The organism is Burkholderia pseudomultivorans (assembly GCF_001718415.1).
Lineage (GTDB): Bacteria > Pseudomonadota > Gammaproteobacteria > Burkholderiales > Burkholderiaceae > Burkholderia > Burkholderia pseudomultivorans_A.
Genome location: NZ_CP013377.1, coordinates 977,288 through 1,032,354, shown reverse-complemented (window position 1 = coordinate 1,032,354; position 55,067 = coordinate 977,288). Strand labels below are relative to the sequence as shown.

Genomic DNA, 55,067 nt, shown 5'->3' with positions numbered 1-55,067 from the left:
AACGCGAGACAGGCAGCCGAGAGCGCGTCGGCCTGCTCGTCGATCAGGCGCACGTAGCGGCGAAACGACGGCATCCGGTTCACCACCTCGCTGCCGCCGAACGGCACGATGGCGAGCGTCCAGCGGCCGTCGCACGCGTCGATCGCGCAGTCGGCCAGGTGCAGCGGGCGCAGCGCGTCGGCCAGCGCAGCGTCCGCCAGCAGCGTCGCAACGGTCCGCTCGAATGCAGGGTCGCATCCAGGAGCGGCGACTGCCTGCACACCCGTGCGCCGCAACCAGCCGGTCTGCCGCACGCGCGCATGGCCGGACGCGGCCGGACCGTGCGCGGCAGTCGTCAGCTTCACGCTGACCGTATGCATCAGGAACTGGCGATCGACCTGCTCCGCGACACTGACGCGCACGCCGTTCGGCAGCCGGGCGCCTGCGCCGTCGGCGTCGCGCACGGCGCGCAGGTCGGCGAGCACGCGCGCGGCGATTGCGCCGGGGCGGTGGCCGGCCGGCGGCGGCGCGGGCACCGTGCGCCCGCGGGCAAGCACGGCCTTCATGATGCGACGTGTTCGTTGCGCAGCACTTCCTCGACCGGCACCGGCTTGAACGGATGCCGGCGCTGCACGACGACCGACCAGAACAGCGCATACAGCGCAGTGAGCCCGAGCATCGCGCCGAACGGCACGTAGATGTCGCGCGCATTCATGCCCGGCGGCGTGATGTACCAGATCGCGAGCACGATGCCGACGCTCGATACGATCTGCGGCAGCGGAAACAGCGGCGAACGGTACGGGCGCGGCAGGTCCGGCCGACGGATGCGCAGCATCACGACCGACGCGGTGACGAGCAGGTACGCGGTGCCCCACGCGCAGGTCGCGGCGAGCACCAGATGCAGAATGCTGTCGAGGTTGCCGTTGATCAGCCACGCGTGGAAGATCGGCACGACCGCCGCCGCGACGATGCCGACCACCGGCGTCTTGAAGCGCGGGTGCAGGTAGGCGAAGCAGCGCGGCAGCGCACCGTCGATCGCCATTCCGTACAGGATGCGCGGCAGCCCGGCCATCAGCGTATTGATCGTCGCGGCGCCCGCGCACAGGAACGCGACGCCGAACCAGATGCGTCCGAACGGGCCCAGCACCTGCAGCGCGAATGCCGGAATCGCGCCCGGCGTGTCGAGCAGATGCGTGAGGCCGTCGGCGCTCACCGGCACGTTCGCGACCTGGCGGCGGATCGCCGCGCCGTACAGGAACATGCAGACCGCGACGCCGACCAGGCCGAGCGCCATCGCGCGCGGAATCGTGCGGCCCGGCGCCTTCATCTCCGGCGCGAGCGGCGTGACGAATTCGCAGCCGACGAACATGAACATCGCCATCCCGACCAGCGACAGCACGGCGGGCACCGACGTGCCGACTTCCGAGCCGCCGAACCAGCCGTCGAGATGCACGGCCGGCGCGGCCGCGAGCCCGAGGATCGCGAAGATCATCAGCGACAGCCACATGCCGGCCGTCAGCACGATCTCGAGCTTGCTGAACACCTTGATGCCGATGATGTTGGTGATCGCGAACGTGACCACGAGGCCGACGCCGACCAGCCACGAGCTGTTGTGCTTCTCGAAGGCGGCATTCAGCGACTCGAAATTGACGAGCGCCATGATGCCGCTCAGGATCGTCTCCGCGGTGCCGGCGAACACGTGCACGAGGAAATACGCGGAAATCGTGCCGGTGATCGCCCAGAAGCGGCCGAGCCCGCACGACAGGTAATCGTAAACCGAGCCGGCCGTCGGCAGCATCGCGGCGGCTTCCGAGAAGGTGGTCGCCTGCGCCTGCATCATCACGAACGCGATGATCATCGCGACCGCGAATGCCCAGCCGCCCATCCCGAAGCCCGACGTCGCGGTGAGGATCACCGGACTGGCCATGATGAGGCCCACTGCACTGGCCAGCGCGGTCGGAAAACCGACCGCACCCGCCTTCAATACCGCGCCGCCGCCTGCCTCGGCCGGCGCATCGCCGGACGTGCCGCTCGCGGCGTTCGTCAATCCTGACGTTCCCGACATGCTTGTCTCCTGTATCGACCCGGGTCGGCGCGTCGGCGTCCGCCCGGGTCACTTGCACCGTTGTCGACCGGCAGGCGTGCTTCCACACGCGCGCCGGTTCCATGCAAAGCACTCTCGTTCGATGTCGAAAAATACGCAGGCAAAATAATCCGGTCATAGCGCAAATCGGCAAACCGGCGAGCGGCGGTCCTGCCGCCCGCGCGGTTCGCGTCGCGACCGGTCGCGCGTCACGCGAACGGCACGGCCTCGAAGCCGGCCGCCAGCGCGTCGACGATCCGGTCGAGCTGCTCGCGCTGGATCACGAGCGGCGGCGACAGGATGATCTTGGTGCCGACCGGGCGCACCAGCACGCCCTGCTCGCGTGCGACTTCCGCGACCGCGTTCGCGTAGCCGGACAGCGGGTCGATCGGCTCGCGCGTCGTCTTGTCCGCGACGAGATCGAGCGCGAGCATCAAGCCCTTGCCGCGCACCTCGCCGACCGCCGCGAAGCGCTCCGCGAACGGCTGCAGCGCTTCGAGCAGATACGCGCCCTGCTTCGCCGCGTTCGCCGGCAGGTCTTCCTTCACGACGATGTCGAGGCTCGCGATCGCGGCCGCGCACGCGACCGGGTGGCCTGCGTACGTATAGCCGTGCATGATTGCGCCGCCGAAGTCCGCGTTCTGCGCGAAGGCGTCCTCGATCCGCGCGTTCACGGCCGTCGCGCCGAGCGGCACATAGCCCGACGAGATGCCCTTCGCGAGACACATGATGTCCGGGCGCACACCCCAGCCGCGGCTGCCGAACAGGCTGCCGCTGCGGCCGAAGCCCGTCACGACCTCGTCGGCGATCAGCAGCACGCCGTAGCGGTCGCACACCTCGCGCACCAGCGGCCAGTAATTGGCCGGCGGCACGATCACGCCGCCCGCACCCTGGATCGGCTCGGCGATGAACGCGGCGACCGTGTCCGGGCTCTGGAACTGGATTTCGCGCTCGAGCAGTTCCGCGCAGATCCGGCCCAGTTCCTCCGGATCCTGCGTGAACGGATTGCGATAGAGCCACGGCGTCTCGACGTGGAAGCAGCCCGGCAGGTTCGGCTCGTAGTTGCGGCGGAACACCGTATTGCCGTTCACCGACGCACCGCCGAAATGCGTGCCGTGATAGCCCTGCTTCAACGAGATGAACTTGGTGCGGTCGGCCTGTCCGCGCACCTTCCAGTACTGGCGCGCGATCTTCAGCGCGGTCTCGATCGAATCGGAGCCGCCCGAGCTGTACAGCACGCGGCGCATTCCTTCCGGCTCGAGCATGTCGATCAGCAGCTTCGACAGTTCTTCCGCGCGCGGATGCGAGATGCCGTCGAACAGCTGGAAATATTCGAGCTCGTCGAGCTGGCGCACGATCGCGTCCTTCACTTCCTTGCGGTTGTGCCCGACGTTCACGTTCCACAGGCCCGCGACGCCGTCGACGAGTTGCTTGCCCTGTTCGTCGAACACGTAGCAGCCGTCGCCGCGCACGATGCGGATCGGCTTGCGGCGTTTCATTTCGTTCGGATGCAGCATCGGGTGCCAGAATTTCGCTTCGTTGTAGCTCATCGCAGTCTCCACTTTCGGATGGTCGGATCGGGTATCCGGATGTCGGGGGCGTGTCGCGCGTCAGTGCGCGATGCACACGGATTTGGTTTCGGTGAAGCCTTCGATCGCGTACTGGCCGAACTCGCGGCCGATGCCCGACTGCTTGTAGCCGCCGAACGGCATCGAAGGATCGAGCGGGATATGGCAGTTCACCCAGACGGTGCCGGCCTCGATCTGCGGGACCAGGTTCATCACGCGCTTCAGGTCGTTGCTCCAGATGCTCGCGGCGAGGCCGTACGGCGACGCATTCGCGAGGCGCACCGCGTCGGCCGCATCGTCGAACGGCAGCACGACGATCACCGGGCCGAACACCTCGTCGCGCACGATCGCGCTGTCCGGACGCGGATCGGCGATCACGGCCGGCTTCACGAAGTAGCCGGGCAGATCGTCGGCCGGCGTGCCGCCCGCGAGGAACGTCAGGCCGTCGCGACGCGCGCGTTCGATGTGCTGGACGACCTTGTCGCGGTGATGCGCGGATACGAGCGGGTTGATTTGCGCGCTCGGGTCGAGCCCCGCGCCGAGCTTCATCGACTGCGCGACGTCCGCGAGACCGTTGGCGAGCTGCGCGAACTTGCTGCGGTGCACGTAGATCCGCGACGCGGCCGCGCACACCTGACCCTGGTTGAAAAAGGCGCCGGCCGCGACGCCGTCGAGCGCCTGCGCGACGTCGACGTCGTCGAGCATCACGATCGGGTTCTTGCCGCCGAGTTCGAGCGAAAAGCGCGTCATGTTCTGCACGGCCGCCGTGCCGACCAGCTTGCCGGTCGCGGTCGAACCGGTAAACGAGATCTTCGAGATCGACGGATGGCTCGCGAGCGCGGCGCCGCAGACGCGGCCGCCGGTGACGACGTTGAACACGCCGGGAGGCACGCCCGCGTCGCGCGCGAGTTCGGCGAGACGCAGCGCGGTCAGCGGCGTTTCGGGCGACGGCTTCAGCACGATCGTGCAGCCGGCCGCGAGCGCCGGAATCAGCTTCCATACCGCGATCATCAGCGGGAAATTCCACGGCACGATCGCGGCGACCACGCCGACCGGCTCCTTGCGCGTATAGGCCGTGTAGCGGGTGCCAGGCGGGAACGGGATCGACACGTCGAGCGTCTGGCCCGTGATCTTGGTCGCCCAGCCGGCCATGTAGCGCGCGTACTCGACGCTCGCGCCCACCTCGATCGCGCGCGACACGTGGATCGACTTGCCCTGGTTCAGCGTTTCGAGCTGCGCGAGCGTTTCGGCGTCGCGCTCGATCAGGTCGGCGAGCTTCAGCAGGATGCGTTCGCGGTCGGCCGGCCGCAGGCCGCTCCAGACGCGTGCGTCGAATGCGCGCTTCGCGCTGGCGACCGCCTGCTCGACGTCGTGCTCGTCGGCGTCGGCGACGCTCGCGAGCCGCTCGCCCGTCGCCGGGTCATGGACGTCGAGCCGCGCAACCGCGTGCGCGGGCTGCATTTCACCGTCGATGAAGAGGCCGAAGTCGCGCGCGACGAAGGTGCGCACGGTGTCGCTGACGGCGACGAAGTTCGTGGTGCTCATGGGCGTCTCGATGTGTGTCGTGGCTGGACCGCGTGCATCGGAGCACGCGGGCGTCGCACCACTGTATCGAGCGCGCCGGGCGGCAGTTAGCGCAAATTGGCAGCGCGTAGGGCAACGGGACGGAGGACGGTTTTTGTCGTATGGTCGGATGATTCCGTGATTTGCGCCGGCGCGCGTGGTCCTTCGCGGCTTCGCCGCGCCGCGCATTCGTCCGACGTGAACGACGACCCGAACCGCGCCCGTCTAAAGAAACAACGCGCCGACCAGTTCGGTGCGATTCGACACGCCGAGCTTGCGATACATGCGCATCAGATGCGTCTTGATCGTCGGCTGGCCGAGCGCGAGATCGCGCGCGATCTCCTTGTTCGAGCGGCCGTCGCGCACGAGGCGGGCAATCTGCTCCTCGCGATAGGTCAGGCGCGCTTCGCATTCGATCCGGTGAATCCCGCGCCGCGCCCGCAGCAACGGGCCCAGCGCCGCTTCGGCGACCGGCTGCAGGCGCGCGAGCGCATCGATCTCGCCGGGCGCGAACCGCGCGCTCGCGCCGTCGCCGCCTCGCGCTGCAGCGCGCCCGTCGAAGCGCAGCAGCGAAAACGCGCCGACCGTTCGCCCGGCGTCGCGCAGCCAGATTTCGACGACATCGGCAACATCGTGTCGCCGCAGGAAGCGGGTCCAGTACGCGGACGCGTCGCGACGCTCGTCGGGCAGTTCGGAAGACAGCGTGACGACCGCGCGTTCGCCGGCCGCGCAGCGGGACGGATGCAGCGGGTCGAGCATCCGGTAACGCGCGACATAAGTGCGATGCATCGCTTCCGGCATTCCGAACAGCTCGAAATCGGCCGGCTCCCCGCTCGCGTCGAGCCGGTAGAACACGATCGCGGACGGGCTCGCGAACGCGTCGAACGCGTCCACGCACGCGCGCAGCGCGCGCCGCCAGTCGGCGGCCGCCTGGTCGGCGGGTTCGGATGAGGTCGGCATGGTCGGTGAGATCGGCTGGCGGACGGACGCGTCGAAGGTCGGGCCAGCCTACCGGCGCAGGACTGCGCCGGTGAGCACAAATCGGCAAATCGTTGCGGCGGGCAGCGCGGCGCACGGCCCGGACGGACCTCGGCGCACCGCCACCGCCCGCCGGCGCGCGTCAGCGCGCGTTCGCGGCAAACGTGTCGCAGGCGCTCAGTTCGCCCGACTCCATCCCGCGCCGCAGCCAGTACACGCGCTGGTCGCTGGTGCCGTGCGTGAAGCTTTCCGGCACGACATAGCCCTGCCCCTGCTGCTGCAGGCGATCGTCGCCGATCGCCGCGGCCGCCTTCAGGCCCTGCTCGAAGTCGCCCGGCTCGATCAGCCGCTGGTTCGCGCGCTGCGCGTTGTTCGCCCATACGCCCGCGAAACAGTCGGCCTGCAGTTCCATCCGCACCGACAGCGCGTTCGAGCGCGCCTGGCTCGCGTGCCGGCGCGCCGCGTCGACCTTGTCGGAGATGCCGAGCAGGTTCTGCACGTGGTGGCCGACCTCGTGCGCGATCACGTAGGCCTGCGCGAAATCGCCGCCGGCGCCGAAGCGCTTGCGCAGTTCGTCGTAGAAGCCGAGATCGATGTACACCTTGCGGTCGGCCGGACAGTAGAACGGGCCCATCGCGGTCTGCCCCGTGCCGCATGCGGTCGGCGTCGAGTTCGTGAACATCACGAGCTTCGGCGGTGCGTATTGCGCATGCAGCTGGGACGTGAAGATGCTCGTCCAGGTGCGCTCGATGTTGCCGAGCACCTTGCGCGTGAAGACCGCGCCGGAATCGGTTGCGGGTTCGCCCTGGCGCTGCGCGGGCGCCGGCTGCGCCTGCTGCTGCCGGCCCTGCAGCGCCGATGCGCCTTCGAGCACCACGCGCGGGTCGATCCCGAAGAAATACGACGCGGCCAGCGCGACCACGATCGTGCCGATGCCGATCGTCGCCCGACCGCCGCCGAAGCCGCCGGCGCCGCGGCGATCCTCGACGTTCACGCTTTCTCTTTCGTCGTCCAGCCTCATTGCCGGCCCCTCCCTGTTCTTGTCGATGGTCCGGCCGCGCCAGCGCGCGACCGGGCGATGGACCGTCGTACCGCCCGTCATCGGCGGATGCGAGGCCCGTGCATCGGGTGCTCGCCGGCCTGCCGCACCGCTTGCACGACGGCAGCGGCCGACCGCGGCGCCCACACCGGTGCGCGCGCCCGCCCGCGCTATTTTGCCGGGCTTTCGTGACTTGTCGCAAAAAAAGCGAGCATAGAGCGATTCGGCGCCGAACATCGTCAGCCTTTGCAAAATGCGCAGTGGCGGCCTTCATCCTTTCGGCTGATACCGGCGCCGGGCCGCCGCGCCTAAAGTGAGCGGAACCCCTTTATGCGGAGAACGGCATGACCCTTGCAGCCCCCCGTACGATCGCGATCACCGGCGCGGGCACCGGTATCGGCGCCGCATGCGCGCGCCGTTTTGCGCGTCGCGGCGACCGCGTCGTGCTGATCGGGCGCCGTCGCGCGCCGCTCGACGCGCTGGCGGCCGAGACGGGCGGCCTCGCGCTGGCGGGCGATGCCGCGAACACGGCGGACTGGGCCCGCTTCCTGCCGGCTGTCGCCGAGCGCTTCGGCCGCATCGATGCGCTGATCGCATGCGCAGGCGGCCACGGCCTCGGCCGCGCCGATGAAACCGACGACGCGCAGTGGCGCGACGCGATGCACGCGAACCTCGACACCGCGTTCGTCAGCGCGCGCGCCTGCGTGCCCGACCTGATCGCGCAGCGCGGCAGCATCGTGCTGGTCGCGTCGATTGCGGCGCTGGCGGCCGGCCCAGGCGTGTGCGGCTATACGGTCGGCAAGCATGCGCTGCTCGGGCTCGCGCGTTCGCTCGCGCGCGACTACGGGCCGCACGGCGTACGCGCGAATGTCGTCTGTCCGGGCTGGGTCCGCACGCCGATGGCCGACGCGGAAATGGCGCCGCTGATGGACCGCCACGGCGACACGCTCGACGGCGCGTACGCACGCGTGAGCGCCGACGTGCCGCTGCGCCGCGCGGCCGATCCGGACGAAATCGCGGCCGTCTGCGCGTTCCTCGCGTCGCCGGACGCGTCGTTCGTGACGGGGGCGACGCTGGTCGCCGACGGCGGCGCGATGGTCGTCGACGTGCCGACGCTGGCGTTCGACCGGCTCTGATACGGCCGGCAAGCGCCGCGCGCGACCGGCACGGCGCGCATGCGGACGGCCCCGACATGCGCCGCGCGGCGCGTTTCGCTTCGCCGCCGCTCGTGCGCGAACGTCGCCGCCCATCTTGTCCCGCAGCGAAAATCCATTAACATCGACCGGATTCCGCCGCCCGCGCGGCACTGCCTCACCGCTCGGAATTCGATGAACATCCGGTTTCTTGAAACCTTCGTCTGGCTCGCGAAGCTGGAAAACTTCCGGCTCACGGCCGAAAAGCTGCATACGACGCAAGCCGCCGTATCGAGCCGCATCGCATCGCTCGAAGAAGCGTTTGACGTGCGCCTGTTCGACCGCAACACGCGCTCGGCCACGCTCACGCCCGCGGGCCGGCGCATGCTCGCATATGCGGAACGGATCGTGCGGCTCGACGGCGAGATGCGCCGCGACATCGACGCGGCGAGCGACGCCGGCCTGATCCGGATCGGCGTGATCGAATCGATCGTGCACAGCTGGTTCCCGGCGCTGATGGCGCAGCTGCGCGAGCGCTATCCACGCCTCGACGTCGAGATCACGAGCGACACGACGCTGAACCTGATCCGCCTGCTCGGCACCGACAGCGTCGACCTGATCCTGCAGACCGACGCCGTGCCCGGCCCCGACGTCACGAACCTGCCGCTGTGCGAATTCCCGGTGCGCTGGGTCGCGAGCCCGCGCCTCGGGCTTGCCGGCGAACGGCTCGACGTCGCGCGCCTCGCCGAATTCCCGATCGTCAGCTTCTCGCGCCATTCGGGACCGCACGCGACGATCGAGCGCCTGTTCGCGGCCGTCGAACGGCCGGCCAGCATCAACTGCATCACGTCGGTCGCCGCGATGATCCGCCTCGTCGCCGACGGCTTCGGCGTGGCCGCGCTGCCGCCCGCGATCATCGGCCGCGAACTGCGGGAAGGCGCGCTCGAACTGCTCGACGTCGCGCCCGAATTCCCGACGCTGCCGCTCGTCGCGTCGTATCGCACGCAGGGCCAGCCGGTCGCCGCGCGCATCGCGGAACTCGCGAGCGAGATCGCGCGCGCGATGCCGGCTTCGTCGGACAACGCGACGACAGCCGCCAGGCCGCCCCGCGCCACCGCCGGCGCATCGTCCGAACGTGCACCGAAGGCGAAAGCCGCTGCAACCACCAAGCGCACAACCCGGCCAACCCCGCCCGCGGCTCCCGCCGGGCGCCGCACGCGCCGCTCATAAGAAAACCTGTTCACCGCGAATTTGTTTTCTTGTTGGACGTGTGCGGCACGTCTTCGGGAAACTGGGGTTCCTGACATCCCGTCACGAGGAACTCCAGCGATGACCCGCCTTTCCCTTCCGCACGGCCAGCTTTGCGTCTGGACGGATATCGATGCCGCGCACGAAGCGGACTTCAACGCGTGGTACGACCGCGAGCACATGCAGGAGCGCGTCGCGATTCCCGGCTTCACGCATGCGCGGCGGTTTCGCGCGACCGACGACGGCCCGCGCAAGTATCTCGCGCTGTACGTGACCGATACGCTCGACGTGTTCCATGGCGACGCGTACCGGCGCGCGTTCACCCAGCAGACCGCGTGGTCGCTCGCGAACTTCGAGCGGATGACGGGCACGCAGCGGCGCGTCGGCGAACTGACGATCGAAGCCGGCGACGGCGAAGGCGCTCAGCTCGCGCTGTTCGTGCTGCCGCCCGACCGGATCGACGTGCCGCGCCTGCGCGCGCGCTTCGACGCCGCGCTGCGCGAGCCGGGCATCCATGCCGCGCGCCTGTTCCGCACCGCACCCGAGTTGTCCGCGCCGATCGGCGCCGATGCGGCCGCGCGTGCCGCCGCCGACGCGCTGGTGCTGATCGAAGGCAGCGACGCCGTGGCCACGCGTCGGGTCGCGGCGTCGCTCGCCGGACACGACGACGTGCGCACCTTCGAGCTGCTGTGGCGCGCCGCCGCGCCGCTGCCGGCCGTGCGCGGCGACACCGAACCGAGCCGCGCCGCCGCCGCGCAGCCGGCCTGATCGCCGGCCTATCGTCCCGTCCGCCCCGTCATCCATCACGACATGCCCGACACCATGAGCACCCTCGCCCAGCCCGCCGCCCACGCGCCCCGACGCGTCCGCAACAGCCGACTCGCGACCGCGAGCATGATCGGCACGTCGCTCGAGTGGTACGACTTCACGATCTACAACACGCTCGCCGCGCTCGTCTTCAACCATCTGTTCTTTCCGTCCGTCGATCCGCTGGCCGGCACGATCCTCGCGTTCTCGACCTATGCGGTCGGCTACGTGTCGCGCCCGCTTGGCGGCTTCGTGTTCGGCAATCTCGGCGACCGCATCGGCCGGCGCGCGGTGCTGATGCTCACGCTCGTGCTGATGGGCGTGACGACCGCGCTGATGGGCGCGCTGCCGACCTATGCGACGGCCGGCATCCTGAGCCCGATCCTGCTCGTCGCGCTGCGCTTCGTGCAGGGCGTCGCGCTCGGCGGCGAATGGGCCGGCGCGGTGCTGCTGTCGGTCGAGCACGGCGACCAGAAGCGGCGCGGGCTGTCCGCGTCGTGGACGCAGGTCGGTCCGTCGTTCGGCACGCTGCTCGGCACCGGCTGCATCGCGCTCGTCACGCTGTCGACCACGTCGGAGAACTTCCTGTCGTGGGGCTGGCGCCTGCCGTTCGCGGCCAGCGCGCTGCTCGTCGTGTTCGGCTTCTGGCTGCGGCGCGGCGTCGACGAAACGCCGCAGTTCGAGCAGCTCGCCGAATCGCACGCGACCGCCGACGTGCCCGTCGCCGAAGTGCTGAAGTGCCACTGGCGACGCCTGCTGATCGCGGGCGGCGCACGGATCGGCTCGGACGTGCTGTATGCGCTGATCGTCGTGTTCACGCTGACCTACGTCACGACCGTGCTGCACCTGTCGCGCCCGCTCGCGCTGACGGCGGTCATGGTCGGCACGGCCTGCAATGCGCTCGCGGTGCCGTTGTTCGGCGCGTTGTCGGATCGCTTCGGGCGCCGCCCCGTGTACCTTGCGGGCGTGATCACGGGCATCGTGTGGGCATTCGCGTTCTTCGTGCTGCTCGATTCCGCGCATCCGGGCGCGATCGTCGCGGCCGTCGCGATCGGCCTCGTGATCCATGCGGCGATGTACGGCCCGCAAGGGGCGTTCGTCACCGAGCAGTTCCCGACGCGCGTGCGCTACGCGGGCTCGTCGCTCGCCTATACGCTCGCCGGCATCGTCGGCGGCGGCTTCGCGCCGCTCGTGATCGCCGCGCTGTTCCGGCAGACCGGCACGACCACGGCCGTGTCGCTCTATGTCACCGCGTCGCTCGTCGTGACCGCGATCGCGCTCGTCGTCGCACGCGAAACCGCGCATCGGCCGCTGGCGGATTGAGTGTCGCCGGCGGTCGATGATTTCCTTCGTACTTCAAACGGACAAACGAAACGCATGCAAGCCCTGTCGTTCAATGTGATTCCCCTGCACGGTGCGCCGGCCGCCGTCGACGTCGAGATCGAGCGCGTCGTCATCGCCGGCTGGGCCGGACGCGACCCGCACGCGATCCGCACGCATATCGACGAACTCGCGGCGCTCGGCGTCGCGCCGCCGTCGACCACGCCCTGCTTCTATCGCGTCGCGCCTGCGCTGCTCACGCAGGCGGCGTCGATCGGCGTGCTCGGCGCGCGATCGGGCGGCGAGATCGAATGCGTGCTGGTCGACAGCCCCGCCGGCACGCTCGTGACCGTCGGCTCCGACCACACCGATCGCGAAGTCGAAGCGTACGGCGTGGCCGTGTCGAAGCAGGTCTGCGCGAAGCCGCTCGGCCGCGACGCGTGGCGCTACGCGGACGTCGCCGCGCACTGGGATGCGATCGAGATGCGCGCGTGGCTGGTCTCGCGCGACGGCGAACGCGTCGCGTACCAGCACGGCGCGGTCAGCGGCCTGCTCGCGCCCGAAACGCTCTGGCAGCGCTTCGACGACCGCAGCGCATTGCCCGCGCGCTGCGCGATGTACGGCGGTACCGTCGCCGTGCATGGCGCGATCGCGGCGATGACGGACGGCGACGCGTTCGAGATGGAACTGCACGATCCGGTGCTCGGGCGCAGCCTGCGGCACCGGTATGCGGTCGAGGTGTTGCCGGTCGTGGCGTGACAGGCGGTCGCGCTCGCTGTCGCTCACCGCAGACACCCGAGCCCCGCCAGCGTCGCCTCGACCGCCGTATCGAGCGGCGTCAACGGCTCGCGGCCGAGCACCGCAGTCACGCGCGCATTGTCCATCCGGATCGGCACGCGCCACAGATAGCGCATCTCGAGCAATTCGCGCAGCGTCGCCACGAACGGCGACGCGGCCCACACGAGCCACCACGGAAAACGCCGCAGCACCGGGCGCAACCCGTGCCGCTGCGCGACGCGGCACACGGCCTGCGCCAGCTGCGTACCGTCCGCGTCCCAGTGCCCGCCGAGGTGGAAGCGCGCGAACGGCTCCAGCGTGTCGCGACGCTCGATCAGCGCGACCATCGCGCACGCGACGTCCGGCAGGTACGACCATTGATGACCGATGCCGCGCCGCCCCGGCAGGCTGACGGCCGAGAGCGGCCGCCCCGGCTTCACGAGCCCCAGCGAAAACCAGTTGTTGCCGGCCCGAGGCCCGAAGAAATCGCCCGCGCGCACCACGATCGTGCGCACGCCCTGCGCGCCCGCCGCCTGCAGCCGGCGCTCGAGCTCGACGCGAATCGCGCCCTTGCGGGTCCTGGGATGCTGCGGCGCATCCTCGCGCAGCACCGGGAACGCGTCGGCGCCGTAGTTGTAGACCGTCCCCGGCAGCACGACGGTCGCCTGCGCGGCCGCCGCCGCCGCGATCGTGTTGTCGATCATCGGCAGCACCAGCGTCGGCCAGTTCCGGTATCTCGGCGGGTTCACCGCGTGCACGATCACGCTGCAACCGCGCGCGGCCCGCACGACCGCGTCGCGGTCCAGCGCGTCGCCGCGCAGCCACGCGATGCCGTCGCGCTCGACGGCATCGGCATCGAGCCCCCGCTTCAGCGCGCGCACCTGCCAGCCCGCGTCGCGCAGCTGCCGCGCGACCTCGCCACCAATCCCGCCGCTCGCGCCGAGCACCAGCGCCTGCCGTTTCGTTCCCGCTGCGTCCGTCATCATTGCCGCTCTCCTCGAATGAACCGTCGTGATACGCATTCTGGATCGCGGGCGGCTAACAAGGAATTGCCGAGCCTGGACGATCGGCTATACATTTATGCATGACCTCCGACCTGAACTGGGAGCGCTACCGGACCTTCCTCGCCGTGTTGACGGAAGGCTCGCTGTCCAGCGCGGCGCGCGCACTCGGCATCACGCAGCCGACGGCCGGCCGCCATATCGCCGCGCTCGAAGCCGCATTCGGCCAGACGCTGTTCACGCGCTCGCCGTCGGGCTTGCTGCCGACCGAGGCGGCCGTCGCGCTGCGCGGCCATGCCGAGGCGCTGCGCAGCGCGGCGGCCGCGTTCGAGCGCGCGGCCGCGAGCCATGGCGCGGGCGTGCGCGGCGTGGTGCGCCTGTCGGCGAGCGACGTGATCGCCGTCGAAGTGCTGCCGCCGGTACTGACGCAGCTGCGCCGCGACCATCCGGGGCTCGTCGTCGAGCTGGTGCCGACCGACCGCATCCAGGACGTGCTCAACCGTGAGGCCGACATCGCGGTGCGCATGGCGCCGCCCGCGCAGGACGCACTCGTCGCGCGCCGCGTCGGCGGGATCGAAGTGGGCTTGTTCGCGCGCGACGATTACCTCGCGCGGCACGGCATGCCGGCGACGATCGACGCGCTCGCGCAACACGCGCTGATCGGCTTCGATACGGTCACGCCGTTCATCCGCGCAGCGACGCGCATGCTGCCGGCGTGGAAGCGCGACGCATTCGCGCTGCGCACCGACAGCAATCTCGCGCAACTGGCGATGATCCGCGCCGGCTACGGCATCGGCTTTTGCCAGACCGGGCTCGCGGCACGCGATGTGCGCCTCGTGCGCGTGTTGCCGGACGCGCTGGCGACGGTGCTGGAAACCTGGGTCGTCATGCACGAGGACCTGCGCACGAGCCCGCGCTGCCGCGTCGTGTTCGATGCGCTCGTGGAAGGATTGCGCGCGTATATCGACGGCGCGGCCGAGCCGGGCAACCGCAGTGCGGCTACGCCCGACGCACGCGCCGGCGACGAACCGGTATAAGCCGTACGAGCCGGTTCGAACCGTTCGTCGTCGCGCGCCGGCCCGCCTTCGGTCACATCAGCAATTGCCGCGACAGCACCTCGCGCGCCTGCGCGACGGTTTCACGCTCGCCCGGCATCGGCGGCGTCAACGAAAATACCGCGTCGGGCAGCGCCGGCAGCCGGTATTTCGCGCCGAGCCGCACGAGCCCGTCGCCGATCGCCGACGCGCACAGACAGCCGACGCCGAGCCCCGCCGCGAGCATCGACTGCAGCCCCGCGACGCCCGACGCGCTGTGCACGAGCACATACGGGACGCGCTGCTCGTCGAGCGAGCGCACCGCGATCTGATGCATCATGCAGTCGTCCGGCAGCAGCACGAGCGGCAGCGGCTCCGGCAACAGCTCGGCCATCGCGGGCGACGCGACCCACGACAGCGGCTCGCGCCGCAGCACCCAGCGCGCGTCGCCCGACGCCGGCCGGAACGGCCCGCTCGACAGGTTCATCACGACGCCGAGATCGATCTGCCCTTTCGCATGCGCGGCCTCGATGTCCGCGCTCTTCATCGCGCTGACGTGCAGGCTCAACTGCGGATAGCACTCGCGCAGCCGCGCCAGCATGCCCGCGACTTCGTGCGTCCGGTAGTAGTCGGTGATCGCGACGCGCAGCTCGCCCTTGATCGCCTGCCCGCGCACTTCGTCGAACGCCGCCTCGTTCAGCGCGACGATGCGCCGCGCGTGCTGCAGCAGCCGCGAGCCGGCCGGCGTCGGCTCGACGCCGCGCTTGCTGCGCACGAACAGCGGCACGCCCGCCCGCATCTCGAGCTTGCGCACCTGCTCGCTGACCGTCGACTGCGACAGGTGCAGCAGCGGCGCGGCCGCCGTCAGGCTGCCCGCGTCCGCGACCGCCGCGAAAGTCCGCAACTGATCCAGGTCGAAACCGCGCATCGGCGCCCTCCATCCATCGAATAACCCGATGGATGCTACCACTATTTCCCGCTTTTCCGAATCATGAGCGGTACCCAGAATAACGGTTCCACTACGCAGCCGTGGTAGGAGCGGCATGTCCCGCGCCGCCGCGGCCGGCATGCCGCCCTCATTTCTCCGGAACTGCATCCATGACGGACAACCTCCTCGCCCCCCGCGCGCCGGCCCGCCCGGCGGCCCCGGCAGCGCCGCGCAGCCATCACGGCTGGGCGCTCGTCGTCCTGCTCGTCGGCGCGATTCTGCCGCCGCTCGACTACTTCATTGTGAATCTCGCGCTGCCGGCCATTCGCGACGGCATCGGCGCGCGCCCGGCCGAGCTTCAGCTCGTCGTGTCGGCGTATGCGTGTGCCAACGCGGTCGTGCAGATCACCGGCGGCCGGCTCGGCGACCTGTACGGCCGCAAACGCATGTTCATGATCGGGATGGCCGGCTTCGTCGTCGCATCGACGCTGTGCGGGCTGGCCGGCAGCGGCGCGGTGCTGGTCGGCGGCCGCGTGCTGCAGGGCCTGTTCGCCGCGATCCTCGCGCCGCAGGTGCTCGCGACGATCCGCAGCGTCTTCAGTCCGCAGGAACAAGTGCGCGTGATGGGCTTCTACGGCTTCGTGTTCGGCCTCGCCGCCGTGATCGGCCAGCTCGGCGGCGGCGCGCTGATCGAGCTGCATCCGTTCGGGCTTGGCTGGCGCGCGATCTTTCTCGTCAATCTGCCGATCGGCGTGCTGGCGCTGCTCGGCAGCTGGCGCTTCATCCCGGAAAGCCGGCCGCCGCGCGGCCAGCGCATCGACGTGCCGGGCACCGTGCTGCTGTCGCTGTTCCTGCTGATGCTCGTCTATCCGCTCACGCACGGGCGCGACGCGGGCTGGCCGCTGTGGATGGTCGCCTGCGGGGTCGGCGCGCTGCCGATGCTCGGCGCGCTGCTGACGGTCGAGGCGCGCCGGCTCGCCGGCGGCCGCGACCCGCTGCTCGACGTGCGCCTGTTTCGCAATCCGGTGGTCGCGACCGGCCTCGGGCTCGCATTTCTGTTCTATATGCTGAGCGCGTTTTTCCTGAGCTACGGGATCTATCTGCAGGGCTGCCTGAACTGGTCGCCGCTCGCATCGGGCATCGCGATCCTGCCGCTCGGGCTCGGCTTCCTGTCGAGCCCGCTGCTGATGCCGCGCCTGGTCGGCCGGTTCGGCGCGTATCGCGTGCTGACGCTCGGCTTCGCGATGCTCGCGGCCGGCGTCGCGAGCGCCGCCGTGCTCGCGGGCGAGCACGCGCCTGACGCCGGCTTCTACGCGGGAATCGCGGCGATCGGCATCGGCCAGGGTCTCGTGCTGCCGTCGGTCGTGCGCATCGTGCTCGCCGAGGTCGATGCGCCGCGCGCGGGCGTCGCGTCCGGGATGGTCACGGCCGCGCTGCAGATCGGCGCGGCCGTCGGCGCGGCGACGCTCGGCGGCCTGTTCTTCGCGCGGCTCGGCGCGCACCCGGCCGCGGTCGACTACGTACAGGGATTCAGGACGTCGATGTTCGCGCTGACGGCGATCCTGCTCGCGTGCGTCGCGCTGTCGGCCGCGCTCGGACCGATGCACCGGCGCCTGCATGCGGTCGCATAACGGGCCGCTTCACCGCCGGGCGGCGGTTCACTTGTGCGGCTTGCGCGGCGCGTGCCGCGCCTCCCATTCGGCCAGCTCGACCCGATAGCGCGCCAGCGCTTCATCGTACAGATCGAAGATGCATGGCGAGCAGCCGCTGTTGCAGCAGTCTTCCAGCGCGGGTTCCGGAGGCGGGACAGGACGCGGATCGTCGACCGACGATTCCGGGGAGGCAGGCTTGGGCACGGCTCGAACCACATGACAGGGTGACGGGAAGCCTCCAGTATAAGGGGAGTCAGCGATGCACGCCGGCGGCGCACGCCTGCGGACGCACCGAATCGAACGCGCGCGCCTCCTTCATCAGCGAACGACAGGAATCCCGTCATGGCACAGGCAACGAATCCACCGACAGTCTGGGCGCCGTTCGGCGCATTCTCGATGGCGACGATCCAGGGCGATGGCCGGATCGTCCATCTGAAAGGCCAGCTTGCGCTCGGCCGGGACGGACGCGCCGTCGGCCCCGGCGACATGCGCGCGCAGGTAAAACAGACGCTCGAAAACATTCGCGACGTGCTGGCCGCGATGGGCGGGCAAATGCAGGACGTAATCTCGCTCGTCCACTACGCGACCGATATCGACGCGTTCATGCAGGCCGGCGACATTCGCGCGACATTCTTTGCTGAACCTTATCCGGTCACGACGACTGTCCAGGTCGAACGCCTGTATCGCAGCGACCTGATGATCGAGATCGCCGCGATCGCGGAAATTCCGCGTGCACGCTTCCGGATGCCCTCGCCTTGCGCTTGAATCGTCAATGCGGCGACTTTCCGCGTATTGGCCGGCGCGTTGATTCGCGGATTGCGCGTTCGCGGGATGGATTCTCTAAAGCGGGCGATGAATGGCGACGCGCATCGCGAATTGGCGATGCCGAAGCGCCTTTTCCGCCGCTGCCGAAAAGCAGGCCGGTACTTTGCCGTCCAGATCATCCGAATCAACAAAGAAATGAGTTAAATCCATCCATTCCGGCCGGCAATCGAGGCCCGCATCAGGGCTTTCCCTGTCAACCCCGCGAAGCAGGCCAAAGTCTTGTCGTTACGGCGTCGGCATGATTCGCCCTTTCGGCCTTTCCGTCTGACAATCAACCTACATAAAAACCATTGATTCTGCACACCTCAATAGGTGGCATAATTTGACCGTTGCGAATTTTCGCAACCGCAAACTATGGAGATGAATCTATGGCAACGAAAAACTACAAGGATCTGAAGGAACAACTCGCGAAGCTCGAGCAGGAAACGGAAGCGGCCCGTATTGCGGAAATGGAAGCGGTAATCGCGGAGATTCGCGCCACCGTCGCCGAGTACGGCATCACGCCGGAACAGATTTTCGGCCGCACGCGCGCCGGCAAAGGCAAGACCGCCTCGCCCGTTGCCGCCAAATACCAGAACCCGAAAACCGGCGAAACGTGGAGCGGACGCGGCCGCGCGCCGGCATGGATCAAGGACGTCAAGAACCGCGATCGCTTCCTGATCAAGCAATAACAACCGCAGGCTACGGGGTTGGACCGAACACGGGCATTGCCCCGGATGGTCGCGACGCGCCAGCGGAGGTCCCGATTGCACACCGGCACGATACCCGCACGGCTGTCGCGAAGCCCGCCATCACCCGCGACCGCGTCGATTCAGCGCGACCCGAGCGGCGGCGAGCCTCCTTCGTCGAACGATCCGTCGGCGTAACGGAGGCAGCGCGTGATCACGTTGATCGCGCGCCCGAGCGGCATGCCGACGAGCAGGCCCCAGACCGAAAACGACAGCATCGCGAAAGCTCCGCCGGCCGCCCACGGCCACGACGCGGCGATTGCATAGTGGATGAGCGTCTCGGCCGTGAAGGTCAGCAGCAGCATGACCAGCAGGCTCGCGTCGCCGGGCAGGCGCACGAACATCCCTTCCGCGGCGTGGCGGAACTGCAGCCGCCAGCGGCGCGCATGGAGCCAGCCTGTCGCCGCACCGATCAAAAGTGCGGCCAGCGCAGCCGCATACGCGTCGTCTCCCGCCCGCGGAAACAGACGGCCAAGGCTCGCAATGCCGAGTCCGACGAACACGACCGGAAACACGATCGGCCGCACCGGGCGCACCTCTCGCGGAAAGCAGCGCTTCAGCCCGACATAGACGAGCGCAGCGAACAGCAGATAAACGTAAACCGGCAGACGTTGCATGGGAAACCTGTCCGAGATCGCCGGAGCGGCGGGATGACAACGACTGTAACGACCGGAAACCGCAGATGCCGCGCGTTGCGACGAACGGTCGAAATCCGTGAATGAACGGCATCGATGACCGATGAACGCCCATCGGGCAATGGTCGGCTCATGCAGCGAGCCGCCTCTCGGCAGCCGTCCGGCGGCGCAGCTCGCCCGCGAGCGGCGTACGCGGCGCCGCCTGTCCCGATCGGCGATAGCGACACGGCCGCCGGTTGCGCTACCATCTCCGACACCTCCACGCTCGATCGCTGCCATGCACAGCAGCTTCCGTCTTTTTCCGTCTCCGGCATCCGGTGCGTTCCGGCCACGCAGGTCGCTGACGGGCCTGCTGTTGTTCAATTCCTGTGTCGGGCTGATCTTCTGGGCCATGCGCCGCGACGACGCGTTGCTGCCGTATCTGGTCGTCGCCAATGCGATCGGCTTCAGCGCGATGCTGCTCGGCGCCGCGCTCGACCGGTTCGCGGGCGGCAAACTGGCACTGACGCCGAAAATCCTGATCGTCGCGCCTGCCAGCGTATGGATCGGCTTCGAGATCGCGGCGTCCACCATCGGGCATGTACCGCGCCTGACCGGACATGCCCGCGCGGAAACATGGCTCACCTACGGCTCGTCGCTCGTGGTTGCCGGTGCGTGCTGCGCCTTCGTGTCGGTGTTTGTGCAGGCCGCACGGATGCGCGCGGCGCTCGAGACGCAGCGACGCGAAGCCGCCGAGGCGCGCCAGGCCGAAACGGCCGCACGGCTCGCGCTGCTGCAGGCGCAGATCGAGCCGCATTTCCTGTTTAATACGCTGGCGAACGTACAGAGCCTGATCGGCCGCGACCCGGCGCGCGCCGCCACGATGCTCGACAGCCTGAACCGCTATCTGCGCGCGAGCCTGAGCCGCACGCGCGAAGCCTCGTCGACGCTGGACGACGAACTGGAACTGGTCGCCGCGTTGCTGAAGATCGCGACGATCCGGCTCGGCGAAACGCGCCTGCGCTATACGATCGACGTACCCGCAGCGGTGCGGACCTTGCCGCTGGCGCCGCTGCTGCTGCAACCGCTCGTCGAGAATGCGCTGCTGCACGGCATCGAGCCGTCGATCGACGGCGGCGAGATCCATATCCGCGGCTCGCGCGACGGAGATCGACTCGTCCTCAGCGTCAGCGACACGGGCGTGGGGCTCGGCAACAGCGGCCGGAAGCTGCACGGCGGCGTCGGGCTCGCGAACGTGCGCGCGCGGCTGCTGAGCCTGCATGGCGAGCGCGCCCGCCTGTCGGTGGGCGCGAATGCCGATGCGACGCAGGGTGTGACCGCCACCCTGCTGATTCCGCTTGCCTGACATGCCGACCGCACTGATCGCCGACGACGAACCGAACCTGTCCGCGGAACTCGCTGCGCGCCTGTCCGCGCTGTGGCCCGAGCTGGAAATCGTCGCGACACCCGGCAACGGCGTCGAGGCGCTCGCCGCGCTCAACGCGAAGCGGCCGGACTTCGCGTTCCTCGATATCCGGATGCCGGGCATCGACGGCCTGAAGCTTGCGGACCTCGTGCCGCACGTGCACGTGGTGTTCGTGACGGCCTACGATGAGTACGCGGTCCGCGCGTTCGACCGGTCGGCGCTCGACTATCTGCTGAAACCCGTGACCGACGAGCGGCTGCTGCGCTGTATCGCGAAGCTGCAGCGCGGCGCCGCGGCACCCGCGCACGCCCTCGCACAGGAGCACGCCGCTGCCGCGCAGGACGTCGAGCCGATCCGCTGGCTGACCGTGGGCATCCGCGACAAGACACGGCTCGTGCCGATCGACGACGTGCTGTACTTCCAGGCCGCCGACAAATACACGGAAGTCGTGACCGCAGACGAACGGCACGTGATTCGCACGCCGCTCAAGGAACTGCTGCCGCGGCTCGACGGCAGCCGCTTCGCGCAAGTGCATCGCAGCGTGATCGTCGCCTACGCGGCGATCGATCACATCGAACGCGACCTGCTGGGCCGCCAGCGCATCCATCTGCGCGGGCACCGCGACGTGCTGCCGGTCAGCCGCGCAGGCGCCGGGCTGTTCAGGCAGATGTGATTGCCGGCGCTCGGGATCGGGGCGTAGCGCCGTGCGCTTATTGCCCCGATGCGCGCGCTTTCGCGTCCACCGCCGACGGCTTGTCCGCCAGCGGCTGCAAGGCGGCGCCCAGCGCATACCAGTCGACCCGGCGCGTCAGCATCATGATGCCCGCGAGCATCGCGAACAGCAGAAGCGAACCGAGCATCAGCGCATTGTCTTCCGACAGCAGCAGACCATAGAGCGCCGCATACAGCATCGCGAGCAGCCCCGCAAACGTCGCGCCGCGCTTCACGCTATGCAGCACGAACGTCAGATAGAAGCCGAGCAGGCCGATGCACGCGCCGCTCGCCGCGAGATACGCGTGGCCGAACGCGATGTGTTCGGACAGGCTCAGCAGCAGCAGGAAGAACAGCGCGAGCGACAGGCCGACCAGCAGATACTGGATCGGGTGGATGCGCAGCCGCTTCACGAGCTCGAACATGAAGAAGCTCGCGAACGTGAGCATTACGAACAGCGCGCCGTACTTCGTTGCCCGTTCGGCCTGCAGATAGACGTTCACCGGTTCGATCAGCGACACCGACGCCGTATCGAGCAGATCCTCTCCGTTGCCCGACGTGATCTGCTCGCGCACCTTCGTATTGAACGACGTGACGCTCCATGCGCCGGAGAAGCCGCGCGCATCGATCGTGCGGTCGCGCGGCAGGAAGGCGCCGTCGAAACTCGGATGCGGCCACGCCGATTTCAGCGAGAAGTCGTTCTGGTCGGCCACCGGCGCGAATGCGACGGACTGCGCGCCCCGCAGCGGCAGGTCGATGCTGAACGGCACCGCCTGCCCCGCATGCGCGGCCGCGAGCGCCGCAAGATCGATCTTCGCGTGGACGCCCTGCCGCAGCCCACCCAACTGCGCGCCCTGCTCCAGCTCGAACTGCTTGCCGCCGACGTTCAGCATGGGCTGGGTCATCAGCCCGCGTATGTCGCTGATGCCGATCGCGACATAGGCGTCGCCGACCGTGAAACTCACATGGCCGGCCGATTGCGGCAACTGTTTCAGGTCCGGCAGCGTCAGCGTGCCGGTCAGCCGGCTTTTCAGGTCGTAGACCAGCGCCTTGTGGATGCCGCGATAGCGAACGCTGGTGGCCAGCGCCCCGCTGACGTCCAGCGTCTTCGGAAACACCAGCATGCGCTTCGTCTCGCTGTGCAGGCTCGTTCTGGTCGCGCCGCCGGCCGGCGTTTCGTCGCGCACACGCGTGACTTCCGTGTACGGCACGACGAGCACCGGCCCCGTCACCGTCTGCGGCCCCGCGTAGCTGGACCAGATGCTTTGCAGCGCGCTCTCGCGATACGCCGCTCGCTCCTCGACGATGCCGCCGACCATCCGCAGCGGAATCAGGATGAGCAGCGCGAGCAATGCGGTGATCAGGGATTTGAACAACAGGACTCGATTCATGCTGGCAGATACCGTAGTGAAGACGCGGTCAGCATGAGCCAGCGCAGTGAAGCGCGATTGAAGCGGGTGTGAAGCGAACGTGTGGCGAGCGTGAAGCGCGGCCGGTGCGCTGCGGTGCGTGTCAGCCCGACGCCGGCAGCGTCAGCGTCGCGCACGCGCCGCCTTCGTCGCGATTCGCCAGCGCAATCCGGCCGCGATGCAGCATCGCGACCTCGCGCACGAAGCACAGGCCGAGGCCCGTGCTGCGATCCTGCCCGTCGGGACGCGGCAGCGAATAGAACCGGTCGAACACGCGCGACAGCGCGTAGTCGGGAACCCCCGGACCGTCATCGGCCACGCGCACGAGCACAACGTGTGCCCGGCCCTCGGGCTGCCGCTCGACCGAAATCCGCACCGTGCTGCCGGGCGGCGCGAAATCCAGCGCGTTGTCGAGCAGGTTGCCGAGCGCCTGGCGCAACAGGAACGGATCGCCGTCGACGACGGATGGCGCCTGCGCATCGATCCGCAGGTTCACGCCACGGCGGCGCGCGCTCGGCTCGAGATCGTCGACGAGCTGTTCGAGCACCGGCACCAGCGCGACCGGCTCGTGCACCGACAGCCGCTGCTTCTGCTCCACTTCGGCGAGCGCGAGCAGCTTGCGGATCATCTGTTCGAGCCGGCCCGCCTGACGCCGGATATTGTCGGTGAAGCGCCGCCGGTTCGCGATCGGCATCTCCTCCTGCAACAGCTCGGCCGCGCCGCTGATCGCCGCGAGCGGGCTCTTCATCTCGTGCGTCAGCGTGTGGATATAGGTTTCGACGTATTGGCGGTCTTCGAGACGCTGGTGCATGCTTTCGACCGCGCGCCCCAGTTCGGCCAGCTCGTTCGCGCCCTGCAGCGGCATCGCCGCGCGCTCGCCGGCCGCGATCGCGCGCGCATAGCGCTGCAGGCGCCGCAGCCCGAGCACGAGCCACCACGTGCAGGCGACGCCGATCAGGATCGCGCCGCCCATCAGCAGCGCGCCGTACAGCATGATCTTGCGCTGGCTGCGCGCGATGAACGGCGCGACCGTCTGGTTCGGCTTCGCGATCGTCAGCACGCCGATGATCGCGTTGCCGTTGCGGATCGGCGCCGCGACATGCATCACGGTGCTGTTCTCGTCGTCCGGATCGGAGCGCGTGCTGCGCGCGCCGTATTCGCCGCGCAGCGTCCGGTACACGTCGTTCCAGCGCGAATAGTCCTGTCCGACCGCGACGCCGGACGAGTCGTAGCGGACGATGCCGCGCGCATCGGTAATGTAGATCCGGTAGCTGATCGTGTTCTTGTGCATGCCCCACACGTTCGCGCTGACCGGGCTGGCGTGCAGCTTGTCGAGCTGCCGCGCGAAGGCGCCGTCGGCGATGTGTCCGTTCGCCATGTCGTCGGCGGCGAGCGTCGCGAGCACCTGCGCGGTGTCGACCAGCGTGTCTTCCATCGCCTCGCGCACGCCGGGCTTCACCTCCTGCACGAACACCCGCAGCGTGATCAGCGCGGCAAGACCGACGATCAGGAAGAAGCCGAAAAAGATGCGCAGGCCGATATGCATGGAGCGGTGCCGGTCGTCACGGTTGCAGCGAGTAGCCCATCCCGCGATGGGTACGGATCGGGTCGCGCCCCGGGTCGATCGCACGCAGCTTCGCACGCAGCGTCTTGACATGCGTGTCGACGGTGCGATCGGCCGATTCGAGCGCCTCGTGCCAGACGAGATCCATCAGTTGCTCGCGCGAATAGATGCGCCCCGGATGCCGGACGAGCAATGCCAGCAGGCCGAACTCGTAACGCGTCAGGTCCAGCGCGTGGCCGAGCCACGACAGGCGCGCGCCTTCGGCATCGAGTTCGAATCCCGGCGCAACGGCCGCGGCCGCGGCGGCAGGCGCCCCTGCTTGCCCCGCGTTCGGCGACCGGTTCAGGCGGCGCAGGATCACGCGCACGCGGGCCGCGAGTTCGCGCGGCGAAAACGGCTTGACGACGTAATCGTCTGCGCCGATTTCCAGCCCGACGATCCGGTCGATCTCGTCGTGTCGGGCCGTAAGAAAGATTACCGGTACGTCGGAGAACGTGCGCAGCCGCCGGCACACTTCGAAACCGCTGAGATCGGGCAGGCCGACATCGAGCACCACCAGGTCGACGCGCGTGTCGCGCAGGCGGTCGAGCGCCGCCTGCCCGAGCGTGCAGTGAACGGTTTGCATGCCGTCGGTGCCGAGCGCGTACACGATTGTGTCCGCGATGGCCATTTCGTCTTCGACGACCAGGATACTGGGCTGATTCATGGTCTCAGGTTCTGCTCGCGCAATCCGGTGCCGTATTGTACGCACGGCCGAAACGGGCGTGATCGACGCGAGACCGGCGCTACGCGACGCGGCCGCTCACCGGAATCGACGCACCGGTAATCGCCTGCGCATCGACCGACAGCAGAAAGCCGATCGTCGCCGCGATCTGGGCCGGCCGGACCCAGCGCGTGAAATCCGCGTCGGGCATGTCGGCCCGATTCGGCGGCGTGTCGATGATGCTCGGCAGGATCGCGTTGACCGTCACGCCGCGATCGAGCAATTCCGCCGCCAGCGCCTCGGTGAGCCGCGCGACGCCGGCCTTCGCCGCCGCATAGGCGCCCATGCCGGCTCCCGCCCTCGACGCCGCGCCCGCGCCGATATTGACGATGCGTCCGGCCGGGCTGTCCAGCAGATACGGCAGCGCGGCCTTCGACGCGTTCAGCGCCGTCTTCACGTTCAGTTCGTACATGCGGTCCCACGTGGCGGCATCGCCGTCGGCGATCGTCTGCCAGGTGAACGCGCCTGCGATATTGAGCAGCGCGTCGAGCCGGCCGAATTCGCGATGCACGGCATCGAGCGCCTGCGCGGCGGCGTGCGGATCGACGAGATCGATGCCGCCGATGCGCAGCGCATCGGACGGCACGTCGGGCAGCGCGCCCGCGTCCGGCGCCGCACCGCGCCCGATCAGCGCGACGCGCGCGCCGCGCGCGCCCAGCCACGCGGCCGTCGCGACGCCGAGATGGCCGAAGCCGCCGGTGATCGCGACGACCTTTCCGTTGATGTCGTTGCTCATCGAGATGTACTCCCTGGTCAAGGGCCGGCGGGCAGGCGGCGCCTGTGCACGCCGCCTGCCCGACCGGCCGGTTCATGTCGGCAGCCGCGCCCGAGGCGCAGCCGGTTTGCCGACAGCGTAGCGCCATTCACGCGTGCGTGCGCACTGCGACGCGGTGGCGGCCGTGCGGTGGCTATGTCGTCTCGCCGAATGCCGGCAAACCGATGCACGCCACAACTCGCTACCTTCACCGCGCTACGCCCGGCACGCAATCCGGCGTGCGGGCATAATGCGCGGGACCGCCCTGCTGCTCGTCCACCGTACCGGGCAACCCGGCATCTCCATCCGATTCGATCCCGAACCCCACTCCCATGCAAGTACTCGTCGTCGGAACCGGCAAACTGGCCAACGAACTGCTCGCCGCGCACCGGCTCGCCCCCGCAACCTGGCGTGTGATGCGCTGGTCGGACGGTTCACGGCTCGACATGCGGTCGATCGTCGTGCACGCCGGTTCCGGCCGCGAACTCGCCGCGGCGATCGCCTTCTGCCGGGCCACCGCGTCGCCGCTCGTCGAGCTGTCCACCGGCTCCGACCTCGAAACCGGCGCGCACGACTTCCCGGTCGTGGTCTGTCCGAACACGAACATCCTGATGCTCAAGTTCATGAGCATGCTGGAAACCAGCGGCGCGCTGTTCCGCGACTGCCGGATCAGCGTGACCGAATCGCATCAGGCCGGCAAGACGTCCGTTCCCGGCACCGCGGTCGGCATCGCCGCATCGCTCGGCGTGCCGCCGGAAGACATCCGCTCGGTGCGCGATCCCGATGTGCAGCGCAGCGAACTCGGCATCCCCGACGACCAGCTCGGCCGTCACGCGTATCACCGGATCCGCATCGAAGACGGCGCATGCAGCCTGCAGTTCGAGTCCCGCGTGTACGGCGCATCGCCTTACGCGGAAGGCGTGTCGCGCATCGTCGAAGCCGTCCGGCAACACGACCTCGACAACCGTCGCTACTCGATCGTCGAATTCATCCGCAACGGCTGGCTGTAGCCGTCCCGCTGCGCTTCATCGCCGACGACGGCCCGGCGACGAACCCGCCGGCCGCCGTGTCGCCCACCCGCCGACTCACCGCCACTACCGTTCGCCGAGCACCGCGCCGCTCTCCGGCAAGGTCGCGCCGCCGTCGACGACGATCGTCTGCCCGGTGATGTAGCCCGCATCGGCCGAGGCGAGAAACAGCATCGCGTTCGCGATGTCCTCGGGCTCGCCCATGCGCGCGAGCGGGATATCGCGCGCGATCTGCTCGGCCACCGACGCATCGCCGAGATTGCCGGCCGCCGGCGTGCGGATCATGCCCGGCTCGACGCCGTTGACCGTCACGTTGCGGCGCGCGAGTTCGAGCGCGGCCGCGCGAATGAAGCCGTTCACGCCGGCCTTCGACGCCGCGTAATGCGCGAGCCCCGGATAGACGACACGCGGGCCCGTCACCGACGACGTGACGAGCAGCCGCCCGGCGCCCGCGCGCTCGAAGGCCGGCAGCGCCGCTTGCGCGAGCCAGAACAAGGCCGACAGATTGACCGACAGCGTCCGCTCGAGGGTCGGCACATCGATCCGCGCAAATGGCGTAAGCGGGAAATAGGCCGCGTTGTGCACGACGACGTCGAGCCGGCCGGCGTCGCGCTCGACCGCCGCGACCAGCGCGCAGAGTTCGTCGCGACTGGCGGCGTCGACACGATATGCGCGTGCGTCGCCGCCCGCGCGGGCGAGCGCGTCGGCCTGCACCGCGGCGGCTTCGTCGTTCAGGTCGGCAAGCGCGACGAACGCGTCGGATTCCGCGAAACGTCGCGCGATCGCCGCGCCGATGCCTTGCGCGGCGCCCGTGACGAGCACGACGCGGCCGCTGAAATCCGCCCGCAGCCGGCCGCTGCCGAGCACCGCGCTCATCGCTGCGCCTCGCCGCCGAGCGGATGCACGGTTTCGTTCAGCACCTGCGCATGCGCGCCGATCGGAAAGTTCGACAGCGTGCCGAAATCGCCGCCCTGATAGCCGAAGATCTTGCCGTCGGTCTTGCGCTGCGCGAGGTCGATCAGCACGACGCCGAGCGTCGGCACGATCTTCTCGCGCCACACGAACAGATACAGCGCGTCGGCGATCCTGAAGTAGTGGCAGCGGTCCACGTCGGCCAGCCCGGCTTCGACGCCCTGCAGGCACTGCCATGCGTAGAAATTCTCGTTCAGGTAGATGTGCTCGTAGCATTCGGTCGGGCTGTAGCGGTACATCGTCCGCTTGCCGATCAGCTCGCGCGTGCTCGCATGCAGGGCGCCCGGCTGCGCATGGCCGCCAAGCGTGCCGTGCCGGAATGCGGCGTCGACGCCCGTCAGCGGCAGGCCGCGCGCCACGCGCGTGAACGCGTCGATATGCGTGTCGGCCTCGGTCGGCAGCGTGCCGACGACCGACGTCCACACGCCGTTGTCGAGATCGATCACGAGGCTGACCGACGTCGCGCGCGCCGTCGAGTCGAGATGATCGACGAACACGAGCCCGTCGCGCAGCCGCGTCACGCGGCACGCCTCGCGGCCGCCTGCGCCGCCGGCCGCGTCGCGCCACTTCAGTGCGCCCGGCTCGAACGTATAGATGCGCCACGTACCCGACGCATCGTCGAGCCGCAGCGTGCGTCCCGCGAGCGCGTCGAACGACGCGAGGATGTTCGCGTCGGGCGCGAAGCCGTCCGCGAGCGCGCCCACCTGGATGAATACCGGATCCTGTCGTTCCACCTGCCGTCTCCCGTGCAGCTTCAGGCCCGGCGGGCCGTCTACGCTGCTCGGAAACATGGTGCGGGTTGCGCGCGCCGCGCGGTATCCGCCAAAAGGATGAAGCGCGCGCGGCGCCGAAACGCGCTAAAGTGCATCGCATCCGCGCCCGCCCGGCGCGAGGAGCGCGCATGCATCGTGTCACCCATTACCGACGGACCATCGACGGCATCGAGGCGATCAGCCTCGATTCCGACCGCGCGTTTCCGCGTCACGCGCACGACGAATTCGGGGTCGGCGTGATCGTCAGCGGCGCGCACCGGTCGTGGAGCGGTCGCGGGCAGGTCGACGCGCTCGCCGGCGACACGATCATGGTCAACCCCGGCGAAATGCACGACGGCGTGCCGATCGGCACGGACGCCGGCCGGCGCTGGCGGATGCTGTATCTCGCGCCCGCGCTGGTTGCAGACATCGCGGCGGAGGAAGGGCTCGGCGGCGTCGAGCTCGTGCATCCGGCGGTGCGCGACGCGCGGCTCGCCGCCGCAGTCGGACAACTGCATGCGCGCATCGTCGATGGCGGCAATCTGCCGCTCGCGCGCGACGAAGCGCTCGTGATGCTCGTCGCCGGGCTGCTCGCGCGACATGCGAACCGCGCGTTGCCGACGGCCGGCGTCGCGCCCGCGATCCGCATCGCGCGGGAACGGCTGGACGCGGCGCCTGCCGCATCGGTGTCGCTAGCCGAACTGGCCGGTCTCAGCGGCGTCAGCCGCTTCCAGTTGCTGCGCGGCTTCGCGCGCGAGCTCGGCATCACGCCACACGCGTACCTGGTCCAGTCGCGCGCGCGGCTGGCCCGCGCCCTGCTCGCGAACGGCCGGCCGATCGCCGATGCCGCGGCAGAGGCCGGCTTTGCGGACCAAAGCCACCTGACCCGCGCGTTCGTGCGGCAGTTCGGGATCACGCCGGGACGGTTCGCGCAGGCCGTCTGACGCGCTGCAATTTCATTCAAGACGCCCACGCTCGCCGCAAGCGACGATGCGGCGCATGAAGACACGACTGATCGGCTATCTCTATCTCGCCGCCGCGATGGCGGGCGTCGGCAGCACCGTCGTCGCGAGCCGCGTCGCGGCCGGCGGCCTGCCGCCGTTCGCGGCCACCGCGCTGCGCTTCCTGATCGCGACACCGCTGCTGTACGCGCTGATGCGCGCGCAACGGATGCGATGGCCTCGCCTCGGCGCGCGCGATGCGCTGCTGCTCGTCGTCCAGGCGGCGGCAGGCGGCGTCGGCTATACGGTGCTGCTGATCTGCGGCACGAAGCTGGCGTCGCCGGTCGACGCCGGCGTGATGCTCGGCACGCTGCCCGCGATGTCGACCCTGATCGCGGCCGTCGTGCTGCGCGAACGGCAGACGTCGCGCGACTGGCTCGCCGCCGCGCTCGCGACGGCCGGCGTGGTGTTCGTCACGTTCGCGCCCGGCCACACGATGCCGTCGGTCCGCACGCTGGTCGGCGACGCGCTGGTGCTTGCCGCCGTCGCATGCGAAGCGATATTCATCCTGCTCAACCGGCGGCTGAGCACACCGCTGCCGCCGCTCGCGCTGTCGACGGCGATGTCGGGCCTCGGCTTCGTCCTCGCGCTCGTGCCGGCCGCGTTCGAATGGCGGGCCGCCGCGGCCGGCTGGACGATCGGCGCCGTTTCCGCGATCGCGTACTACGCGCTGGTGCCGACCGTGCTCGGCTATGTGTGCTGGTATGCGGGCTCCGCGCGAACGAGCGGCACCGAGGCCGCGCTGTTCACGGCAGTCGCGCCGGTCTCGGCCGTCCTGTTCGCGGTCGCGCTGTTCGACGACACGCTGAACGGCACACGCCTCGCCGGCATCGCGCTCGTCGTCGCGGGCGTGCTGGTCGGCGCGACACAACGGCGCCGGCCGCCCGCGCAAGCACTCGATACGCAGCCAGGCGCCGCACGAACCGCGCAAGCCGCCGCCGACTGATCCCCGCTCGGCAACGCGCCGCCGCGTCGACGGCCGCAACTTGTAGGAATGTGTCAGAGCATTGCAAAACCATTGCGTCGCGTCACGCAAGATGCAATATTCGCGTGGCCGGGCCTTTTGACAACCATCGAACAATAATTCGCCACGCAATGAACAAGAAGGAAGCCAAAACAAAAGTCGCGGTACTGCTCTCCGCGGGAACGAGGAAGGCCGACGTGCTGGCCGAGCTGTCCGGACAGGGGTTGAAGGACCGCGTGATCGCCGGCCTGATCGCGTCGCGCCCCGATCCTGAACGCTGCCGGCGCAACAAGGTGCACACCTGGATCCTGATCGCGATCGGCATCGCCCAGCTGATCATCAGCGTGCTGCTCGGGATCGTCCTGTTCGAAGCGTACGGTCACGGCCCGGGCGGCAGCGTCGCCAAGGGTCTTGCGCTGCTGTTCCTCGCACTGACCGTGCCGCTGTCGCTGCTGTTCATCTGGGGCTTCGCGACCCATCGCGTCGGCGTCTATCACGCGTTCATCGTGCTGTCGCTGCTGCAGTTGCCGAAGACGCTGTCCGACCTCCCGCACGACCCGGCGACCGCGCTGCCGAGCCTCGCGATCGCGCTCGCGCTGGTCGCTTACGTCTGGTTCGTCCGCAACCGGATGTTTCCCGACTACGGCTGGTTGACGCCGCGCAAGGTCGACGGCCGTTACGTGTTCGTCGAACACGCGTAAGACGGTTCGCACATCACGCCCGCCCCATGAAAAAAGCGCCGTGCCGCCCCGCCATCGCGGAACGGCACGGCGCTTTCGCATGCGAGCGCCGGCGGCTTACTTGGCCTTTTCAGCCGTATCGCTGATTGCCTGACCGCCCTTCGAGATATCCTGCCCCATGCCGGCCACCGTATTGCAACCGGCAAGCGCCGCGGTCACCACCAGCAGCATTGCAGCAATCGTACGCGTCATTCTCATTCTCCTTCGATTCAACGAACCCGACCGGGCGAATTATCTGCGGCATGGCGCCCTGCGACATGCAGGACACGGGGCCTGACCAGATTATACGGAGACAAGCGCCGCGCGCTAGTGCGACGCGCCCGGGTGTCACGCGGGCCACACAGTCAGACCACGCAGATTTTTCTTGACTTCAGCGTACCGCGAACTAATATACGCACCGCGTATATTCTTCATCAGGTGCCGCCGATGACCGTTCCCCAGCAAGCCTTCCTCCGCGACGCGATGCGCCGCCTCAACATGACGCGCGAAGCGTTCGCCAGCCGGATCGGCGTCAGCCGCCGTGCACTGGATACCTGGCTGCTGCCCGACGATTCGCAGGAGTCGCGCGGAATGCCCGAGATCGTCGAGCGCTTCGTTTCGGAGATCGTCGAGCGCTCGGCGCCGGAAGGCGGCGACTATACGCAACGCGTAGATAACCAGGGGCTCGCGAAGCAGTTCCTGTTCGAAGGCAAGCCGCAGCTGATTTCGGTCGACCAGTTCTCGCGCGAGTCGGTCGAGGCACTGTTCCGCGTCGCCGACGTGATGCAGCCGATCGCGCGCCGCCACAAGATTTCGCGCGTGCTGGAAGGCGCAGTGCTCGGCAACCTGTTCTTCGAGGCAAGCACGCGCACGCGCGTGTCATTCGGCGCGGCGTTCTGCCGGCTCGGCGGATCGGTCTGCGACACCACCGGCTTCACGTTCTCGTCGATGGCCAAGGGCGAATCGATCTACGACACGAGCCGCGTGATGGCCGGCTACGTCGATGCGCTGGTGATCCGCCACCCGGAAAAAGGCTCGGTCGCCGAGTTCGCGCGCGCGACCAATCTGCCCGTGATCAACGGCGGCGACGGCCCGGGCGAACATCCGAGCCAGGCGCTGCTCGATCTCTACACGATCCAGCGCGAGTTCTCGCGGCTCGGCAAGATCGTCGACGGCGCGCACATCGCACTCGTCGGCGACCTCAAGTACGGCCGCACCGTGCATTCGCTCGTCAAGCTGCTCGCGCTGTACCGCGGGCTCAAGTTCACGCTGGTGTCGCCGCCGACGCTCGAAATGCCGGCCTACATCATCGACCAGATCGCGACCAACGGGCACGTGATCGAGCAGACCAACGACCTGGCCGCCGGGCTGCGCGGCGCGGACGTCGTCTATGCGACGCGGATCCAGAAGGAGCGCTTCACCGACGAGTCGTTCGAAGGCTATACGCCCGATTTCCAGATCAACCAGGCGCTCGTCGACACAGTCTGCAAACCTGACACGCTGATCATGCATCCGCTGCCGCGCGACAGCCGGCCCGGCGCCAACGATCTGTCGACGGACCTGAACCGCGACCCGCGCCTCGCGATCTTCCGCCAGACCGACAACGGCATCCCGGTGCGGATGGCGATCTTCGCGGTGCTGCTCGGCGTCGAAAACCTCGTGCAGCATTCGATGCGCGACGCGACGTGGCGACCGCCGGCATACCTCGGGCCGGAGGATGCGGTGTTTCACGGGATCGACTGACATCGGGCGAATCGCCCGGCCGGGACGCGACTGCGTCGGGCCGGACATGCCGCGTCACCGCATCATGAACAGCGCGCCGGCCCACCCGGCGCGCTGTTTTCATTTCGACGCGATGCCCTGGCGCACTCGCGCGCCCTGCGACGCCCACGGATCGATCACGCGCAGGCCCGCGGCCTCGAACGGCGCGACGTCGCGCGTCGCGACGATCAGGCCGTTCGCCTCGGCCGTCGCGGCAATGTAGCCGTCGGCGGGCGCGATCGCGTTGCCGCCGGCACGGGCGTGCGCGCGAATGCGCGCATAGGCCTGGCTCGCGGCATCGTCGAACGGCAGGATGCGGCCGCGAAACACCGGCACGACACGATGCTCGATGCTTTGCTGCAGCCAGTCCCGCCGGCGTCCTTCCGGCAGCGCCGCGACACCGAAGCGCATTTCGGCGAGGCTGATCGCGGCCAGGAACAGCGTCTCGACGTTCTGCGCGTCGAGCCATTCGATCACGGCCGCGCTCGGCTCGCGCCGCAGCGGTTCGGAAATGACGTTCGTATCAACAAGGATCATTCGAAGCTCATCGGATCGGTTGGCGTCTTGTCACGCTGGATGTCGAGATCGACACCGCCTGCCTCCCGCCCGATTTCCGCCAGCAAGGTTCCCAGCTTCACGCGCCCTTCCGACAGCACGGCCTGCTCGAGGATGTCGCGCACTTCCGCCTCGGTACTGCGCCCATGCAGCGCCGCGCGGACCCGAAGGGCGCGATGCACTTCATCCGGCAAATTTCGAACGGTAATCACAGGCATGATGCACTCCATCACAATGCTTTCAATGCAGTCATCTTAGCACTTTGCTGTCGCACTGGACGGCACCACGTTCGGACACTCTAGCCCGCGCCGCCGTCCCATCCCAGTCGGCCGTTTGGCCGTCGCCCCTCGCCCGCGCTTGCTGCAGCTCACACCTTCCTTACAAACGATAACAAGAACGCTTCTCATTTAATAAAAAATTACATAGAATGCGCAGCTGAAAACAAATCGTAATAATTCCCGGCGGCATGCACCTTCTTGCAGCACCCGCGCCGGGGCCACACCGCGAGGTCGAGTGCATCATGAAGTCCCGTCCCGAAGAGCTGAAGCTCGGTAAATTCACCACCCTGTGCAGCGTGCTCGCCGCGAGCCCCGCGTTCGCGGACGGTGCGCCGCCGCCCGCCCCCGTCGACAGCGGCGACCATCTCGCGCCGATCGAGATCAAGGGCAAGACCGAGCACAGCTACAAGGCCGACTTCTCCGCTTCCGCGAAATTCACCGCGCCGCTCGTCGACACGCCGAAATCCGTCACCGTGATTCCGCAGGAACTGATCCAGAGCAGCGGCGCGTCGACGCTGACCGAAGCGCTGCGCACGGTGCCCGGCATCACGTTCGGCGCCGGCGAAGGCGGCAACCCGCTCGGCGACCGCCCGTTCATTCGCGGCTACGACGCGCAGGGCAGCATGTTCGTCGACGGGATGCGCGACACCGGCGCGACCACCCGCGAGATCTTCAACACGGAACGCGTCGAGATCACCAAGGGCTCCGACGGCGCATACGGCGGCCGCGGCGGCGCCGGCGGCAGCATCAACCTGATCACGAAGGCGCCGCACCTCGGCACCACGGCCGCCGCGAGCGCGGGCCTCGGCACCGACCGCTATCGCCGCTTCACCGCCGACGGCAACTGGCAGTTCGCCGATCACGCCGCGTTCCGCCTGAACCTGATGAGCCACAACAACGACGTCGCAGGCCGCGACGCGGTGAACAACGAGCGCTGGGGCGTCGCGCCGTCGATCGCGTTCGGTCTCGGCACGCCGACGCGCGTGACCGCGAGCTACTACCACCTGTCGACGGACGACCTGCCCGACGGCGGCATTCCGTACTTCTACACGACGTCGAACAAGCCCGCGAACGTCGACACGATCTATCCGGCGCCGGTCGACCGCCACAACTTCTACGGCCTGATCGACCGCGACTTCCGCAAGACCACGTCGGACATCAGCACGCTCAAGATCGAGCACGACATCACGCCGGGGCTGACGGTGCGCAACACGACGCGCTACACGGAGTCGTCGCAGGACTACATCTGGACGCAACCCGACGACAGCCAGGGCAACGTGATCAACGGCAAGGTCTGGCGCCGCAACAACAACCGCTACAGCACGATCAACAGCATCGCGAACCAGACCGAGCTGTTCGGCGAATTCCGCACGGGCCCGTTCAAGCACAGCTTCACGACGGGCATCGAGCTGTCGCGCGAATGGGGCAGGCGCGATACGTACAGCGTCGCGACGGGCACCGGCAAGATCTGCCAGAACGGCATCGGCGCGGCATCGGGCTACAACTGCACGAGCCTGTGGTCGCCGAACCCGGCCGATCCCTGGGCCGGCTCGATCTCGCGCAACAACGACTATGCGCACGCGCGCACCACGACGAAGTCGATCTACGGCTTCGACACGATCGAGCTGACGCCGCGCTGGCAGATCAATGCCGGCGTGCGCGTCGACGACTACTCGACCCGCTTCACCGACACCCAGGCCAACGGCGGCAAGACCTACACGCGCGACGACACGCTGTTCAACTGGCAGCTCGGCGCCGTGTTCAAGCCCGCGCAGAACGGCAGCATCTACGCGTCGTACGCGACGTCGTCGACGCCGGCCGGCATGCTGCTCGGCGAAGGCGACGAATCCGTCACCGCGCTGAAGCCCGGCCGCGGCGGCGTCGGTGCAAACGCCGACCAGATGTCGCCCGAAAAGAACCGCAGCATCGAACTGGGCACCAAGTGGAACGTGCTGAACGACAAGCTGTCGCTGACCGCCGCGCTGTTCCAGATCGACACGACGAATGCGCGCGTGACGCTGCCGAACAACCAGTACGCGATGGTCGGCAACAAGCGCGTGCAGGGCCTCGAACTCGGCGTCGCCGGGCAGATCACGAAGCAGTGGCAGGTATTCGGCGGTTATACGTACATGAAGAGCCAGTTGCGCGACAACGGCAAGGACACCGCGAACAACGGCCATCAGTTCCCGAACACGCCGAAGCACAGCTTCACGATGTGGACGAACTACGACGTGACGCCGAAGTTCACGCTCGGCGGCGGTGCGTTCTACATGTCGAAGGTGTACGGCGATACCGCGAACCTGCGCGCCGTGCCGTCGTACTGGCGCTTCGACGCGATGGCGCAGTACCGGATCAACAAGAAGCTCGACCTGCAGCTGAACGTGAACAACCTGTTCAATCGCACGTACTTCGATCAGGCGTATCCGGCACACTACGCGTCGATCGCGCCGGGCCGCTCGGCGTTCGTCACGCTGAACGCGCGCTACTGATCGATGGAGGCCGTGTCGCTGAAGGCGCTCGCGTCGGTGTCGCCGCGCGAGTTCGCCGACATCCTGGCCGGGCCGGCCGAGCGCGCCGCCGCGTGGGTCGCGGCGGCGGCCGACCACGGCATCGTCGAAGCGCAGGCCGTCTACGGGCAATACCTGCTCGACGGGCATGGCGTCGCGCGCGATCCGGCCGCCGCGTTCGGCTGGTTCCGGCATGCCGCGCAGGCCGGCCACCCGATGGCGATGAACATGCTCGGCCGCTGCTACGAGTTCGGCTGGGGCACCGCGATGTGCGCCCCGGTCGCCGTGTACTGGTATCGGCTCGCCGCGCAGGCCGGGCTCGACTGGGGCATGTACAACTATGCAACGGCGCTCGCGCTTGGCAACGGCATCGACGAGAACCGCGAGGAAGCGCTCGACTGGTTCCGGCGCGCCGCCGCGCTCGGCCACGCGAAATCGGTCAATCTGATCGGCGGCTTCTACGAAGACGGCTGGGTCGTGGACGCCGACGCCGAGGTCGCATTCGATCACTATCGCCGCGCCGCCGAGGCCGGCGATTTTCGTGGCCAGTTCAACTATGCGCGGCTGCTGGCCGAGCGCGCGCGCGTCGACGAAGCGCTCGCGTGGCTCGCGCGCGTGCCGGCGACCGCGACGCCCGCGTTCGTCGCGAAGATGCGCGCGTATCTCGCGTCGTCGCCGCTCGACGCGTTTCGCGAGATGGCGCTGCAACTGGCGCCGCACCGCATGGAGTCCGCCACATGATGCTGCATGTTCCCGGCGTGCTGACGCAGGCGCAGGTCGCGCAGTGCCGCGAGATGCTCGATGCCGCCGAATGGATCGACGGCAATGCGACCTCCGGCGTGCAGTCGGCGCTCGCGAAACGCAACCGCCAGTTGCCCGAAGGCTCGCCCGTCGCGCGCGCGGTCGGCGACGCGATCCAGGATGCGCTCGCGCGCCATCCGCTGTTCTTCTCCGCGGCGCTGCCGCTCAAGGTGTTTCCGCCGCTGTTCAACCGCTATGGCGGCGGCGAGGCATTCGGCACGCACGTCGACAACGCGATCCGGCTGCTGCGCGGCACGGATTTCCGCGTGCGCAGCGATCTGTCGGCGACGCTGTTTCTCGAAGACCCGGACGCTTACGACGGCGGCGAGCTGTGCGTGGAAGATACCTACGGCGTGCATCGCGCGAAGCTGCCGGCGGGCGACCTCGTGCTGTATCCGGCATCGAGCCTGCATCATGTGACGCCCGTGACGCGTGGCGAGCGCGTCGCGTCGTTCTTCTGGATCCAGAGCATGGTGCGCGACGACGGCGATCGCACGCTGCTGTTTCAGCTCGATACGCAGATTCAGGCGTTGACGGCGGAGAAAGGGGCGAAGGATCCGGTGGTGATTTCGTTGACGGGGATTTATCACAACCTGTTGAGGAAGTGGGCGGATGCGTGACGGGATCCGGTTCGGTCACGTCCCGTCGGGCGACACGTCCGCTCCGGGCCCCTCCACCCGGACTGCGCGCCGCATCCCGCCACGCCCCGCTGCGTTGCTTGCAATTCACCGGGCCCCACCCTAAAATGACCATCGTCAAATGACCATGCTCATATCATGATGCCACACGCGCCCGTTTCGAAATCCGAGTTCAAGGCTCGCGCACTCGAATACTTTCGGCTCGTCGAAGCGTCGGGCGAAAGCCTGATCGTCACCGATCACGGCAAGCCGACGCTCGAAATCCGGCCGTATCGCTCGAGCGAATCCCAGCCGTTGGATATATTGCGCGGCTCGGTCATGCGCTATGACAATCCCGTCGATCCGATTGCGGAAGATGATTGGGAGGCGTCGCGGTGATCGTGCTGGATACGCATGCATTGGTATGGTGGGTGGCGGGCGACCCTTCGCTCAGCAAGAAAGCGAGAAGTGTCATCGATCGCGCGCGCAGCGAGGGCACGCTGGCCGCATCCGCGATCTCGGCGTGGGAAATCGCGATGCTGGTGCGCAACGACCGGCTCGCCCTGACGATGGACGTCGACGCATGGCTCGCCACCGTCGCGCAGATCGACGGCATGCGCTTCGTTCCAGTCGATGCCGACATCGCCGCGAAATCCACCACGCTGCCCGGCACGTTCCACAAGGATCCGGCCGACCGCATGATCGTCGCGACGGCGCGGCGGCTCGGTGCGCCGCTCGTCACGCGCGACGAGAAAATCCGCGCATACGCGCACGTCAAGACGCTCTGGTAATCCAGGCACCTCCCTGCCGCAAAAACGGCGAGACGCCCTCTCCCCTGCTCCGGCATATCGGCGATTCGTCCGATCAAATCGATCGTCAACGGCCGGCCGCGCGCGACGGAGCTTCGCGAATTACCTGTCGGATTGATGGCACTGGTAGTTCGGCGACCGCTATTGAGCCGTGATGCGCGAGGAATCGCACGCCATTTACGGCCCCGTCGAGGAAAACCGTCTCGACGAAGACGCATCGTGACGAACTTTCCGACATGACGGGCGCGGTTCGGTAACATCCTCACTTGCCGATCCCCGCCCGCTCCCGCACAATCGCGGCACCAGCCTCACTCCCCCCGCGCCGATGTCCTATGCGTCACTCGCCACCGGCGTTCTCCTTGCCGGCGGCCTTGGTCAACGCTTCGACCCGAGCGGCCTGCACAGCAAGCTGCTCGCGCTGCTCCCCGACGGCACGCCGGTCGCGGTCGCGGCCGCCCGCCATCTGGCGGCCGCCACGGCCGACGTGATCGCCGTCGTGCGTCCCGGCGCCGAAAAGCTCGCGATCCTCCTGAACGAAGCCGGCTGCCAGGTCGTCTACGCGCCCGACGCAGTGCGCGGCATGGGCGCGAGCCTCGCGGCCGGCGTGCGCGCCACGCCCGACGCGAACGGCTGGCTCGTCGCGCTCGGCGACATGCCGTGGATCGCATCGTCCACCTACGAGGCGGTGACGCGCGCGCTCGAGACCGACGACGCGTCGATCGTCGCGCCCGCCTATCGCGGCAAACGCGGCCATCCGGTCGGCTTCGCCGCGCACCACTACGATGCATTGGCCGCGCTCGACGGCGATACGGGGGCGCGCGCGCTGTTCGCGAGCGCCCCGGTGCAACTGCTCGACGTCGACGATCCCGGCATCCTGCGCGACGTCGATACGCCGGCCGACTTGCGCTGAGCGCGCGGCCGCAGTGACACAACGGAACGCGCCGACGATCGCCGTCAGTCCCCGGCCAATCACGGCATGAGCACGGAACCCCTGCCCACGCATCCGGCTCGACAAGAATCTCGCTGCAAACGCGTGCCCGATTGCCTATAACGGAGACGAGGCGGCACTGCCGTGCCGCGCCACGCTCCCGCGAGCCCGCCATGACCGATCACACGACCCCGATGCCCGAGCCTCCGGCCGACCCGAACCGCGACCCGGAAGACGATCCGCTGTCGCCACCGTCCCCCGGTCATCATCACGACAACCCGCAGCAGCCGGACGGGCCGCCGAACAAGGATCCGGTCTGGCGGAACGCAGCGATCGCCGGCATGCGCCCCTGATTTCCCGGCGAACGCGGACTGCGCGTCAAAGCGGCAATCGCACCGCTATCGCGCCGTATATCCGCCATCGATCGGCAGCGACGCGCCGCTGATCATCGACGCCGCATCGCTCAGCAGGAACAGGATCGGCGCGACCACCTCGTCGGGCTCCGCGAATCGTCCCAGCGGAATCGACGCCAGCATCGGCGCGCGTTTCTCCGGCTCGCTCCACGCGAACTGCGCCATCGGCGTCAGCGTGACGGTCGGGTTCACGCTGTTCACGCGAATCCCGTGCGGCCCGAGTTCGATGCACAGCACGCGCGTAATCGCATCCATCGCGGCCTTCGACGCGCAGTAGCTCAGATGCGCGGGCAAGCCGACGAGCGCGGCCTGGCTCGAGACATTGACGATGCTGCCGCCTGCACGCTCACCGCCGCTGCGGCGACCACCACCGTCGCGCGCGATCATCTTCCGTGCGACCGATCGCGCGACCAGCGCCGCGCCGCGCGCATTCACGGCCATGACCCGATCGAAGCCTGCCGCGTCGATATCGAGCGCCGGCTCGAGCGACGCGACGCCCGCGCAATTGACGAGCCCGTCGAACGCCGCGTGTGCCGCGAGCGCCGCATCGATCGCCTGCTCGTCGCCGCCGACATCGACACGCAACGTGTCGCAGCCCGTCTCGTCGGCGAGCGCGGCGAGTGCAGCCGCGTCGCGCGCTGCCGCGACGACCCGTGCGCCCGCCTGCGCCAACGCGACCGCGCAGGCACGCCCGATCCCGCTCGATGCGCCCGTGACGAGCACGCGTGAACCGTCGAAATCGAATCGCGTCTTCATGATGGTGTCTGCAGCCCGTGCATGATCGGCCGGAGTGCCGGATACAACGACGTGTAGAGTTCGAAGCGCGCCGCATACAGGCCTGCGCGAGCGGGATCGGGGCGCGCGCGCTCGACGAGCGTGACCCAGCCGCCCTGCGCATCTTGCCTCGACACGAGCCCGGCCCCGACCGCCGCCAGCAGCGCAGCGCCCATCGCGGCTTCGACGTCCTCCTCGATCGTCCATACCGGAAAACCCGTCACGTCGGCGATGATCTGCATCCACAGCGCGGAGTGCGCGGCACCGCCGACGACGATCAACCGGTCGTCGAGCACGGCCGCGCCGCGGCGGCCGGCCTCGATGTTGTGTCGAAGCGCGAACGCGACGCCTTCGAGCACCGCGCGATACAGGTGCGCCCGCGTATGCGCGAGGCTCAGCCCGACGAACGCGCCGCTCGCCTTCGCATCCCACACCGGGCTGCGTTCGCCCATCAGATACGGCAGGAACAGCACGCCGTCCGCACCGGCCGGCACGCGCGCGGCGGCTTCTTCGAGCAGCACGTGCGGATCGCCGTGCGGCAACGCACGCGCCGCGTCGATCTCCGCGTGGCAAAACTGGTCGCGAAACCACGCGACCGATGCGCCGGCCGTGATCGCGCCGCCGAACACGTACAGGTCGCGCTGCCCGTCGAACACGTGCGGCATGCTGACGAGCCCGTGACGCGCATCGACGTGCTGGCTCACATAGCCCCAGCACATGCTGGTGCCGATCATCGCGACGTGCTGCCCGGCGCGCGTGGCGCCGGCCGCGAACGTCGCGACGGACGCATCGACGCCGCCCGCGACGACCGGCGTGCCGGCGACCAGCCCAAGCCGTTCGGTCCACTGCGACAGCAGCCCGCCGACGATCTCCGTCGAATCGACGAGCCGCTCCGGCATCATCGTCGCCGGAATGCCGAGCATGTCGAGCGCATCATCCGACCACTCGCGACGCGCGACGTCGTATACGCCGCCGAGGTTGCCGGCCGAGCTGTGATCGACCGCGACCTCGCCGGTCAGCAGGTAGATCACGTACGCGTTCGGCGGCAGGAAATAACGCACGTTCGCCCATGCCTCCGGGCGCTGTTCGCGCAGCCACAGCATCTTCGTGAAGCCGTAGTAGCTGTCCACGCCGTTGCCCGTGATCGCGCGCAGCCGCCCGACATTGACGTTCGCGTTCACCCAGTCGACTTCCGCGGTCGCGCGCCGGTCCATCCAGATCAGGCACGGGTGGATCGGCCGCATCTCGCTGTCGACCGGAATGCCCGAGCCGCCGTACAGGCTGCTCATGCACACCGCGCGGATCGCGTCGGCCGGTACGCCCTGCGCGCGCGCATCGTCCACGCAGCCCGCGATGCAGTCGAGCACCGCGTCGAACCACACCTGCGGCCATTGCTCGGCCCACAGCGGGCGCGGCGTATCGGGCCGATAGCCAGCCGAGCGCCGCGCAACGATCGTGCCGTGCCGGTCGACGAGCAGCGCCTTGGTGCTCTGCGTGCCGATGTCGACGCCAATGACGTATTCCATGATGTCTCCGGTGAGAGGCACGCCTGCCGTCAGCGGGCCGGCTTCAGCAGCACCTTGATCGATTCCGGCGATTTCGCGATGCGGATCGCGTCGTCCCAGTCCTCCAGCGCGAAACCGTGCGTGACGATGCCCTTCGACGTGACGAGCCCGCGCGCGAGCAGGTCGATCGCCACCGGATAACAGTAAGGGCCCAGATGCGCGCCGCGCACGTCGAGTTCCTTGCGATCGCCGATGATCGACCAGTCGGCGGTCGTGTCCTCGCCGAACACGCTGAATTCGACGAAGCGCCCGAGCTTGCGGATCAGGTCGAGCCCCTGGTTCACGCCGACCGGCGCGCCGGTCGTTTCGATGTAGACGTCGCAGCCGTAGCCGTCGGTGAGCGCGCGAACGATCTCGCGCGCATCGTCGTGCTTCGGGTTGATCGTCACGTCGGCGCCGTACTCGCGCGCGAGCGCGAGCCGCTCGTCGATCAGGTCGATCACGACGAGCTTCTTCGGCGTCTTCAGGTGCGCGACCTGCGTCATCATCAACCCGAGCGGGCCCGCGCCGGCGATCACGACGACGTCGTCGAGCTGGATATCGCCGCGATTCACGGTATGGATCGCACACGACAGCGGTTCGATGATTGCAGCATCCTCGAGCGATACGCCAAGCGGAATCTTGTGGACGATCGCGGTCGGCGGAATGCGCATGTATTCGGCCATCCCGCCGTCGGCCACCTCGCGCTGGAAGCCGAAGATGTTGTGCACCTCGCACATCCAGTACTGGCCGGACTTGCAGTAGCGGCACTTGCCGCACGGCACGATCTGCTCGGCGATCACGCGATCGCCGGGCGCGACGCCGAAGTGCTCGGCCGCGCCGTCGCCGAGCGCCTCGACGTAGCCGAAGAATTCGTGGCCGGGAATCACGGGTGCCTTCACCCACGGGTTCGGGCCGCCCCAGAACATCTTCGCGCCCGTATAGCACTTGCAGTCGCTTGCGCAGATTCCGCACGCGGCGATGCGGATCACGAGTTCGTTCGGGCCTGCGCGCGGCTTGTCGACCTGTTCGACGCGATAGTCCTCGGGGCCGTGGCAGACGACCGCGGTCATCCGCGGCTGGGCTTCGGGTGTCGTCATGAGTTGTCTCGTTCGTTGAAGATGGAAAATTCGGACTGCTTCGTGCCGGTCCGCTATCGCGCCCGCTCGCGGCTGATATAAATCGCGAGCAGGATGATTCCGCCCTTGATCACGTTCTGCACGTACGGATTCACGCCGATCATGTTCAGCCCGTTGTTGAGCACGCCGAGCAGCAGCGCACCGACCAGCGTGCCGAGAATCGCCCCGCGCCCGCCCGAGATCGACGTGCCGCCCATCACGACGGCCGCGATCGCGTCGAGCTCGAAACCGACGCCCGCGTTCGGCTGGCCGCTCATCAGCCGGCCGGTGAGCACGATCGCGGCAAGCGCCGACGTCACGCCGGCCAGCGTGTAGACGATCAGCTTCACGCGCGCGACGCGCACGCCGGTGAGGCGCGTCGCCTGCTCGTTGCCGCCGATCGCATAGACATAGCGGCCGAACGGCATGCGTTCGAGCAGCAGCCACGCGATCGCGTAGACCGCCAGCATGATCAGCACCGGCGCCTGGATGCCGAGCACCTTGCCGCTGCCGAAGAACGCGACCCAGTCGGGCAGCCCGTCGATCGGATAGCCGCCCGTATAGATCAGTGCGAGGCCGCGTGCGATGCCCATCGTCGCGAGCGTGACGATGATCGGCGGCATCCCCGCGAACGCGACGAACACGCCGTTCAGGAAGCCGAACCCGAAGCCGACCGCGATGCCGATCGCGAGCGCGGCGACCGCGTTGACGCCCGCGACCATCAGCCCGGCCGCGAGCGTGCCCGACAGCGCCATCACCGAGCCGACCGACAGGTCGATGCCGCCGGTCAGGATCACGCAGGTCATGCCGACCGCGATGATCGCGTTGATCGACACCTGGCGCAGCACGTTCTCCAGGTTCGCGGCCGACAGGAAGCCGGGGCTCGCGATCATCATCGCGATGCAGACGACGACGAGGCCGACGAGCGGATAGAACAGCGTCGAGCGCCGCAACTGCGTCCATATCGCGCGGGGCGGCGGCGCGTCGCCGTTGCCGGCGGCGGCCGCGAGCGTCGTGGAAGGCGTGGAAGAGGAAGGAGAATCAGGCAGTTTCATGGGTCGCTCCTCGCGTGCCGGCCGTGGCATAGGTCATGACCGTGTCGGGATCGATCTCGTCGCCGGCGAGCGTCGCCTCGATGCGCCCTTGCCGGAACACGGCGACGCGGTCGCACATGCCGACGATTTCCGGCAGCTCGGACGAGATCATGATGATGGCGTAGCCGCGCGCGGTGAGTTCGCGCATCAGCCCGTAGATTTCCGCTTTCGCGCCGACGTCGATGCCGCGCGTCGGCTCGTCGAAGATCAGCACGGTGGTGTGATGATTGAGCCAGCGCGCGATCACGACCTTCTGCTGATTGCCGCCGGACAGCGTCGCGACCTCGGTGTGGATCGACGGCGCCTTCACGCCGACGCGCCGCATCACGTCGTGCGTCGTGCGCGCCTCGCCGCGGCGGTCGATCAGCCAGCGCATCGACCGGTACTTGCCGAGGTTGTTCAGCGAGATGTTGTCGCGGATCGAGAACGACGTGACGAGCCCTTCCGTCTTGCGGCTTTCCGGCAGAATGCCGATACCCGCGCGCAGCGCGTCGGCGGGGTCCTTCAGCTTCGCCGCGATGCCGCGCACGCGCACGTCCTTGCGGTGCGCGCGCGTCGCGCCGATCACCGCGAGCGCGGTTTCGGTGCGGCCCGAGCCGACCAGCCCGGCGAAGCCGAGGATCTCGCCCGCATGCAGCGCAAAACGGTTCACGGGGCCGTCGCGTTCGATCTGCAGTTCCGCGACCTCCAGCACCGGCTGCGCGTCGGCCGCGCGTGCGGGCTTCGGCGGAAAGCTGCTCTCGATGCGCCGCCCGACCATCATCCGCACCAGCTGCTCGACGTCGGTGCGCGCGACGTCGGTGGTCGCGACGTACTGGCCGTCGCGCAGCACCGTGATGCGGTCGCACACCGCGAAGATTTCGTCGAGGTGGTGCGAGATGAAGATCATCGCGACACCCTGCCGCTTCAGCTCGCGCATGATCGCGAACAGGTGTTCGGCCTCGGCCGGCGTGAGCGTCGCGGTCGGCTCGTCGAGAATCAGCAGGCGCGCGTCGAGCGACAGCGCCTTGCCGATCTCGACGAACTGCTGCTGCGCGACCGACAGCGTGCCGATCGGCGCATCGAGATCGATCGACACGCCGAGCCGCGCGAACAGGCCGGCCGCCGTGCGGCGCATCCGCGCGCGGTCGCGCAGGCCCCAGCGTCCGCGCAGCTCGCGGCCGAGAAACAGGTTGTCGACCGCGTCGAGGTGCGGGATCAGGCTGAATTCCTGGAACACGATGCCGATGCCCGCCGCCACCGCGTCGTGATAGTTCGCGAAATGGCGCACGGCGCCGTCGATCTCGATCGTGCCGGCATCCGGCTGATGAATGCCGCAGAGGATCTTCATCAGCGTCGACTTGCCCGCGCCGTTCTCGCCGAGCAGCGCATGGATCTCGCCGCGCGCGATCTCCAGATCGATGTCCGACAGCGCCTTCACGCCCGGAAAGCTTTTCGTGATGTGGCTGAGCCTGAGTATCGTGTCCATCGGCTTCTCCGTGCAAAAGGCGCCGCCGCCCTTCGCGTCGCGTCGCACGTCGTTCACCAGCTGAAGCCCTTCGCGTTGCTGCGGTCGACGACCTTCACGTCGACCGGGATCGCCTTCGGCACCGTCGCGCCCCACTTGCGCGCAATCGCGATGCCGAGCGCGATGCGCACCTGGTCGGCGGGGAATTGCGCGGTCGTCTCGATGAACTTCGAATTCGGCTTCTGGATCGCGGCGATCGCCTCGGGCGCACCGTCGACGCTCGTCAGCTTGATGTCCTTGCCCGAGCCCTCGATCGCGGCGAGCGCGCCCATCGCGCCGCCGTCGTTGACGCTGAAGATGCCCTTCAGCTTCGGGTGCGCGGAGATCATGTTCTCGGTCACCGACAGTGCGGTCGCGCGCTCCTGCTTGCCGTTCTGCGTGTCGACGAGCTTCACGTTCGGGTATTTCGCGAGGCCGGCCTTGCAGCCGCGCACGCGCTCGAGAATCGGCACGACCGGGATGCCGTCGAGGATCGCGACTTCGCCGCTGCCGCCGATCGCCTTCGCAAGGTAGTCGCACGACATCACGCCCGCGTCGTAGTTCTTCGAGCCGACGAACGAATCGACCGGGCCGTTCGCGTTCGCGTCGACGGCCACGACCACCGCGCCCGCCTTCTTCGCCTGCGTGATCGCGGACTGGATGCCGGTCGAGTCGGTCGGGTTCACGAGCAGGATGTCGATCTTCTTCTGCAGCATGTCCTCGACGTCGCCGACCTGCTTGCTGACGTCGTGATGCGCGTCGGTGACGACGACCTGCGCACCGATCGACGCGGCCGCGTCGTTCAGCGCCTTCTGCATCGTCACGAAATAGGGGTTGTTGAGTTCCTGAAACGTCATGCCGATGCGCAGCGGCGCGGCCTGCGCGGCCGGTGCGGCGGCAAGCAGCAAGGCCGCGGCGGCGAGCGCGGTGCGGGTCGCAATCCGGGCAGCACGGCGGGGCGATGAGGCGGGCGATGCGTGTGTCATGACGGTGTCTCCAGTTATGTATGCGGCTTTTTCGGGGTTGAGCGAGCCCGTCGCGTCGTGGACGGCGCGATCGGCGGGTTGAAACGGCAGGAAAAAAATCAGGCGGGCCGCAGCCCCGCGATCATCCGGGCTGCGGGGCGAGTCCGGGCACGCCGGGCGTCACCACGCGCGGCGGGCGCGGATTGCCGGTCGGCGCGGCATGCAGCGCCAGTTCGCGGCTGCGCGCGTTCAGGCGCTGCAGCGCGCGAAATTCCGACGGCGTCATCCCCTTCACCGCGCGGAACTGGCGGTTGAAGTTCGACACGTTGTTGAAGCCGGACTGGAAGCAGATGTCGGTGATGTTCGCGTGGTCGGCGAGCAGCATCTGGCAGGCGGCCTCGATCCGCAACCGGTTCACGTACTGCACGAACGGCAGGCCGGTATGGCGATGGAACGCGCGCGAGAACGCGCTGACGCTCTGCCCGGTCAGCTGCGCGAGATCGGATTCGCGCAGCTCCGACGCGAGATTCTTGCCGATATACGACAGCGCGTGGCTGAGCCGCGTCGGCGTGACGTCGGCCTGGTCATACGCAGGGCTCGCGAGCAGCGTGCGCTCGGCCGCCACGCAAAGCCGTTCGAGGATCGCCATGAACAGCGCGATGCGGCGCATCCCGCGCGCCGCCAGCAACTCGTCGAACAGCGGTGCGATCGCGGCGCTCGTCGCCGCATCGAAGCCGACGCCGCGCCGCGCATCGTCGAGCAGCGCCTGTGCGTCGCGGCATTCGGGAAACGCGTCCATGCAGCGGCGCACGAACGCGGGATCGAACTGGATTACCAGATTGCGGCGCTCGACGGTCTCGCCTTCGGCCATGTCGCTGACCCAGTTGTGCGGCAGGTTCGGGCCGAGCAGCACGAGATGGCCGGGGCCGAACGAGCCGATGTGGTCGCCGACGAAGTACTTGCCGTGCGTCGCGACGATCAGGTGCAGTTCGAACTCGGGATGGAAGTGCCAGCGGATCGTGCGATACGGGTAGCCGTGCGACCAGACCTTGAACGACTCGTCGCGTCGCACTTCGACCACTTCCAGATCGGGGTGCATCATCGTTGGCGTCTCCATTCCGATGTCTCGCTGGCCGGCCTGTTCGGCTTTTCGCTCGTCCGCCGCCGGATTCCACCTGTTTCGCGCGGCGACACGGACCGGTCGCATGGGAAACAATGTAGGTCGATCGCGCGCGCGGCTCCACCAACTTTACGCCTGATTTTCGATACTTTTTTGCACTTTCCGGCGGGGAATGGCGGCGGGCGGCAAATTTGTGCAATGCGGAAAGCGGCGGGCGTCCGCCGACATGAGCGGACGCCCGTCGCTCCTCATGGGGTCACGCGGCCGAGCTTTCGCGCGCAACGCGCGTCTCGTAAGTCTTCAGATGGTTGTAGGCGATCCGCAGCAGCGACAGCGTGTCGCCCGCCTGCGGATCGCGCCGCGCGAGCAGGTCGCCGATCACGTGATCGGCCTCGACGCGTGCGCGGTTCTCGACGTCGCGCAGCATCGACGCGGTGAGCGGCGACGGCGTCAGCACCATCCGCTGCATCCGTTCGATTGCGGCGGGATCGGGCCGGTAGCCATTGTGCGCGGCGATCGCGCTGCACTCGTCGAGCATCGTCTCGAGCAGGCGGCGACCGTCCGGCGCGGCGAGAATGTCGCCCACCGAGCCGCGCAACAGCGACGTACTCGCGGCGAGCGTCGCGAGGAACACCCACTTGTCCCACATCCGGGCGGCAATGTCGTCGCTGAGCGTCGCATCGAAGCCCGCGCCGCCGAGCACGCCGGCCAGCGCGCGCACGCGCGGCGACTCGCCGCCCGCGAGCTCGCCGAAGGTCACGCCGTGCGTGTCGTTCAGGTGCACGATGCGCTGCTCGCGATCGAGCGTCGCCGCGATCACGCACAACCCGCCGAGCACCTGCGCGGCGCCGAAGCGCTCGCGCAGCACGTCGAGATGACGCATGCCGTTGAGCATCGGCAGGATCAGCGTCTGCGGCCCGACGAATGGCGCGAACGACGCGACCGCGTCGTCGAGGCTGTATGCCTTGCAGCTCAGCAGCACGAGATCGAACGGCGCGACGCCGGCGCCCGCGTCGCCCGCGCGCACGGTCTGCACGTTCGCCAGCGTCAGGTCGCCGTGCGGGCTGCGGATCACGAGCCCGTCGCGCGCGAGCGCGGCCGCGCGCGCTTCGCGCACGAGAAACGTCACGTCGCGCCCCGCCGCCGCCAGCCGGCCGCCAAAGTACCCGCCGACCGCGCCGGCGCCCACTACCAGAATTCGCATCGTTGCCTCCTTTCGGCTTTGTTCGGCGCGCCCGAGCGGGCGAGCAGCGCCAGTGCGCCGACAGTATAGCGAGCCGCCTTATGTATATGCACAGACAACCCCGCGCGCGTCGCCGGCTTTCGCGCCGCGCGGGCCGGCCGCCGAGTCGACTAAGGGATTTCCCGCCTGCGGCCGCGCTCGTTGCGCGCCGTCAAACACTTATCCCGTCACGCCGTTATGGCGAGCCTGTTCGACCGACCGACCCTGACACCATGCGCACTCTTACCCTGAATCAGAAACTCGCCTCGATGATCGTCATCCTGTGGCTCGGCCTGCTCGTGATCGCCGGGCTCGGCGCGTGGCAGACGCGCGCGTCGATGATCGACGACCGCCGCGACCAGCTTGCCGCGCTGGTCGCGCAGGCGACGAGCGTCGCCGACCGCTACTACAAGCTGTCGCAGCAGAACGCGATGTCCGAAGCCGACGCAAAGCAGAAGGCGCTGGACGCAATCGCCGCGATGCGCTACGGCACGGACGGCTACATCTCGATCAACGATTCGAAGCCGGTGATCGTGATGCATCCGATCAAGACCGAGCTGAACGGCAAGGACGTGTCGAATTTCGCGGATCCGAACGGCAAGCACCTGTTCGTCGAGATCGTGAAGGCCGGCAACGCCGCGGGCGGCAAGGGCTTCGTCGAATATCTGTGGCCGAAGCCGGGCGCCGACAAGCCGCAGGACAAGACCAGCGCCGTGCAGCGTTTCGCGCCCTGGGACTGGTATCTCGTCACCGGCATGTACATGGACGACGTGCGCTCGGCCGTGCTCGCGAGCATCGGCCGCTGGCTCGCGATGACGGCCGTGCTCGGCGCGATCGCCACCGCCGTGATGGTGCTCGTGCTGAAGAGCGTGCGCGCGAACCTCGGCGGCGAGCTCGAGACCGCGCTCGAAGCCGCGCAGCGCATCGCGCAGGGCGACCTGACCGCGCGCGTCGACGTGAAGCACGACGATCGCGGCAGCCTGATGCACGCGCTGCACACGATGCAGGGCGGGCTGATCGACATGGTGTCGCGCGTGCGGACCGGCACCGAGAACATCAACGTCGGCGCGAGCGAGATCGCGTCCGGCAACACGGACCTGTCGCAGCGCACCGAGGAACAGGCGGCCGCGCTCGTGCAGACGGCGTCGAGCATGGACCAGATGACCGCGAACGTGAAGCAGAACGCGGACAGCGCCGCGCAGGCCGCGTCGCTCGCGGGCCAGGCCGCGCAGGTGGCCACGCGCGGCAGCGCGGTCGTCGACGACGTCGTACGCACGATGAACGAGATTACCGACCGCTCGCACAAGATCGGCGACATCATCGGCGTGATCGACGGCATCGCGTTCCAGACCAATATCCTCGCGCTCAATGCGGCCGTCGAAGCCGCGCGCGCGGGCGAACAGGGCCGCGGCTTCGCGGTGGTGGCGGCCGAGGTCCGTTCGCTCGCACAACGCTCGGCGACGGCCGCGAAGGAGATCAAGTCGCTGATCGTGTCGTCGAACGAGACCGTCGAGCACGGCGCGACGCTCGTCACGCATGCGGGCGAGACGATGGCGGAGATCGTGCAGTCGGTGCGCCGCGTCAACGAGATCCTCGACGAGATCAGCCACGCGTCGCGCGAGCAAAGCGCCGGCATCGAACAGGTCAATCGCGCGGTGGGCGAGATGGATCAGGTCACGCAGCAGAACGCGGCGCTCGTCGAGCAGGCCGCGGCCGCCGCGCATTCGCTGCGCGACCAGGCCGAGGCGCTGCGCGACGCGGTCACGCGCTTCGCGCTGCCGGCCTGACCGGCCGGCTCCGGCGCGCGCGGCGCAGCGCCGCCGCCGCGCCTCACTCGTCGGGCCGCGGCACGTGGCGTGCGCTCGCCCGCGCGTTGCCGGAACGAACGGGCACGAGCCCCAGCCCGAGCCCCGCCGCATGCTGGACCAGCTCGACGTCGTTGCTGACGCCGAGCTTCTTCATCGCGCTGATCTTCTGCGCGCTGACCGTCTGCTTGCCCTTGTTGAGCCGCTCCGCGATCGTCTTGATCGGAACGCCGGCCAGATAGAGCCGGATCACCTCGATTTCGCGCGCCGACAGCTTCGCGGGCTCGCCTTCGCAGGACGACTCGATCGCGCGCCTGACGAGCGGCGACAGATAGCGCCCGCCGCTGTAGCCCGAATGGATCGCGGTGACGATATGGCCGACTTCGTCGAACTTGCTGACGATGCTCACGCCGCCATACGCGAGTATCGAGCGCAGGATCACCGGGCTTTCGTCCGAGACCAGCGCGACGATCCCGACGTCCGGACGCGTGCGGCGCAGCCATTCGAACAGCGCGATGCCGTCGAAGCGCCGGTCGCCGCGCATCGCATAATCCGCCAGCACGACGTCGCAGTCGACAGCGCCGAACGACGCGATCAGTTCGGGCGTCGTCGAATAGACGCCGACGAGTTCGATCGCGGACCCGCTGGCCGCGATATGCTCCATGCCGGCCAGCGTCAACGGCCAGTCATATGCGAAAACGGTGCGAACACTGAATTTCCCCATGCGCAGTCCCATGTGTTGCGCCGGGCGCGTGCGGAAAACGCGAACGCCCGGCCGGATTGGTGCCGAATTCCCTCTCGGGCTATTTTTAGCCCGACGGTCATTCTATGAAGCTGCTCGCGACCGCGATATCGGACGAGCACGCGATCGGCGCGCCAGGAGCTAATACGAGTTTGATATTTGCGCCGGTTCGATCGGACGACGGCGTCCGGCATCGTCCGGTCGGCCGACGAGAGGCGCGGCCGCGGGCCGGACGGCGCATCAGCAGGTAAAATTGCGGCCTTTGATGCCATCCCGGGCGACCGGCGGCGGGCAGCCGGCGCGGGCGCGCGCGGCGCCCCGCTGCGCGGCCGCCGCTCACGCCGCTTCATCCATGACCGAATCCGACCTCCCCTCCGACGACACCCGCATCCACGAAGACGGCCTCTGGCGCGACAACGGCTGGACCGCCCGCATCATCAAGAACGAGGACGACGACGGCTGGGCCGTCGAAATGATCAAGGACGGCGAAGCCGAGCCTGCGCTGGTCGGGCCGTGGACGATGGGCCGCGACAAGAAGAACCCGAAGCCGATGGACGCGAACGCGTTCCGCACGCTCGTGAAGACCGCGACCGAAGTGCTGATGCGGCACGAGCAGCAGCGGCGCGCGATGCTGCACAAGCAGGTGACGGTGTGGGCCGGCGAGCAGGAAGTGTCGGTGACGCTCGACATCGTGCCCGACGAAATCGAGCCGTATGCCGAGCTCAAGGCGTTCGACACGTACGGCGAACTGCTCGCCGATGCGAAGGTATCGGCCGCGTTCAAGCTCAACAAGGCGAGCGCCGGCCGCTGGGTCGAATCGGGATTCGCGCGGCCGGCCTGACGCCCGTTCGTGCGCAGGGCCGCCCCGCAGCGGCTGCGCGCGTCAGCCGTGCAGCCCGTGCGCGGTCATCAGGCGGTACAGCGTCGCGCGCGAAATGCCGAGTTCCGCCGCGACGTCCGCGTGCTGGTGGCGATGGCGCATCAGCGTTTCCTCGATCGCGCGCCGCTCGGCCTGCCGGCGCGCTTCGGCGAGCGTATGCGGCTGGCGCGACGTGTACTGGTTCAGTTCCAGGTCGGCCGCCGAGATCATCGGGCCGTTCGTCATCACGACCGCGAAGCGGATCCGGTTGATCAGCTCGCGCACATTGCCGGGCCATCCGTAGTTGTGGATCGCCTCGACCGCGCACGGCATGAAGCCGCGGATCCGGTGCGAGCTGTCGCCGCGATACCGCTGCAGCACGTGATCGGCGAGCAGCATGATGTCGCGGCCGCGCGTGCGCAGCGGCGGCTCGTCGATGCGCAGCACGCACAGGCGGTAATAGAGATCGGCGCGGAACCGCCCTGCCCGCATCGCTGCATCGAGATCGACGTGGGTCGCCGACACGATCCGCACGTCCACCGGAATCGATGCGTGCGCACCGAGCCGCTCGATCGTCCCCTCCTGCAGGAAGCGCAGCAGGCTCGCCTGGCTCTCGAACGGCATGTCGCCGATTTCGTCGAGAAACAGCGTGCCGCCGTGCGCGGCCTCGATGCGGCCGATCTTGCGCTGATGCGCGCCGGTAAACGCGCCGCGTTCGTAGCCGAACAGTTCCGCCTGCAGCAGCGTCGGCGGAATGGCCGCGCAGTTGACCGCGATGAACGGCGCGTCGGCGCGTGCCGAGTGCTGGTGGATCGCGGCGGCCGTCAGCTCCTTGCCGGTGCCGGACTCGCCGGCGACGAACACGGTCGCATCGGTGTTCGCGACCTTGCGGATCGTCGCGAACAGCCGGCGCATCGCGTCGCACGAGCCGATCATCGCATCGCCGGGCGACACGGCCTCGTCGGCCGGATCGCACTCCGACAGCTTCAGCATCCCGTACGCATGCCCGACGAGATAGCCGATCGTCGTGTAGGCCGTCGCGCTGCGCACGTAGTCGAAGCAGCACTGCCGGACCAGCCGGCAGACGGCGATCTCCTTCAGCCGCTCGTCGTCGGCCAGCGCGACCCAGCCGACGCGCGGGTCGCGCAGCAACGCCTCGAAGGCCGCGACGTCGGGCGACGCGAAGCCGCCGAAATCGACGACGCCCGCGTACAGGCGATTCGCGCGCACGAAATTCAATGCGTCCGCAACGGTCCTGGCGCGCCACACTTCCCAGCCGCGCGCGGCGAGGCAGTCGACGAGCGCCGGGTCGTGGCGCTGCGCCAGATAGACGAGCGGCCGCGACGGCGCCGCCTGGTTGCGCCGCACGGCGACGAACGGCGGCAGGCATGCGTCGCCGTCGGCGTCCTGCTGGCCGGACAGTCTGATCGAACAACACTGGTTCACGATGGCCTCGTCGCGTGCGGGAATCGGGAAGGCCGGCTGCGCGAGAGGCGCGGGCTCGTAGTCCCGCCGCGCGACGCCGGCATGTCCGCAGATTGAAGGTTCGCTATCTATCGACAGAAGATGACGCGCTGCGTGTAGACCTGCGGCTCGACGACCGGCTGCGCGGACCGGTTGATGTCATGCTGGTAAGTCCGGTAGGTCTTGCCGTTCACCGTCACTTCGGCGGCGCGCGCGGTCTCGATGGTATTGAGCCCGGCGCTCTGCCAGTCGCTTACCGTGCTCGACGCCGATACGCTCGATTCGCCCGCGATCCGTTGCGTGATGGCGCCGCTGTCTGCCCACGGCTGCGTCTGCATGTCTTCGGCATGCTGCATCGCGCCGACCGTCTTGCCCGTCGAAACCGGCCCGTTCTGCGCGGCGAACGGCGCGCCGCGTCCGTAGACCGGCGACTGCCAGGACGGCGCGTGTCCGGCCTCGGGCACCATGTAGATCACCTGCGGATCGCCGACCATCATCATCGGCACGCACGCGGTGTTGTCCGCGCGGTTGAGCGTCGTCAGCGCCTGCTGAACGCTCGCGGCATTCGCAAGGGTCTGTTCGCTCAGGATCACGAAGACCGCCGGGTTCTGAAAAACTGCCTGCGCAGCGGCTTGCGCGCTATACAGCAGCAGAGCGACCAAAAAGATCCTCATGATTGAGGCCTCCTTGCATCCTCGTCAGGCAAAAAGAGGTGTTGACCTCGGGGATGGGACCAACACCCGTCAAACAGGAACGATCGTCATGCGGCAGGTCCGCGCAGCCTGCGTGCGACCGGCATGCCGGCCGCACGCAGCGCGGACCCGTTGCTTACGACGACGTGCTCGTCGACACGGCCACCGGCATC

At 68.6% G+C, this 55,067-nt stretch carries 56 protein-coding genes (2 of these 56 running past the window's edge); 25 read left to right on the top strand and 31 right to left on the bottom strand.

Annotated elements, in window-relative coordinates:
• From WS57_RS04375 to WS57_RS04350, 6 genes are all read right to left on the bottom strand, one after another.
• Positions 1 to 545, bottom strand: partial view of a DUF3156 family protein gene (locus WS57_RS04375; RefSeq protein ID WP_059601288.1) — the 5' portion only. 34 nt of this gene lie to the left of the window's left edge; the window shows 545 of its 579 coding nt (coding positions 1-545); it begins with the start codon at positions 543 to 545; its stop codon lies beyond the left edge, outside the window.
• Positions 542 to 2,044, bottom strand: a complete 1,503-nt coding sequence (locus WS57_RS04370) for an APC family permease (RefSeq protein ID WP_059601286.1) — start codon at positions 2,042 to 2,044, stop codon at positions 542 to 544. The genes WS57_RS04375 and WS57_RS04370 overlap by 4 nt, the downstream gene beginning before the upstream one ends.
• Before the next feature lie 227 nt (positions 2,045 to 2,271).
• Entirely contained in the window at positions 2,272 to 3,612 is a 1,341-nt protein-coding gene (locus WS57_RS04365) for an aspartate aminotransferase family protein (RefSeq protein WP_009693243.1), read from the bottom strand.
• 60 nt (positions 3,613 to 3,672) lie between these two features.
• Complete coding sequence (locus WS57_RS04360; protein WP_059512560.1) at positions 3,673 to 5,175, bottom strand: aldehyde dehydrogenase family protein; 1,503 nt, start codon at positions 5,173 to 5,175, stop codon at positions 3,673 to 3,675.
• A gap of 243 nt (positions 5,176 to 5,418) precedes the next feature.
• On the bottom strand, positions 5,419 to 6,153 hold the full coding sequence (locus WS57_RS04355; RefSeq protein ID WP_059479895.1) for a helix-turn-helix transcriptional regulator: 735 nt from the start codon (positions 6,151 to 6,153) through the stop codon (positions 5,419 to 5,421).
• A gap of 160 nt (positions 6,154 to 6,313) precedes the next feature.
• Positions 6,314 to 7,192: a neutral zinc metallopeptidase gene (locus tag WS57_RS04350; protein WP_040131334.1), complete on the bottom strand. Its 879-nt coding sequence runs from the start codon at positions 7,190 to 7,192 to the stop codon at positions 6,314 to 6,316.
• Positions 7,193 to 7,554: 362 nt separating this feature from the next.
• On the opposite strand from WS57_RS04350, the gene WS57_RS04345 reads away from it, so the two are divergent.
• The 5 genes from WS57_RS04345 (at position 7,555) to WS57_RS04325 (ending at position 12,477) form a co-directional block, all read left to right on the top strand.
• Positions 7,555 to 8,346 (top strand): SDR family NAD(P)-dependent oxidoreductase, encoded by a 792-nt coding sequence (locus WS57_RS04345; protein ID WP_069243790.1) that lies wholly within the window; start codon positions 7,555 to 7,557, stop codon positions 8,344 to 8,346.
• A 192-nt stretch (positions 8,347 to 8,538) separates the two neighbouring features.
• On the top strand, positions 8,539 to 9,573 hold the full coding sequence (locus WS57_RS04340) for a LysR family transcriptional regulator (protein WP_059512553.1): 1,035 nt from the start codon (positions 8,539 to 8,541) through the stop codon (positions 9,571 to 9,573).
• A gap of 99 nt (positions 9,574 to 9,672) precedes the next feature.
• Entirely contained in the window at positions 9,673 to 10,359 is a 687-nt protein-coding gene (locus WS57_RS04335; RefSeq protein ID WP_059601284.1) for a DUF4286 family protein, read from the top strand.
• Positions 10,360 to 10,401: 42 nt separating this feature from the next.
• Complete coding sequence (locus WS57_RS04330) at positions 10,402 to 11,721, top strand: MFS transporter (RefSeq protein ID WP_059601282.1); 1,320 nt, start codon at positions 10,402 to 10,404, stop codon at positions 11,719 to 11,721.
• A gap of 54 nt (positions 11,722 to 11,775) precedes the next feature.
• A complete protein-coding gene (locus WS57_RS04325; protein WP_059601280.1) occupies positions 11,776 to 12,477 on the top strand; it encodes a DUF2848 domain-containing protein in 702 nt (233 codons plus the stop codon).
• 23 nt (positions 12,478 to 12,500) lie between these two features.
• Here WS57_RS04325 and WS57_RS04320 read toward each other — a convergent pair whose 3' ends face one another.
• Positions 12,501 to 13,481: an NAD-dependent epimerase/dehydratase family protein gene (locus tag WS57_RS04320; protein WP_069243789.1), complete on the bottom strand. Its 981-nt coding sequence runs from the start codon at positions 13,479 to 13,481 to the stop codon at positions 12,501 to 12,503.
• Between the two features lie 98 nt (positions 13,482 to 13,579).
• On the opposite strand from WS57_RS04320, the gene WS57_RS04315 reads away from it, so the two are divergent.
• On the top strand, positions 13,580 to 14,533 hold the full coding sequence (locus WS57_RS04315; protein WP_059512543.1) for a LysR family transcriptional regulator: 954 nt from the start codon (positions 13,580 to 13,582) through the stop codon (positions 14,531 to 14,533).
• 52 nt (positions 14,534 to 14,585) lie between these two features.
• Here the strand turns inward: WS57_RS04315 and WS57_RS04310 are convergent, their stop codons facing one another.
• Entirely contained in the window at positions 14,586 to 15,458 is an 873-nt protein-coding gene (locus tag WS57_RS04310; protein WP_040131321.1) for a LysR family transcriptional regulator, read from the bottom strand.
• Between the two features lie 170 nt (positions 15,459 to 15,628).
• Between WS57_RS04310 and WS57_RS04305 the strand changes: the two genes are divergently transcribed.
• Entirely contained in the window at positions 15,629 to 17,089 is a 1,461-nt protein-coding gene (locus WS57_RS04305) for an MFS transporter (protein ID WP_059512541.1), read from the top strand.
• A 27-nt stretch (positions 17,090 to 17,116) separates the two neighbouring features.
• Here WS57_RS04305 and WS57_RS04300 read toward each other — a convergent pair whose 3' ends face one another.
• Positions 17,117 to 17,314 (bottom strand): oxidoreductase-like domain-containing protein, encoded by a 198-nt coding sequence (locus WS57_RS04300; RefSeq protein ID WP_009687532.1) that lies wholly within the window; start codon positions 17,312 to 17,314, stop codon positions 17,117 to 17,119.
• 138 nt (positions 17,315 to 17,452) lie between these two features.
• Here WS57_RS04300 and WS57_RS04295 point away from each other — a divergent pair, with 138 nt between their 5' ends.
• Together WS57_RS04295 and WS57_RS04290 are read left to right on the top strand one after the other, a co-directional pair.
• Complete coding sequence (locus tag WS57_RS04295) at positions 17,453 to 17,875, top strand: RidA family protein (protein WP_009687531.1); 423 nt, start codon at positions 17,453 to 17,455, stop codon at positions 17,873 to 17,875.
• Positions 17,876 to 18,303: 428 nt separating this feature from the next.
• Positions 18,304 to 18,606 (top strand): H-NS family nucleoid-associated regulatory protein, encoded by a 303-nt coding sequence (locus tag WS57_RS04290; RefSeq protein WP_009687529.1) that lies wholly within the window; start codon positions 18,304 to 18,306, stop codon positions 18,604 to 18,606.
• Positions 18,607 to 18,746: 140 nt separating this feature from the next.
• Here WS57_RS04290 and WS57_RS04285 read toward each other — a convergent pair whose 3' ends face one another.
• Positions 18,747 to 19,280: a hypothetical protein gene (locus tag WS57_RS04285; protein WP_009687528.1), complete on the bottom strand. Its 534-nt coding sequence runs from the start codon at positions 19,278 to 19,280 to the stop codon at positions 18,747 to 18,749.
• 295 nt (positions 19,281 to 19,575) lie between these two features.
• On the opposite strand from WS57_RS04285, the gene WS57_RS04280 reads away from it, so the two are divergent.
• Complete coding sequence (locus tag WS57_RS04280) at positions 19,576 to 20,643, top strand: sensor histidine kinase (RefSeq protein ID WP_059512539.1); 1,068 nt, start codon at positions 19,576 to 19,578, stop codon at positions 20,641 to 20,643.
• Between the two features lies 1 nt (position 20,644).
• Positions 20,645 to 21,376 carry a LytR/AlgR family response regulator transcription factor gene (locus tag WS57_RS04275; RefSeq protein ID WP_069243788.1) on the top strand — a complete coding sequence of 244 codons (732 nt, stop codon included), beginning with the start codon at positions 20,645 to 20,647 and terminating at the stop codon, positions 21,374 to 21,376.
• Between the two features lie 37 nt (positions 21,377 to 21,413).
• On the opposite strand, the gene creD is transcribed toward WS57_RS04275, so the two are convergent.
• From creD to WS57_RS04255, 4 genes are all read right to left on the bottom strand, one after another.
• The gene (gene creD / locus WS57_RS04270; protein ID WP_069243787.1) at positions 21,414 to 22,805 is read right to left on the bottom strand and encodes a cell envelope integrity protein CreD; all 1,392 of its coding nucleotides are present in this window, start codon (positions 22,803 to 22,805) and stop codon (positions 21,414 to 21,416) included.
• A gap of 121 nt (positions 22,806 to 22,926) precedes the next feature.
• Positions 22,927 to 24,369 carry a two-component system sensor histidine kinase CreC gene (gene creC / locus WS57_RS04265; protein ID WP_059512533.1) on the bottom strand — a complete coding sequence of 481 codons (1,443 nt, stop codon included), beginning with the start codon at positions 24,367 to 24,369 and terminating at the stop codon, positions 22,927 to 22,929.
• A 16-nt stretch (positions 24,370 to 24,385) separates the two neighbouring features.
• Positions 24,386 to 25,093, bottom strand: coding sequence for a two-component system response regulator CreB (gene creB / locus WS57_RS04260; RefSeq protein WP_009687522.1), 708 nt, complete (start codon positions 25,091 to 25,093; stop codon positions 24,386 to 24,388).
• Positions 25,094 to 25,172: 79 nt separating this feature from the next.
• Positions 25,173 to 25,886 (bottom strand): SDR family NAD(P)-dependent oxidoreductase, encoded by a 714-nt coding sequence (locus tag WS57_RS04255; protein ID WP_009687521.1) that lies wholly within the window; start codon positions 25,884 to 25,886, stop codon positions 25,173 to 25,175.
• A gap of 350 nt (positions 25,887 to 26,236) precedes the next feature.
• Here WS57_RS04255 and WS57_RS04250 point away from each other — a divergent pair, with 350 nt between their 5' ends.
• Entirely contained in the window at positions 26,237 to 26,914 is a 678-nt protein-coding gene (locus WS57_RS04250) for a dihydrodipicolinate reductase C-terminal domain-containing protein (RefSeq protein ID WP_009687520.1), read from the top strand.
• A gap of 84 nt (positions 26,915 to 26,998) precedes the next feature.
• Here WS57_RS04250 and WS57_RS04245 read toward each other — a convergent pair whose 3' ends face one another.
• Together WS57_RS04245 and WS57_RS04240 are read right to left on the bottom strand one after the other, a co-directional pair.
• Positions 26,999 to 27,808 (bottom strand): SDR family oxidoreductase, encoded by an 810-nt coding sequence (locus tag WS57_RS04245; RefSeq protein WP_059512527.1) that lies wholly within the window; start codon positions 27,806 to 27,808, stop codon positions 26,999 to 27,001.
• The gene (locus WS57_RS04240; RefSeq protein WP_059512525.1) at positions 27,805 to 28,638 is read right to left on the bottom strand and encodes a MoaF C-terminal domain-containing protein; all 834 of its coding nucleotides are present in this window, start codon (positions 28,636 to 28,638) and stop codon (positions 27,805 to 27,807) included. Before WS57_RS04240 ends, WS57_RS04245 begins: the two co-directional genes overlap by 4 nt.
• Before the next feature lie 167 nt (positions 28,639 to 28,805).
• On the opposite strand from WS57_RS04240, the gene WS57_RS04235 reads away from it, so the two are divergent.
• The 3 genes from WS57_RS04235 to WS57_RS04225 all read left to right on the top strand — a co-directional run bounded on the left by WS57_RS04235 (position 28,806) and on the right by WS57_RS04225 (position 31,322).
• Positions 28,806 to 29,600 (top strand): AraC family transcriptional regulator, encoded by a 795-nt coding sequence (locus tag WS57_RS04235; protein WP_059512524.1) that lies wholly within the window; start codon positions 28,806 to 28,808, stop codon positions 29,598 to 29,600.
• 55 nt (positions 29,601 to 29,655) lie between these two features.
• Entirely contained in the window at positions 29,656 to 30,603 is a 948-nt protein-coding gene (locus tag WS57_RS04230) for a DMT family transporter (protein WP_059512523.1), read from the top strand.
• Between the two features lie 149 nt (positions 30,604 to 30,752).
• Entirely contained in the window at positions 30,753 to 31,322 is a 570-nt protein-coding gene (locus tag WS57_RS04225) for a hypothetical protein (RefSeq protein WP_040131298.1), read from the top strand.
• Positions 31,323 to 31,418: 96 nt separating this feature from the next.
• On the opposite strand, the gene WS57_RS04220 is transcribed toward WS57_RS04225, so the two are convergent.
• On the bottom strand, positions 31,419 to 31,553 hold the full coding sequence (locus tag WS57_RS04220) for an entericidin A/B family lipoprotein (RefSeq protein ID WP_009688930.1): 135 nt from the start codon (positions 31,551 to 31,553) through the stop codon (positions 31,419 to 31,421).
• 234 nt (positions 31,554 to 31,787) lie between these two features.
• On the opposite strand from WS57_RS04220, the gene WS57_RS04215 reads away from it, so the two are divergent.
• Positions 31,788 to 33,083 (top strand): aspartate carbamoyltransferase, encoded by a 1,296-nt coding sequence (locus WS57_RS04215; protein WP_009688931.1) that lies wholly within the window; start codon positions 31,788 to 31,790, stop codon positions 33,081 to 33,083.
• 99 nt (positions 33,084 to 33,182) lie between these two features.
• Here the strand turns inward: WS57_RS04215 and WS57_RS04210 are convergent, their stop codons facing one another.
• Both WS57_RS04210 and WS57_RS04205 read right to left on the bottom strand, forming a co-directional pair.
• Positions 33,183 to 33,638 carry a type II toxin-antitoxin system VapC family toxin gene (locus WS57_RS04210; RefSeq protein WP_009688932.1) on the bottom strand — a complete coding sequence of 152 codons (456 nt, stop codon included), beginning with the start codon at positions 33,636 to 33,638 and terminating at the stop codon, positions 33,183 to 33,185.
• Positions 33,635 to 33,874: a FitA-like ribbon-helix-helix domain-containing protein gene (locus tag WS57_RS04205; protein ID WP_012216644.1), complete on the bottom strand. Its 240-nt coding sequence runs from the start codon at positions 33,872 to 33,874 to the stop codon at positions 33,635 to 33,637. The genes WS57_RS04210 and WS57_RS04205 overlap by 4 nt, the downstream gene beginning before the upstream one ends.
• 302 nt (positions 33,875 to 34,176) lie before the next feature.
• Between WS57_RS04205 and WS57_RS04200 the strand changes: the two genes are divergently transcribed.
• The 7 genes from WS57_RS04200 (at position 34,177) to WS57_RS04170 (ending at position 39,949) form a co-directional block, all read left to right on the top strand.
• On the top strand, positions 34,177 to 36,423 hold the full coding sequence (locus WS57_RS04200) for a TonB-dependent receptor (RefSeq protein WP_009688934.1): 2,247 nt from the start codon (positions 34,177 to 34,179) through the stop codon (positions 36,421 to 36,423).
• A gap of 3 nt (positions 36,424 to 36,426) precedes the next feature.
• A complete protein-coding gene (locus tag WS57_RS04195) occupies positions 36,427 to 37,182 on the top strand; it encodes a tetratricopeptide repeat protein (protein WP_059512521.1) in 756 nt (251 codons plus the stop codon).
• A complete protein-coding gene (locus tag WS57_RS04190; protein ID WP_009688936.1) occupies positions 37,179 to 37,862 on the top strand; it encodes a Fe2+-dependent dioxygenase in 684 nt (227 codons plus the stop codon). Before WS57_RS04195 ends, WS57_RS04190 begins: the two co-directional genes overlap by 4 nt.
• 156 nt (positions 37,863 to 38,018) lie before the next feature.
• On the top strand, positions 38,019 to 38,258 hold the full coding sequence (locus WS57_RS04185; protein WP_040131292.1) for a type II toxin-antitoxin system Phd/YefM family antitoxin: 240 nt from the start codon (positions 38,019 to 38,021) through the stop codon (positions 38,256 to 38,258).
• Positions 38,255 to 38,650, top strand: a complete 396-nt coding sequence (locus tag WS57_RS04180) for a type II toxin-antitoxin system VapC family toxin (RefSeq protein ID WP_059512574.1) — start codon at positions 38,255 to 38,257, stop codon at positions 38,648 to 38,650. The genes WS57_RS04185 and WS57_RS04180 overlap by 4 nt, the downstream gene beginning before the upstream one ends.
• Before the next feature lie 343 nt (positions 38,651 to 38,993).
• Positions 38,994 to 39,578: a nucleotidyltransferase family protein gene (locus WS57_RS04175; protein ID WP_059479852.1), complete on the top strand. Its 585-nt coding sequence runs from the start codon at positions 38,994 to 38,996 to the stop codon at positions 39,576 to 39,578.
• A gap of 191 nt (positions 39,579 to 39,769) precedes the next feature.
• Complete coding sequence (locus tag WS57_RS04170) at positions 39,770 to 39,949, top strand: hypothetical protein (RefSeq protein ID WP_059479850.1); 180 nt, start codon at positions 39,770 to 39,772, stop codon at positions 39,947 to 39,949.
• Between the two features lie 45 nt (positions 39,950 to 39,994).
• Here WS57_RS04170 and WS57_RS04165 read toward each other — a convergent pair whose 3' ends face one another.
• From WS57_RS04165 to panE, 8 genes are all read right to left on the bottom strand, one after another.
• Entirely contained in the window at positions 39,995 to 40,765 is a 771-nt protein-coding gene (locus WS57_RS04165) for an SDR family oxidoreductase (RefSeq protein WP_059512520.1), read from the bottom strand.
• Positions 40,762 to 42,309: an FGGY-family carbohydrate kinase gene (locus tag WS57_RS04160; protein WP_069243786.1), complete on the bottom strand. Its 1,548-nt coding sequence runs from the start codon at positions 42,307 to 42,309 to the stop codon at positions 40,762 to 40,764. Before WS57_RS04160 ends, WS57_RS04165 begins: the two co-directional genes overlap by 4 nt.
• Before the next feature lie 29 nt (positions 42,310 to 42,338).
• The gene (locus tag WS57_RS04155) at positions 42,339 to 43,427 is read right to left on the bottom strand and encodes an alcohol dehydrogenase catalytic domain-containing protein (protein ID WP_069243785.1); all 1,089 of its coding nucleotides are present in this window, start codon (positions 43,425 to 43,427) and stop codon (positions 42,339 to 42,341) included.
• A 53-nt stretch (positions 43,428 to 43,480) separates the two neighbouring features.
• Entirely contained in the window at positions 43,481 to 44,500 is a 1,020-nt protein-coding gene (locus WS57_RS04150; RefSeq protein ID WP_059512517.1) for an ABC transporter permease, read from the bottom strand.
• The gene (locus WS57_RS04145) at positions 44,487 to 46,142 is read right to left on the bottom strand and encodes a sugar ABC transporter ATP-binding protein (RefSeq protein ID WP_409070482.1); all 1,656 of its coding nucleotides are present in this window, start codon (positions 46,140 to 46,142) and stop codon (positions 44,487 to 44,489) included. The genes WS57_RS04150 and WS57_RS04145 overlap by 14 nt, the downstream gene beginning before the upstream one ends.
• Entirely contained in the window at positions 46,061 to 47,011 is a 951-nt protein-coding gene (locus WS57_RS04140; RefSeq protein ID WP_059512515.1) for a substrate-binding domain-containing protein, read from the bottom strand. Before WS57_RS04140 ends, WS57_RS04145 begins: the two co-directional genes overlap by 82 nt.
• A 121-nt stretch (positions 47,012 to 47,132) precedes the next feature.
• Positions 47,133 to 48,092, bottom strand: coding sequence for an AraC family transcriptional regulator (locus WS57_RS04135; protein ID WP_069244336.1), 960 nt, complete (start codon positions 48,090 to 48,092; stop codon positions 47,133 to 47,135).
• A 274-nt stretch (positions 48,093 to 48,366) separates the two neighbouring features.
• A complete protein-coding gene (panE, locus tag WS57_RS04130) occupies positions 48,367 to 49,314 on the bottom strand; it encodes a 2-dehydropantoate 2-reductase (RefSeq protein WP_069243784.1) in 948 nt (315 codons plus the stop codon).
• Positions 49,315 to 49,565: 251 nt separating this feature from the next.
• Between panE and WS57_RS04125 the strand changes: the two genes are divergently transcribed.
• Complete coding sequence (locus WS57_RS04125; protein ID WP_009693147.1) at positions 49,566 to 51,119, top strand: methyl-accepting chemotaxis protein; 1,554 nt, start codon at positions 49,566 to 49,568, stop codon at positions 51,117 to 51,119.
• Positions 51,120 to 51,162: 43 nt separating this feature from the next.
• Here the strand turns inward: WS57_RS04125 and WS57_RS04120 are convergent, their stop codons facing one another.
• Positions 51,163 to 51,861: a response regulator transcription factor gene (locus WS57_RS04120; protein WP_069244335.1), complete on the bottom strand. Its 699-nt coding sequence runs from the start codon at positions 51,859 to 51,861 to the stop codon at positions 51,163 to 51,165.
• Between the two features lie 370 nt (positions 51,862 to 52,231).
• Here WS57_RS04120 and WS57_RS04115 point away from each other — a divergent pair, with 370 nt between their 5' ends.
• Entirely contained in the window at positions 52,232 to 52,720 is a 489-nt protein-coding gene (locus WS57_RS04115) for a hypothetical protein (RefSeq protein ID WP_059512504.1), read from the top strand.
• Positions 52,721 to 52,762: 42 nt separating this feature from the next.
• On the opposite strand, the gene WS57_RS04110 is transcribed toward WS57_RS04115, so the two are convergent.
• The 3 genes from WS57_RS04110 to WS57_RS04100 all read right to left on the bottom strand — a co-directional run.
• Positions 52,763 to 54,124, bottom strand: a complete 1,362-nt coding sequence (locus WS57_RS04110; protein ID WP_420481035.1) for a sigma 54-interacting transcriptional regulator — start codon at positions 54,122 to 54,124, stop codon at positions 52,763 to 52,765.
• 167 nt (positions 54,125 to 54,291) lie between these two features.
• A complete protein-coding gene (locus tag WS57_RS04105; RefSeq protein ID WP_009694110.1) occupies positions 54,292 to 54,876 on the bottom strand; it encodes a hypothetical protein in 585 nt (194 codons plus the stop codon).
• A 154-nt stretch (positions 54,877 to 55,030) separates the two neighbouring features.
• Positions 55,031 to 55,067, bottom strand: partial view of a hypothetical protein gene (locus WS57_RS04100; RefSeq protein WP_059601255.1) — the final stretch only. Its footprint extends 1,751 nt past the window's final position; the window shows 37 of its 1,788 coding nt (coding positions 1,752-1,788); its start codon lies beyond the right edge, outside the window; the stop codon is at positions 55,031 to 55,033.

What these genes read in the sequence shown, in the direction of transcription:
- WS57_RS04370 (WP_059601286.1), bottom strand. Translation starts at nt 2,044, where the DNA reads ATGTCGGGAACGTCAGGATTGACGAACGCCGCGAGCGGCACGTCCGGC.
- WS57_RS04365 (WP_009693243.1), bottom strand. Translation starts at nt 3,612, where the DNA reads ATGAGCTACAACGAAGCGAAATTCTGGCACCCGATGCTGCATCCGAAC.
- WS57_RS04360 (WP_059512560.1), bottom strand. Translation starts at nt 5,175, where the DNA reads ATGAGCACCACGAACTTCGTCGCCGTCAGCGACACCGTGCGCACCTTC.
- WS57_RS04355 (WP_059479895.1), bottom strand. Translation starts at nt 6,153, where the DNA reads ATGCCGACCTCATCCGAACCCGCCGACCAGGCGGCCGCCGACTGGCGG.
- WS57_RS04350 (WP_040131334.1), bottom strand. Translation starts at nt 7,192, where the DNA reads ATGAGGCTGGACGACGAAAGAGAAAGCGTGAACGTCGAGGATCGCCGC.
- WS57_RS04345 (WP_069243790.1), top strand. Translation starts at nt 7,555, where the DNA reads ATGACCCTTGCAGCCCCCCGTACGATCGCGATCACCGGCGCGGGCACC.
- WS57_RS04340 (WP_059512553.1), top strand. Translation starts at nt 8,539, where the DNA reads ATGAACATCCGGTTTCTTGAAACCTTCGTCTGGCTCGCGAAGCTGGAA.
- WS57_RS04335 (WP_059601284.1), top strand. Translation starts at nt 9,673, where the DNA reads ATGACCCGCCTTTCCCTTCCGCACGGCCAGCTTTGCGTCTGGACGGAT.
- WS57_RS04330 (WP_059601282.1), top strand. Translation starts at nt 10,402, where the DNA reads ATGCCCGACACCATGAGCACCCTCGCCCAGCCCGCCGCCCACGCGCCC.
- WS57_RS04325 (WP_059601280.1), top strand. Translation starts at nt 11,776, where the DNA reads ATGCAAGCCCTGTCGTTCAATGTGATTCCCCTGCACGGTGCGCCGGCC.
- WS57_RS04320 (WP_069243789.1), bottom strand. Translation starts at nt 13,481, where the DNA reads ATGATGACGGACGCAGCGGGAACGAAACGGCAGGCGCTGGTGCTCGGC.
- WS57_RS04315 (WP_059512543.1), top strand. Translation starts at nt 13,580, where the DNA reads ATGACCTCCGACCTGAACTGGGAGCGCTACCGGACCTTCCTCGCCGTG.
- WS57_RS04310 (WP_040131321.1), bottom strand. Translation starts at nt 15,458, where the DNA reads ATGCGCGGTTTCGACCTGGATCAGTTGCGGACTTTCGCGGCGGTCGCG.
- WS57_RS04305 (WP_059512541.1), top strand. Translation starts at nt 15,629, where the DNA reads ATGACGGACAACCTCCTCGCCCCCCGCGCGCCGGCCCGCCCGGCGGCC.
- WS57_RS04295 (WP_009687531.1), top strand. Translation starts at nt 17,453, where the DNA reads ATGGCACAGGCAACGAATCCACCGACAGTCTGGGCGCCGTTCGGCGCA.
- WS57_RS04290 (WP_009687529.1), top strand. Translation starts at nt 18,304, where the DNA reads ATGGCAACGAAAAACTACAAGGATCTGAAGGAACAACTCGCGAAGCTC.
- WS57_RS04285 (WP_009687528.1), bottom strand. Translation starts at nt 19,280, where the DNA reads ATGCAACGTCTGCCGGTTTACGTTTATCTGCTGTTCGCTGCGCTCGTC.
- WS57_RS04280 (WP_059512539.1), top strand. Translation starts at nt 19,576, where the DNA reads ATGCACAGCAGCTTCCGTCTTTTTCCGTCTCCGGCATCCGGTGCGTTC.
- WS57_RS04275 (WP_069243788.1), top strand. Translation starts at nt 20,645, where the DNA reads ATGCCGACCGCACTGATCGCCGACGACGAACCGAACCTGTCCGCGGAA.
- creD (WP_069243787.1), bottom strand. Translation starts at nt 22,805, where the DNA reads ATGAATCGAGTCCTGTTGTTCAAATCCCTGATCACCGCATTGCTCGCG.
- creC (WP_059512533.1), bottom strand. Translation starts at nt 24,369, where the DNA reads ATGCATATCGGCCTGCGCATCTTTTTCGGCTTCTTCCTGATCGTCGGT.
- creB (WP_009687522.1), bottom strand. Translation starts at nt 25,093, where the DNA reads ATGAATCAGCCCAGTATCCTGGTCGTCGAAGACGAAATGGCCATCGCG.
- WS57_RS04255 (WP_009687521.1), bottom strand. Translation starts at nt 25,886, where the DNA reads ATGAGCAACGACATCAACGGAAAGGTCGTCGCGATCACCGGCGGCTTC.
- WS57_RS04250 (WP_009687520.1), top strand. Translation starts at nt 26,237, where the DNA reads ATGCAAGTACTCGTCGTCGGAACCGGCAAACTGGCCAACGAACTGCTC.
- WS57_RS04245 (WP_059512527.1), bottom strand. Translation starts at nt 27,808, where the DNA reads ATGAGCGCGGTGCTCGGCAGCGGCCGGCTGCGGGCGGATTTCAGCGGC.
- WS57_RS04235 (WP_059512524.1), top strand. Translation starts at nt 28,806, where the DNA reads ATGCATCGTGTCACCCATTACCGACGGACCATCGACGGCATCGAGGCG.
- WS57_RS04230 (WP_059512523.1), top strand. Translation starts at nt 29,656, where the DNA reads ATGAAGACACGACTGATCGGCTATCTCTATCTCGCCGCCGCGATGGCG.
- WS57_RS04225 (WP_040131298.1), top strand. Translation starts at nt 30,753, where the DNA reads ATGAACAAGAAGGAAGCCAAAACAAAAGTCGCGGTACTGCTCTCCGCG.
- WS57_RS04220 (WP_009688930.1), bottom strand. Translation starts at nt 31,553, where the DNA reads ATGACGCGTACGATTGCTGCAATGCTGCTGGTGGTGACCGCGGCGCTT.
- WS57_RS04215 (WP_009688931.1), top strand. Translation starts at nt 31,788, where the DNA reads ATGACCGTTCCCCAGCAAGCCTTCCTCCGCGACGCGATGCGCCGCCTC.
- WS57_RS04210 (WP_009688932.1), bottom strand. Translation starts at nt 33,638, where the DNA reads ATGATCCTTGTTGATACGAACGTCATTTCCGAACCGCTGCGGCGCGAG.
- WS57_RS04205 (WP_012216644.1), bottom strand. Translation starts at nt 33,874, where the DNA reads ATGCCTGTGATTACCGTTCGAAATTTGCCGGATGAAGTGCATCGCGCC.
- WS57_RS04200 (WP_009688934.1), top strand. Translation starts at nt 34,177, where the DNA reads ATGAAGTCCCGTCCCGAAGAGCTGAAGCTCGGTAAATTCACCACCCTG.
- WS57_RS04195 (WP_059512521.1), top strand. Translation starts at nt 36,427, where the DNA reads ATGGAGGCCGTGTCGCTGAAGGCGCTCGCGTCGGTGTCGCCGCGCGAG.
- WS57_RS04190 (WP_009688936.1), top strand. Translation starts at nt 37,179, where the DNA reads ATGATGCTGCATGTTCCCGGCGTGCTGACGCAGGCGCAGGTCGCGCAG.
- WS57_RS04185 (WP_040131292.1), top strand. Translation starts at nt 38,019, where the DNA reads ATGATGCCACACGCGCCCGTTTCGAAATCCGAGTTCAAGGCTCGCGCA.
- WS57_RS04175 (WP_059479852.1), top strand. Translation starts at nt 38,994, where the DNA reads ATGTCCTATGCGTCACTCGCCACCGGCGTTCTCCTTGCCGGCGGCCTT.
- WS57_RS04170 (WP_059479850.1), top strand. Translation starts at nt 39,770, where the DNA reads ATGACCGATCACACGACCCCGATGCCCGAGCCTCCGGCCGACCCGAAC.
- WS57_RS04165 (WP_059512520.1), bottom strand. Translation starts at nt 40,765, where the DNA reads ATGAAGACGCGATTCGATTTCGACGGTTCACGCGTGCTCGTCACGGGC.
- WS57_RS04160 (WP_069243786.1), bottom strand. Translation starts at nt 42,309, where the DNA reads ATGGAATACGTCATTGGCGTCGACATCGGCACGCAGAGCACCAAGGCG.
- WS57_RS04155 (WP_069243785.1), bottom strand. Translation starts at nt 43,427, where the DNA reads ATGACGACACCCGAAGCCCAGCCGCGGATGACCGCGGTCGTCTGCCAC.
- WS57_RS04150 (WP_059512517.1), bottom strand. Translation starts at nt 44,500, where the DNA reads ATGAAACTGCCTGATTCTCCTTCCTCTTCCACGCCTTCCACGACGCTC.
- WS57_RS04140 (WP_059512515.1), bottom strand. Translation starts at nt 47,011, where the DNA reads ATGACACACGCATCGCCCGCCTCATCGCCCCGCCGTGCTGCCCGGATT.
- WS57_RS04135 (WP_069244336.1), bottom strand. Translation starts at nt 48,092, where the DNA reads ATGATGCACCCCGATCTGGAAGTGGTCGAAGTGCGACGCGACGAGTCG.
- panE (WP_069243784.1), bottom strand. Translation starts at nt 49,314, where the DNA reads ATGCGAATTCTGGTAGTGGGCGCCGGCGCGGTCGGCGGGTACTTTGGC.
- WS57_RS04125 (WP_009693147.1), top strand. Translation starts at nt 49,566, where the DNA reads ATGCGCACTCTTACCCTGAATCAGAAACTCGCCTCGATGATCGTCATC.
- WS57_RS04120 (WP_069244335.1), bottom strand. Translation starts at nt 51,861, where the DNA reads ATGGGGAAATTCAGTGTTCGCACCGTTTTCGCATATGACTGGCCGTTG.
- WS57_RS04115 (WP_059512504.1), top strand. Translation starts at nt 52,232, where the DNA reads ATGACCGAATCCGACCTCCCCTCCGACGACACCCGCATCCACGAAGAC.
- WS57_RS04105 (WP_009694110.1), bottom strand. Translation starts at nt 54,876, where the DNA reads ATGAGGATCTTTTTGGTCGCTCTGCTGCTGTATAGCGCGCAAGCCGCT.